The organism is Microcoleus sp. w1-18aA5, from assembly GCF_036701705.1.
Classification (GTDB): Bacteria; Cyanobacteriota; Cyanobacteriia; order Cyanobacteriales; family Microcoleaceae; genus Microcoleus.
In genome coordinates this window covers 1-56,865 of sequence record NZ_JAUPTE010000015.1, presented here as the reverse complement: position 1 = coordinate 56,865, position 56,865 = coordinate 1, and the positions used below count along the sequence as shown (strand labels likewise).

Below are 56,865 nucleotides of genomic sequence, written 5' to 3'. Positions count from 1 at the left end.
GGGTTGATACAGTAGCTCATATCGATTTTAGATTTTAGATTTTGGATTGCGGAGAAGAGTTTTTTTTAAACGAACCGCGAAGACGCGAAGCGACGCGAAGGAATAGGGAAAAGAGAAGAGAGAGAAAAGGGATGGTTGATAACTCATGCGGTGTGGGATAAGCTGTCCCGCTTCTGGCGTTGTATTTTTCGGGCGGGCGGGACACCCCACAAGCATTTCATCTGAGATATTGCACCATTCTCAATCAGGCTTTTAGGGGTGGGCTAGAAGATCCCACCCTAAAAGAAATTCATTCTTTGTGGAACAGGCATCTTGCCTGTTCTTAAAAATGGTGTCAGAGGTGAGTTTTATCAAACTGGACTGTAGATGCGCCTGGGCTGATAAGGCTATTTTAATGCGCTGGATCGAATCGGGACGCGGCCAGAGCTGCCGAACCCACGCCCCATGACCGAAAGCATCCAGGATACAAGCCCCCGGGTTCATCCGTGGAGACATAAAAAACCTGTATCCGATAAAGGAGCCCCCGAATTTATCCGTGGGGTCAATTCTAAAATCTAAAATCTAAAATCTAAAATCTAAAATCTAAAATCGATTGAGTGCTGGGGGCGAGATAATTGCCGATCGCCCTGTGCGATCATCGCACAGACCGAAAATTGTGCTAAACTCTTACTGTGCCTGGAATTTAATGCACAATCGATCTGTCCGGTTCAGGGACGCTCAAAAATATTTCAAAATATTTTTGCCTTACCCCTAGACTTGTGCTGAGATCTGGTGCTATAGTTAAAACTGATACGGCGAGCGTAGCCAAGTGGTTAAGGCAGTGGTTTGTGGTACCACCATTCGTGGGTTCAAGTCCCATCGTTCGCCCTTTTGATTCTCAACTGTTTAATACGATCGCCCGTTGCCTGTACGGTAATTTGCGATGCTCTTAGGGTGTGCAGTGCACACCTTAATTTTTTTTGGGATGTCGCGGTTCTGTCGGCACAAGTTCCGATGTGCTAATCTTAAATCCAATCTAAAATCTAAAATCTAAAATCAAAATATGCCATCTTTAGTAACAGAAGATTGGGGATATAAATTTAGTGGCGAGCGCACAATTAATAAGTTTATTCGGGATATAGAAGGAGAAGCGGCTTTAGCGAAATATTGCGATTGGGAATGCAAAGAGCGTGCGGAAATTCTGATGTCGGAGATAGCTGGCAAATCCCACAATCTTTTCTACGTGCGTCGCCAAAAGGTAAATGAGAGATTTTCGGAAGAAGAAATCTGGGAATTGCTGCTTGCTACGGATGGAGATGATTTTGAATTACCCGAATTGTTGCAAAAAGCAGATCGCACTTTGCGGTTGTTAACAACTGTACGCTGTGAAGACGGAATCGGCGGTTTAAAACTGCTGGATGCGGGTTTAGTGGCGGTTCCCAGAGGGAGGAAAGATGGGTATTCTTTGCCGGTTCAGTTGCGACTTTTGGCTAACAGTAGATCGCCAATTCCTGCAAAGTCGATCGCCCGCGTCCAACAAATGCCATTTTGGGACGACAGGCACATACCAACTACCGAACAACTAAAAGTTTGGCATACTTTTTTAAATGTGGAAAAACGCATCGCGGAAGCGCGTCAATTTTGCGTACCTTTCCGAGGACACAATTACGGTTCCGGCTTCAAAATCGTCACTTTTGAAATTGAGCGTAATTCCGCAACTCTTGATGGCTACGAGGAAAATCCCTTAGAATTGGGCGACTTTCGCGAAAGGCTAAAAAAGGCGCGAAATGAAGAAATTATTCTGTTTGATTCGCCGCCCGGAAGCAGAAGCAGCCGAGATGGAGAGACATTGGGTAGCATCGCTGAAATTGACTTTGAACATGGTAAATTACGCATTAAGTTAGATGTTGATTTAGGTGATCGCATGGCGGGCGGCAGATATCAAATGCCCAAACAAGGATTCTTGTATTTTGAGGCTGCGGGCGATATCAGTCAGATCGAACGCAAGAAAAAAGCTTTAAAAATGCTGACAGATGGTCGCGCTCAAAATCCCTATTTGAGTGAGTTTTTATTCGACTCTTCTCAGGCGAGAATCCCAGAAAAACTGATTAAATTGGATCGGGAAAACTTATTAAATCGCAATGCTAATGAGGATCAACTTGCTGCCGTAGAAACGGTGCTTTCGGCGCGGGATTTAATTTTGATTCAAGGCCCGCCGGGAACGGGCAAAACGACTGTGATTGCGGAGATTTGCTATCAAATTGCCCGTCAGGGTGGGAAAACACTCATTGCTTCCCAAGCAAATTTGGCTGTAGACAATGCTTTGAGTCGGTTAGTTCACAATCCGGCGATTCGGGCTTTGCGGAAGGGAAAAGCTCATAAGGTGCAGGAAGAAGGGCAGCCGTTTTTGGAGGAAAATGCGATCGGCACTTGGCTACAAAATACGGCTACTGACTGCGAAGAAAAGCTCTCGCAGCGCCTGACTAATGTCAAAACTTTGCGGCAGTTGGTGGCAGAATCAGAGCGATTTACCGCCTACTGTGCCGCCGAAAGAGATTTTTTTAATGAACTAAAACACCTGCACGACAGCAAAGCAAATATTGAGGAAAAGTGCAACCAACAAGCAGCCGATTATGAACGGATTTTAACCGAAAAAAGCGAGATTGAATGTGTGGTTTCGGGGCTAGAGAATCTACTGGATGCGCCGCAAGTTAACTGGGAATCTCCAGAAGTTGCCGAGTTTATGCCGAGGTTAAAACCCTATTCAGAAGGCAATGTTTTAATAGAAAACTTTATGGCAAATGTTCGGATTGCCACTAGCAATGCTATTCAAATAGGTTTCGATCGCCCTGCTTGCGGCGCGTTTGGGATTGCGGTTTGGCTGCAGGAAACTGTAGCAGCGCAAATATCGGAATTTAAGACGGCATTCGATCGCGCTGATGATGTTTGTCACGCTATGTCGGCGGTTGCAGAGTCGTTGCGGGTGTCGCGGCAGATGTCGGAGGCTGTGAATCAACTCGAATTGGGCGATCGGCAAAATCAGACACACCGCCACAATCTCGAACTGAAAATCAAGAATTTGGAACTGCGAAAAGCGGAAATTGCAGCAGTTGTTGTCGCCGTTGCACAGTGGATTGAGACAGCAGATACGGGACTTTATGAAGTCGTAAAAAATTGCTGGGAAACGGGCGCAATGCTCACGGATGATATGGTAGAATTGCCCGCAGGATTGTTGAAAATTGCCCGATCGCTCAAATTGCCGATCGTGCCGCCCAAATGCAAAATCAATTTGCCCGATTTGGATCGGTTGCAAAAGGCGGTAGCCCACGAAGAAAGCGCAGGTTTTAAGGATATACAAGGGCAACAGTTCCGGTTTAGCGAGTTTTTGCACCTAAATTTGAGTCAAACGCCGATCGTGCTCTCTGCGGGCGATCGTACACAGTGGCAACAACTAGCCAAAGACTTCGCCAGCTATTCTCAAGTTAGCCAAAGTCAGCGCAAATTCATCATCGAAAAAGCTCGCACTTTCTTAGCTAGCATTCAACAATTTTACAGTGAATCATTGCAGCCAAATCATATCCAGGCTACCTTCGATCGCCTAGTCAAAGAATTGCTGCACAGTATCCTCGCCAATGCCCGTCAGTGCGTGGTTCCCCTGAAAACCGAAACCGAACAGCAGCTTATCAAACAGCAACAGTTATTAGATAAAATCGGTCAAACCTTGAGCCAGCAGGAAATAGCCGCCACTAAACTTCAGGTAGAAACAGCGCAGCAAGAGGCTAACTTAAAAATTAGCGAAGTTACTAATTTGTTGCAAGCAATTGTCCAGCAGCCCCATGTACCTGAAAAATTGCGGATTTTATCCGAACAATATCTCGCCCAAAAATCGAATATTTGGGAGCAGCCGCAGCAGTTTGTCAAGCAAGTTGAGGCTTGGAAAGCAAGCGCGCTTCAGCTTGAAAAATCCATTGCTGAGTTAGATCCTTTTGGGGTTTTGGAAACCATCAAAAACACCCTTGACGAGCATTTATCCCCGCTACAAATTGCGGCTGCAACTTCGCAGCAGCAACTCGCTCAACTTCAAGCAGAGTTAAGCGAAATTAACGCTCAACTCCAACAGCAGCAACCAACACCAGCATTACTTCTTGAGAGAAATTGGTGGGAGTCAGTATGGCAAACTATCCCCAGTCAATACCAGCCCGAAGTTCCGAATACAGGATTATTTAGTGTAGCTTTTCTGAACAAAATTAACCGTTTATTCAAAACCTGGCAGCGGAAATTAGAGCAAGAAGAAACCGCCCTAAATCGTTCTCAAAACTTTGTAAATGATTGGATTCAAAAACTCCGCAATCCATCAGAAAAAGACCGCAACGATTTAAAGCAAATTTATATTGACAATGCCAACGTAATCGGCATTACTTGCGTGCAAGCTGCCAGTTTCGATTTTACTAAAAACTTTCCCAGCTTTGATGCAGTCATCATTGACGAAGTTAGCAAATGCACTCCCCCAGAGTTATTAATTCCCGCTTTGAAAGGCAGAAAGTTAGTATTAGTGGGCGATCACAGGCAATTGCCGCCGATGTTTAATCAAAGTACGATCGACGATATTGCCGAAGACATCGGCTGTACCGGAGACGAACTTAGCTTTATCAAAGAATCGCTGTTCAAAGTTTTGTTTGAAAATGCCAGCGACAGCATCAAAAAAATGCTGACAACTCAGTATCGAATGCACCCACAAATCATGGGCGCAATCAATCAGTTTTACCAGCAAAAACTCAACTGTGGCATTCAGGAAGCTGACACCAAGCGCGCCCACAACCTCGCAGGTAGAATCATTCAAGAAAATAATCACATTCTGTGGGTGAAAATGCCCATGGGACAAGGGTTTGAAGAGGAAAAACAGGGTACTTCGCGGTTGAACGTCAAGGAGATTGATGCGATCGAGCGTTTGTGCGAACAAATGGACACAGCTTGGCGGCCCAAAGTTGCCGAGGGTGAACCGCCAAAAGAAATCGGAATCATCACTTTTTATGCTGCTCAATTAAATGCAATTAAAGACAGAATCGAAGGCGATAGATTCCCTGCTTTGAGTATCCGCACTGGTACGGTTGACATATTTCAAGGCATGGAAAGACCTGTAATTATTGTCAGCACTGTGTGTAATAATGTTAGGGGCGATATTGGATTTGCTAAGGAACCAGAACGGGTGAATGTGGCATTTTCCCGGGCTCAAGAATTGCTAGTAGTTGTCGGCTGCCACGATTTATTTACCCAACAAACAGGTACAGTGGGGAAAATGTATCAGGAAGTTTCAAAAACGGTGCGTCACTGCGGAGGTTTCGTAGATGTCTCTAGCGTCCTCAACTAAACCAATTGACTCGAATTTAAGTTCGCTAGCCGAACAGATTGAGCAACAAAATCCGGGTTTGTCGGTGTTGGCGGCGCGTCAATTCCGCTTTGCAATCCGCCAAACTCCGCTGGAGGTGGCGATTAGCGAACCGCGCGAGTTTAACGTGTTGGAAGAGTTCATTTTGCGGGCGGGCGTTGAGTTTGAACCTGCGCCAACTTTGAAGGAATTGGCGGATTTGCTGGGTTTGGATGAGATTTTTGTGAAGACTACGGCGGCGACTCTGGTTAGTTTGGAAAGCTTGGAGGTGGCTGAAAATGGGCAAATTGCGATCGCCCCGCAAGGTAGAGATTTTTTTGCTAAAGGTGCGGTTAGTCGATCGCAAATTCAATCAATTTATGCCATTTCCGATCCGCTGAATCAAACTCTTACCTTTAAATTTGATCCTTTAGCGACAGAATCGGTCAACTTGCCAGATTTAGCAGATTTAATATCCCTAGAACATAAAATTACAGACCTTGCGGATTTAAGTATAGCAGAAATCCAGCCGTTAATTCAAGCTTCCGGCTTAGGAATTCACGTCCCAGAAAACGGCAAAATTGTCTCTGCTTGCGATGTCGTCGGCGACGATTTAGATATTTGGCAAACAGTCTCGATTTTTGTGTTGATAGATGCGATCGAAAATAAAACTACTATTCAAGTCCGACAGGGAAAGCAAATATTAGAAACAGCTTCAAACTTGCTAAACGAACTCGAATCGCAGCAAAAACTTTCCTTAAACGACTTGTGTAAAGTAACCCCAGACATCGCACAGCAAGAATCAGAGACAATCCCCGTCCAGAAAACTCCTAAAAAGCCATCTAAGAAGAAACCCAAGTAAACGATATGATGAGAGCTAAAGTCCTGATTACGAAGTGGTTTGTCGTAAAGACTACAGTCCTGATTAACTGATATCTTGCACCAGGCTCAATTACTTTTTTAGGAACGGGCAAGATGCCCGTTCCACAATAAAATCAAATTTTGTGGAACGGGCATCTTGCCCGTTCTTGACAAGAGTACAACATATAACTATTAACCCACAAATGAGGTGATTGTATAAGGGACAGACTAGATCAATATCGTCAATACCTTCAGACATTAATGAGCCGTTATTCTAAAAAAGTTTTAGACGGCTCTTTAGCAACTAAATTTGGCTGCATTCCCGCCGAAAAACCGAATTCCGCCTCTCGACGGCGCACCCCCATCAATTCAGCGCGAGTGACGGGCTGCGTAGGTTTAAAAGTTCCATCTTGATAGCTGCTAACTATCTTGTTGTCCCGTGCAAATAGAAGTTTTCCGGCACTCCAGTGGGAAATAGGAACGTCGCTATAGGGAGGGATAGAAACATAGCTAGGAAATGTGATATTAGCACCTTGTATTCATTTCAAGGATTCCCAAACTAAAGATACCAATTGCTCTCTGGTAACAGCAAGTTGTGGTCGAAAGGTATTATCTTGAGAAAACCCGGCTACAAACCCCAGGTCCACAGCTTCTTTAATTTCGGAAGCGTAGATATCATCGGTAGCTATCTCCGAATTGTAGAAAAGGCAGTATTGCCTACGGTATTGGTATTTCCTGCGGTATTGGCTGCGGTATTGGTATTTCCTGCGGTATTGGCTGCGGTGATAGCTGCGGTATTGGCTGCGGTGTTGGCTGCGGTGTTGGTATTGGTATTGGTATTGGCTGCGGTATTGCTTCGGTATTGCCTCCGGTATTGCCAATTTCTCCCGGTGCGGATTGATTGGTAGTGAAATAAAAGTGGCCTAATGTGCGGCCTTGGTAAGCTCTTTTACTCAAGCGCCAAGCAGGATCGAGACTGATTTTCATGAAGTCGTTAACATCGCCGTTTGTGCGACCGATAACCACCGATTTACCTTGGTAATCTACCGGAGTTCCAATTAGTAAAACATTGCCATCAACAGTTTCCAAAGTTAGGGTGTATTTTAATGCTAAATCTGTGCCTGCCATGCGAATTGAAAAGCCGTTGCTGTCTGTTGCGCGGCCACAAATACCCGTGAAATCAAAACTAACTAATAAGGGATCGACTTTCACGGGATTAGAGCCACTTTCGCTCCAGCATTTTCGCGTGTCAGAGACTTGTTCTAGAACTAGCAATTGGTAGCCGCCGAAAGGGCGGGGTTGGGCGATGACAATTACTCGGTCTTGGTTAATGTCGGTTTCGTCAAAAGTAAATGCTTTAGCCGAACCGATCGCCCCAAGTGTTAAAATTGCTGAACCTGCCAGTGCGGCCACTGTTCGTACAAGTGAATGTTTCATGATTTTTCCCTATTGGCTCCTTATGGTGATGAGACTTATCTAGAATATAAAAAAGTCGCCCTCTTCAGACAACAAGATAGAATTTTACCATCTCTTGTTCCGGTGATACCAAGTGCGATCGATCGCCGATCGTCACATTGGTTCGTAGTGAAAACTCAACTCCGAGCGAATTTTATGAGGACTTGAGTCCTCCCTACAAAGTTATAAGCGTTATTTTACCGAGGAACTTGATAAGCTGTTCGACCTCTAAATTGTATTTTCCGGGCGGGCGCGACGCCCAATCCACAAGAATTTGATGGGACTTGAGAGTAAAAGTTAGATGAGACTGGGCTGATTACTTGCGGGAAATGATCGCACTCTTCACAAAAAAATGGTGCGTTACACTCTTGTTAACGCACCCTAAAACAAACATTCAAAAACTGTCTTTGCCCTCTAGCGGAACATACTGCTAACAGAACTATCTTCGTGAATCCGCCAAATAGTTTCTCCGAGCAAATTGGCTACCGAAAGCACCGTCAACTGCTGAAAACGGTTCTCTTCAGGCACAGGAATTGTATTCGTAACAATTACCTCTTCCAAAACCCCGCTAGACAAACGCTCGATCGCCGGAGGCGAAAACACCGCATGAGTAGCACAAGCATAAACCTGCCTCGCACCCTCGCGGCGCAACAATCTCGCACCTTCAGAAATCGTGCCGGCAGTATCGATCATGTCGTCCACCAACACAGCAGTTTTGCCCCTGACATCACCGATAAGATTCATCACTTCTGCCACGTTGTGAGCTTGGCGGCGCTTGTCAATAATTGCCAGGGGAGCATCACCAAGCTTTTTGGCAAAAGCTCTCGCCCTAGCGACTCCGCCAACATCCGGCGAAACCACAACAATATCCGTCAATTGCTTGCTCGCCAGATAATCTAAAAGCACCGGCGAACCGTAAACGTGATCGAAAGGAATGTCAAAATAACCTTGAATCTGAGCCGAGTGCAAATCCATCGCCAAAATGCGACCGGCCCCAGCTTCCGTAATCAAATTAGCCACTAATTTTGCAGTAATCGACTCTCTTCCGGCCGTTTTGCGGTCAGCCCTAGCATATCCGTAATAGGGGATGACGGCAGTAATTTGTCTGGCCGAAGCGCGGCGACAAGCATCGATCATAATTAACAATTCCATGAGGCGATCGTTTACCGGACAGCAAGTTGGCTGAATCAAGTAAACATCGCAACCCCGAATCGATTCTTGAATTTGAACGTAGAGTTCCCCATCAGCAAACCGCTTGCGAACCATCGGCCCCAAATCAATCCCCAGATAGCGAGCCACCTCTTGGGCGAGGGGAATATTAGCAGAACCGGAGAACAGCCGCAGACGGTCATGAGCGGAAACCGGCGGCTCGGGAAGCGGAAGCGGTAAAGTAGCAGAACGGATCACAGCAGGCCTCTTGCAGGACGTTTATTCCATCGCTATCTTACCATCTGAAACTAGAAATATTCAGCCAATTTTTTAATAGATTTAACTTTCGGGGCGGCCACAAGTGTGAAGTTAGGCGAATTGAATAGGACTTGCAGAAATATGTCCAACAAATCCGGTTTCTACCCCACATTCGGTATCCTTAACGGTCAGAATCGGTTTTTACTTATTTTTATCCAGCAATAAAACTATGAATTATACTTGAATACCGTACATTAACGGATATAAAACTTTTTAAAGGCATAATTTATTACTGTAAAGATAGAGTTTTCTGCGTAATTATGCTGTATGACACGCCAGGGTGTGGAATGTGGGTTGTAGCGAACTCTGTACTGGCAGAAGTACGATCGCACTTGTGTCCCTGCGTCTAAAAATTCTGGCGAGAGTCAATTTAGGGCTGAGGCTGGAAGTCTAGCCACCCAAAATTCAGCCGAAAGCCGAAGGCATCGGGGTTCAATGCGATAAAAAAGCCACCAACAGGCAATAAACTTGAAAAATACTGTAAAAAAAGTTAAGAATCGGAAGCATACTTCAGATTTTTGATATCGGGCAAAGCAAGGTAGAAATCGATGAGCTTAAGAGAACGCATTGACGAAGAAATCAAAGCAGCCATGAAGTCCAAGGACAAAGTTCGCTTGGAAACAGTTCGCGGCATCAAGAAATTTATTCTCGAAAAAGAAGTCAGCCTTCGTCCCTCTGGCCAAGAGACGCTGACAGAAGCTCAAGAAATGGAAATTTTGATGCAAATAGCCAAACAGCGCCGGGATTCGATCGAACAATACCGCAAAGGTGGCCGCGAAGATTTAGTGGCACAAGAGGAGGCGGAGTTAGCAATTGTTGAAGAGTATTTGCCACCCCAGATGTCAGACGAAGAGGTGAGTCAAGTCGTTGACGAAGTGATTGCCTCGGTTGGCGCTACTTCTGCAAAAGATATGGGCAAGGTGATGGGCAAGGCAATGCAGCAGCTTAAGGGCAAAGCAGACGGTAACAGAATTCAAGACATGGTGAAAGCAAAGCTTAACAGTTGACAGTTGGCAGTTGACAGTTGGCAGTTGACAGTTGGCAGTTGGCAGTTGGCAGTTGACAGTTGACAGTTGGCAGTTGACAGTTGGCAGTTGACAGTTGCCAGTAGTCAGTAGACATCTCGCATAAATCATCTCAAGCTTTATAGAGATGTATGGGTTAGGCCGGGGGGCGACAATTTATTAGGGCTAAGACCAAAGAACCCGGTTTCTACGAAAAATCGTGCATTTCTTCTTTGAGATATTGACGCAGAAACCGGGTTTTTGATCGGATATGCAGGTGGCAACCTCTGTGTTTTCGTGAAAAAACCCGGTTTCTGACCATCCTGGCGTCCAAGAATGTCAAAAAAATGTAAAATACTAACTTTGGTCGGGACTGGGGACTACAGAGAGTGAAGTATGCTCAAGAGCATTAAAGACCTAGCATTACTAAGTCTGTGAGCGATCGTCTATTTTTTAACAGTTTCAGCTTAAACTTATGCAGCCACCTATTGCTATTGGAACTCTCCTACAAAACCGCTACCGCTTGGTGAATATTTTAGGTCAAGGAGGATTTGGCCGGACTTATTTAGTAGAAGATTTGGGACGGTTTCAAGAACGCTGCGCCCTGAAGGAATTGATTCCGGTGCAAAGCGGGCCTTACGTTTTGGAAAAATCGAAGGAATTGTTTCAAAGAGAGGCGGCAATACTTTACCAAATTGGGCACCCACAAATTCCCCAGTTTCGGGCAATATTTGAAGAGAACCAGCGTTTGTTTTTAGTGCAGGATTACGTGGAAGGGATGACTTACCGCGAACTAATGCTCGATCGAACTTCAAATGGTCGCAGCTTCACCGAAGCCGAAGTCTTGGTATTCATCCGGCAAATGCTGCCGGTACTGGCTCACATCCACGCCCGCGGCATCATCCACCGCGACATCTCCCCAGAAAATATCATCCGGCGGGAAAACGACCAGTTGCCGGTGCTGATTGACTTTGGAGTGGTGAAGGAACTCGCCACCAAAGTCCAGTCTCCCGAAGGAACAGCCCACGCGACAACAGTCGGTAAAATCGGCTACGCGCCGATGGAACAGTTGCAAAGCGGGCGGGCAACAGCCAGCAGCGACCTCTACGCTTTAGCTGTAACGGCGATCGTCCTGCTGACAGGCAAAGAACCGCAGGAATTGCTCGATCAAACAACGCTGCAGTGGAATTGGCAGCAACAAGCGCAGGTGAGCACAGGTTTGGCTTTGGTTCTCAATCGGATGTTGAGTCGGTCTCCGGGCGATCGATATCAATCTGTCAGCGAAGTCGCCCAAGCACTCGACGCCCAAACTAATCCTAAACCTAGCCAGCCAACTGTACCGCCCGCGCAGCCAGCAGTGGTGCCGCCAAATCCTTCGCTAATAGCAACGGTGGCCGTGGGCAGACCGCCCGAGCCCGCCGCCCAGAGTTCCCACCCCCAAAAAAACCAACCAGACCCGTTAATTGAGCCTGCTGCCGACACTTTTTGGGACAATCCCATTGCTGCGATCGGACTGCTGGCGGGCTTAGTAATCTTGACGGGCTTCGGTTCATGGGCTTTAGTCGGCTCATTTCTCAACAATTCGCGCCCCAAACCCACTCCGACAGGGCCAGCACTGACAAGTCCAACGCCGACACTAACTCCGATACCAAACCCGCTACCTTTACCAACCCCAACCCCACAACCTTTACCAACCCCAACCCCGCAACCTTTGCCGGAACCAAGCCCAGAACCTTTGCTGGAACCAACCCTAGAACCTTTGCCGGAACCGAGCCCAGAACCTTTGCCGGAACCGAACCCAGAACCTTTGCCGGAACCGAGCCCAGAACCTTTGCCGGAACCCAGCCCAGAACCAAGCCCAGCGCCAACTCCGACACCAAAACCGACGCCAGCGCCGGCTCCAGCGCCCAAACCGGCGCCCAAACCGGCGCCCGCACCAACACCCGCACCCAAACCAACTCCCGCGCCGTCCCCAACACCCGCACCAACACCCGCACCAACACCCGCACCGTCGCCGGAACCGGCCCCAACACCCGCACCGTCGCCGGAACCGGCTCCAACTCCCGCACCAACACCGGAACCGGCTCCAACACCCGCACCGTCGCCGCAACCGGAACCGGAACCCGCGCCGTCACCGGAACCAGCACCAACACCCGCACCATTGCCCGAACTCTAAACTTCTGGCAAAATTCCCCTAGACTGAGGTTGATGCCAATTAATTGTTAGCTATTTGCCAATGAACTCGCTGCTAATTGCTGGAACTGATACCGACGCGGGCAAAACTGTTTTGACCAGCGCTCTGGCTGCTTATTGGCAAATGTATTTTCCCGATCGCAGTTTGGGAATTATGAAACTCATGCAAACGGGAACGGGCGATCGCGAACTCTACACCCGTTTGTTTCCCCTCGACCAATCCCCCGAAGAACTCAATCCGCTGCACTTTGATGCGCCTTTAGCACCACCGATTGCTGCGGAACGGGAGGGGAGACGTATTGAACTCGAAAAGGTCTGGACGGCTTGGCAAAGCCTCTCGGAGCGCAAGGATTTTGTGTTGGTGGAAGCTTTGGGAGGGCTGGGCTCGCCTGTAACGTGGGAACTGACTGTAGCCGATATTGCCAGGGATTGGCGGCTGAGGGGGGTTTTGGTAGTACCTGTGAAGTTGGGGGCGATCGGGCAAGCTGTGGCGAATGTTGCTCTCGCCAGACACACTGGTTTTAAGCTGAGAGGAATTGTGCTTAATTGCGTTAAAGCTTATTCTGAACAAGAAATTGCCGATTTAGCGCCCGTTGATTTGATCCAGTCGCTGACTCAAATACCTGTGTTGGGTATTTTGCCGCATTTAGATGACCCAACTGACCTTGCTAAATTAGCTAAAATTGCTTCAGATTTAGATTTAGAACGGTTACTGCCAGGGGTTAATTTAGTTGCTCAGACTTCTAAATAACCCTATTCTCAACACCTCTCTTTCTCATTCCTCTCTTCCTCTGCGTACTCTGCGTCCTCTGCGGTTCATTTAAAAAAAATCTCCTGCACAACTCAGATAAGAATGAAGAAGATTTTCTTTTAACCGCAGAGAGCGCAGAGAGCGCAGAGAAAGAGAAGAGAGAGTTTCACAAATTATTCGGGTTTGCTATAATTAGTGATTACCATTTATTAAGTGATTAAATCTAAAACCTCATCAAAAAAAAAGGAGAATAAAACATGGTTTCTACTGTACCAAATTTAACCTCTGTCGATTTATCTCAATTGCGGCTGGAAATTAGAAATTTGCAGCCTCAGCTAGTCGAATGGCGTCGCCTTTTGCATCAAAAACCGGAGTTGAGTTTTGATGAAAATTTAACGGCGCAGTTTATCTCACAAAAGTTGCAGGAATGGGGAATAGATCATGAAACTAATATTGCTAAAACTGGTATTGTCGCCACTATAGACAGCGGCAAACCGGGGCAGGTTTTGGCAATTCGGGCGGATATGGATGCTTTGCCTATTCAAGAAGAAAATGAGGTGGATTATCGATCGCAGCATGATGGAATTATGCACGCTTGCGGTCACGATGGCCACACTGCGATCGCCCTTGGTACTGTTTGTTATCTGGCCAAGCACAAACACAGCTTTTCGGGTAAAGTAAAATTTATATTTCAGCCCGCCGAAGAAGGGCCAGGGGGGGCAAAACCGATGATTGAAGCGGGAGTTTTGAAGAATCCTGATGTTGATGCGATCGTCGGCTTGCATTTGTGGAACAATCTACCTTTGGGCACTGTAGGCGTTCGCAGCGGCGCGCTGATGGCGGCTGTCGAAGTTTTTGACTGCACGATTTTTGGCAAAGGCGGGCACGGCGCAATGCCACATCAGACTGTGGACTCGATCGTAGTTACAGCCCAAATTGTCAGCGCTTTGCAGGCAATTGTCGCGCGGAACATTGACCCGATCGACTCAGCGGTAGTAACTGTCGGCAAATTCCACGCAGGCCACACCCACAACGTCATTGCCGACACCGCTCAAATCGGTGGCACGGTGCGCTATTTCAATCCAGTATATCAAGGTTATTTTGCAAACCGAATCGAGCAAGTAATTGCCGGAATTTGTCAAAGTCACGGGGCAAATTACCAATTAGATTATTGTGCGCTTTATCCGCCAGTTATTAATGATTCGAGAATAGCTGAATTGGTTCGCGGCGTTGCAGAATCAGTTGTCGAAACTCCTGCAGGAATCGTGCCGGAATGTCAAACAATGGGCGGCGAGGATATGTCATTCTTTTTGCAAGAAGTTCCCGGTTGCTATTTCTTTTTGGGTTCAGCAAATCCAGAGAAAAACTTGGCTTACCCGCACCATCACCCACGCTTTGATTTTGATGAAACTGCGCTGGGGATGGGTGTAGAAATGTTTGTGCGGTGTGTGGAAAAGTTTGGTGTCATGTAAATCAGGCTTTTAGGGGCGGGCTAGCAGCCCACCCTACAAGAAAATTTAGTTTTTCTAGAACAAGCAAATTCATATCTTGTGGAACAGGCATCTTGCCTGTTCTTCAGAATGGTACAACATCTCACATCTTGCACCATTCTCGATAAGCATTTTATGGGCGGGCTAGAAGCCCACCCCACAAGAAAATTTAGTTTTTCTAGAACAAGCAAATTCATATCTTGTGGAACAGGCATCTTGCCTGTTCATGAGAATGGTACAACATCTCAGATATTACCGAGTTTGGAAGATATTCTGCACCATTTTCTTATCTACACTCGCCGCCGCCTTATCCAATTCGGCAATCTCCCCGGAGTTTAACTCCCAGCCCAAAGCACCAATATTATCCCTCGCCTGTGCCGCAGATTTCGCCCCCGGAATCGGAATAGTTTCTTTGCAGATGCACCAGTTAATTGCTATCTGGGAAACAGTCTTGTTTCTGAATGTCGCTATTTCTCGCAAACACTCCAAAAGCGATCGCATTCCCGGAAGTAGCTGCTTGCACGCCAAACCTCGGATACCTTTAGGAAGAGAGCCGTTTTCGGAATATTTACCCGTCAGCAACCCCAAGGCTAGAGGACTGTAAGCAATCAATTTTATTCCCAATTCATCGCAAACATCTTTCAATCCGAGTTCTGTCACCGGATAGGTGGAAAGTAGCGAATATTGCACTTGTAAAGTAACAATAGGAATTTGGAGATCGCTAAATTTCCGATGCACCCATTTCAGCCGTTTCGGCCCGTAATTAGACAAGCCCACTCCCTTGACCAATCCTTGCTCATAAAGGTCAGCCAAACCATCTAAAAGAGCACCCTCTTGCCAAGGAGCGTAATTGGCTGTAGACCAGTGCATTTGCACCAAATCTACATTTTTTCCGAGGCGCGCCGCAGAGGCTTTGCCAGCCGATATCATTGATTGTCGCGTCAGTCTCCAAGGATAAGCAGCCAGTTTTGTCGCAATACAAATACTGTCTTTGTTTGCACCTTGATATTGTTGAGAAAATTCCCCCAAAAGCTGCTCGCTGCGTCCGTTTAATTTCCCTGTTCCGTAAGAGTCGCCGGTATCGAATAAAGTGACGCCGTTACTAACACAAAGATTGAAAACGGCTTGCAATTCCTCGTCCATACTTTCATTGTAGCCCCAGAGGAATCTGTTGCCCCATGCCCAAGTGCCGCAGCCCATTTTTGGCAGTAAAAGTTTTTGGTTAGTTGGCATTTTTATTGATGGTAGTTGTTGGTAATATGGATATTTTATAGGAACATAACTCGGTATCGCCTAGCCCCCAGTAGAGCTGTTTCATTCTGCCACAGGCCGCCAGGGACTCAAGTCCCTGTCTAATAGCATAAGTCGGTTAAAACCGACTCAAATAGTAATTTCAATTTTGAAAATTAGAGTTACACATATATTCAGCGCTAACTCTATACAAAAACAGCTTTGATAGAATTGCTACAGTCGTCTAAAGACGACTTCAGCTATGAGACAGGGGTTTAAACCCCTGTCGGACTGTCGGACTAATGGCACACCCTACAAAATTACCAATGACTGATGACTTGTTAATTCTTTTACGTGGTTGGCGAGGGTGAAGGTGTGCTGTTTTTGGTAGGTTGCTCTGGCTTAGTTTTCGGATCTGGTTTTGGTGGTGGCGGCGGAGGGAAAGTAGCCGCGCGTCTGGGTATTTGTAGCGCTGTTCGGAATGCAGAAGACGGGAAGAAAGCACTAAATTGAGACAGTCGATGGGCGATGGGTTCGGGCGCATATTCCCACAAGCTTTCGTAGTAGAAGAAAGCGGCGCCTAAGCCGTATTGTTGGACTGCTTGCACCTGAGATTTAATTTGCTGAATCGGTACTGGGTTATTTCTCAAACCTGTCATAATCCCAACTCCGGTGGGAATCTTTTGCTGTGCTTCTTGCATTTCTGGACGGTTAATCTTGCCCACAAATGATTCTAAATTGGGACGGTACACTTGCACGATTAGCTCGTCGGCAATATCCAAACGCACCCAAGTCAGCCAATCTTGGAGGTGATGTTTGTAAGCAAACTCATAGTAATTAGGAGAAATTGAGAAAATTGCATGGGGTTTGACTGCTTTGACGGCTTGATTTAGCTGCGACATAAAAGCGGTGATTTTATTGGCTCGCCACTGCACCCATGCTGGATTTTGAAAATCTTTGGGCGGCGCTTTTTTGGTTTCTTTGGTATACAAAGCAATTGTGTAGTCATCGTATCCAAATTCCGACGGCAAACTCATGTGGTCGTCAAATTGAATGCCGTCTGCGTTGTATTGAGTGGTGATTTCTAGTACGAGTTCGGTAATGAATTGCTGAACTTCGGGATGAAAGGGATTGAGCCAAACTACTTCGCCGCCCGCGCCGTTTGATGTTTGGCTGCCATCTTGTTTTTGTGTCAGCCAATCGGGATGATTTAAGGCTAATTCTGAGGTGGGAGGAGCCATAAAACCAAACTCAAACCAAGGAATTACTAGCAGGCCTTGGCGGTGAGATTGAGCGATTAAATCGGCGATCATATCTTGTCCCTCTAACCCTCTGTAAACAAAGGGTTGAATATCTCTTTGCTGCGCTACATTGCTGGGATACATTGCATAGCCCGAATTCCAGACAACGGGATAGATTGTGTTGAAATTTAACCGTTTTAGTTTGCTGACAGCATCTCCTAGTTTGCGACGATCTCTGAGGATGTCTTTGTCGTTTGTCGTCATCCAAACGCCACGAATCTCCTGGCGGGGTTGCTGGGCGATCGCCGGAATGAAGTTGTTCGCCAGCAATACTATAATGAATGAGAGGGCAAACAGAAGCGGGAAAAGAGTTTTAATCGATCGCTGCCAACTGCGCGGAATGATGCGTAATGTCATAGTTTTGAATGGTGAGTTAGCTATTGAAACACACCCCGACATAATTTGGTGATAAAATTTGCTCGCTCTACAGTCTACAGCCATTGGCGCTGAATGTGGAATCGGTTAACTGAAATGGGTGAATTGATGTTATGCGATCGCAACTGAACTCCGTATAATCTCTGAGACAGAGGGTAAGTGACAGCATTCTGTCTAACTGCGGGGAAATCATTAATTACGCACTGCCAGCTCTCCTTACCGGACTGTGCTGCCCAATGAGTGCGAGTGCTGTACAATATCGGTGCTGGAATATTTCGATCGAACATCTGTAATTGTGAAAGATTTAGTGTTAATTGGTGGCGGTCACAGTCATGCTATCGTATTAAAAATGTTCGGTATCAAACCGCTGCCGGGAGTGCGTTTAACTTTGATTAGCGACGTGCTGCACGCGCCTTATTCGGGAATGCTGCCGGGACACGTTGCCGGGTTTTACGATTATGATGAATGTCACATCGATTTGCGATCACTCGCGGAATTTGCCGGATGTCAAATATTAATCGATCGGGCGATAGCGATCGACCTTAACAAAAATTTAGTTATTTGTCAAATTCACCCTCCGGTTAATTTTGATGTGCTTTCGGTGGATATCGGCAGCACTCCTGCGGCTTTATCTGTACCGGGTGCTGCTGAATATGCAATTGCAGCTAAACCCGTACCGGAGTTTTTAGCTAGCTGGAATCAGTTAATTTCAGAAAGGCAAAACTCTCTCCAAAAACCGCTGCGGATCGCCATTGTAGGGGGCGGTGCAGGTGGCGTAGAATTAGCATTAAATATACAATCTCGATTGGGGAAGGAAGAGGGGTTCGGCAACGGATTGTGTAACGGATTTAACGGATTTAACGGATGGGGATTCAGGGAAGAGGGAAGGGGGAAAAAAGAAGAAGAACTAGAAATACATTTGTTTCACAGCGGTGCTGAATTGATGCAGGGACACAATCAGCGGGTGCGCCGACGCCTTCAAGAAATTCTCATCAGTCGCGGCATTCAATTGCATTTAAAGGAAAAAGTCTGTGCTGTAAAAAAGATTGAGAGGGAAACCAATCCTCAATTCCCTACCAATTACCAAATTTCCTGTAAATCAGGTTTAGAATTAGAGTGTGAGATTATTTTTTGGGTGACACAAGCATCGGCAGCCAATTGGATAAGAGAATCCGGTTTAGCAGCCGACTCAAACGGCTTTATGGAAGTCAACGATTGCCTACAATCAGTCTCTCACCCCAACGTATTTGCGGCTGGAGATATCGCTGCGATGGTTAATTATCCCCGTCCCAAAGCAGGCGTGTTTGCCGTGCGTCAGGGCAAACCGCTGTTTGAAAACTTGCAGCAGTTTTTATTGGAAAAACCGCTGAAACCCTTTGCACCGCAGGAACAATACTTAGGGTTAATTGGTACTGGGAATAAAAGGGCGATCGCATCTCGCGGCAATTTCATGTGGGAATCATGGGTGTTGTGGTATTGGAAAGATTGGATCGATCGCCAATTTATGCAACAATTTAGCAATCTGCCCAAAACAGGCGATACCAAATAGCAAGACATTCAGATATTCTCCTCTCTTCCTCTGCGTCCTCTGCGGTTAATAAAAAAGTGTTATTCAAAAACGCTTTAAGATTGTTATAGTAATATCAGAAGTAAAGAAAACTAACTATGTTCAGGAAAATTGGATTTGGGCTGCTTTGGATTGCATTTATCACCTACGCCTTTGTATTTGCACCACCCGACAGTCCAGAAAAAACCATCACACTAATTACCAATATTTCCACAGGCAAAATAGCAGACATCAACCCTTTAATTGTAGCGTTATTCAACCTCATGGGAGTCTGGCCGCTCATCTACAGTTGTGTCTTATTTGCTGACGGCAGGGGGCAGAAAATACCTGCATGGCTATTTGCCACTTTATCCTTTGGCGTCGGCGCCGTTGCCTTGCTGCCTTATTTAGCCCTGCGCGAACCGAATCCTGAATTTCCCGGTCATAAAAATATCTTTTTAAAGATATTAGACTCCCGTTTTACTGGAATTTTCTTAACATTAGCTGCGGGTGGTTTAGTTGCCTTTGGCTTGACAAACGGCGATTGGTCTGATTTTATTCAGCAGTGGCAGACTAGCCGCTTTATCCATGTAATGAGTTTAGATTTTTGTATGCTTTGCCTACTATTTCCTGCCTTATTAGGAGACGATATGGCGCGCCGAGGAATGCAAAACTCTACAGCATTTTGGGCAGTAACATTAGTACCGCTGTTCGGGCCGTTGGCTTATCTGTGTACGCGCAAACCGCTGCCGGAAACTAATACTAAAACTGTTACAAATTAGACAGCAGTGCTGGTAATTTTCAGTTTAATGTAGGAATCCATCACAAGTAATCAGACAAGAAACAGGCAAGATTCCTGTTTCACAATAAGTAAGTAAGTTTTATTGTGGCGTTGGCTTCTAGCCCGCACATGAAACACTGATTACAAATAGTGCCAAATCTGAGTATTAATGTAAATAATTATCTCCCAGTCTCTAGCAAATGAAAAAATTTCCGATTGTTGGTATCACAACATACAACCGCTGTCCAGCAGGCGAATATCGCTTAAATGGAACTTATATTGATGCAGTTCAGGCTGCTGGTGGCATTCCGATTTTACTGCCGCCCAATCAATTAGATCCGGCTAGTATTTTTGATGCAGTAGATGGTTTGATTTTGTCCGGGGGCGGAGATATCAACCCAGAACTTTATGGCGGTTATGTCGATCACACAGTTTACTCAGTTAATGCAGAACGCGACAATTTTGAATTAAGCTTAGCAAAGCTAGCTTTGAAGGCTGACATACCTGTGTTGGGGATTTGCCGGGGAATGCAAATGTTGAACGTAGCCAGCGGTGGCAGTTTGGTGATTCACGTACCGGATGCTTACGGAAATGAGGTTAATCACGGATCGGGAATTCCCCCGCGTGCGATCGAGCATACCATTGAAATTGAGCCAACCAGTCGGCTAGCAAAAATTATGGGAAAAACTTCAACAACCGTTGTTTCCTGGCATCATCAAGCAGTGAGGAAAGTAACATCCGATTGGCAAATAGTAGCGAATGCACCTGACACTTTGGTAGAAGCAATGGAACACTGCTATCACCCTTGGATGATAGCAATTCAATGGCACCCCGAAATGTCCCCAAACTGTTCATTCAACTCTCGAATTTTTCAGGCTTTCGTAGAAGCAGCAGCTTCAAGATTTATGAATTCTACCAAGTCAGACTCAAAGGCAATTCCTACATTTTTATAGTCACTTATTCTTGATAGTCAGTATCTATTTCAATATCCAGGGTATCTTCGTCTATTCTGACATACAGAACATTGGGGCGACAGCAAACCTGACAATCTTCGATATAAGATTGTTCCATACCACCGCTGATATCAATAAAAGTTGTACTCGGTTCGCCGCAGAAAGCACAGTAATATTCAGCCGTTGTTTGCATCTTTCTCGCACTCTATTTTTGTGACTTCGTGGCGGTAGCGAAACATATCTGTTAATCGCATTTCCACCCACCAACCTAACAACAAATCGACAATCGGGCCGCCCGGTATCGAAAATGCGATCGCATCTGTCAATCTAGTCTTGCCATTTTCTGAGGTAAACTCGTGTCGGTGAGTCCAACGTGCCATCGGCCCCTCAGTTTGTTCATCAACAAACAAGCGATATTGTTCGCACTGAGTGTGAGTCGCCACCCATTTTACAGGAATCGGCCCCAATAACAGGCGAAATTCTGATACAGCACCCACATCGAGTCCCCCTTCGCGGCGAATGATTTTCACCGGTTGCCAAGGCGGAGTCAAAAGTTGCAGAATGTCCGGCCTTTCGTGAAAGTTCCAGACTGTTTCCACGCTCGAATTAATTAGGGATGAATATCGAAAATTAGGCATTTTCTAGATTAAGTTAAACAGTTATTTCCGATCGCGTTTCAGCATTTGCAGTATTATCCTCTGTATCCGTACAAACAGCAACAGTTAGTTTCAATCCCAAAGCATTCAGCCAAGTGCCCAGATTGTAAATCGCATCATTTCCTTGCTGCGATAGCAATTCATCCAGTTTTTTTAATTGCAATTCATATTGTTCGGGAGACATCTGCTGTTTGCCAAGAGCTTCTGCTACATTGCTAAGTACCACTTTTAGCAGTTCGGTTTCCGGGTTTTCTTCTTCAAAAAAAGCCTCTAGATACATCGCAGAATCTATTGGCTTTTTGAGAGATTCTATTAAAAAGGGATGGTAAGGTAAACTTTTAGGCATTATCTTCACTCCTGTAATCAGTCCAGTATTTGATAGCTTGCTGTATGTCTCGGTCTTGAGTGCTTTTATCCCCGCCTATTAAAAGCAGGATAATAGTTGTGCCGACTTGTCCGAAATAGATTCGGTATCCAGGGCCATAATCTATTTTTAATTCATAGACTCCTTCTCCAACAAATCGATAATCTCCGAGATTGCCGAGTTGAACTCTGTCTAATCTCAACCTAATTCTAGCTGTAGCTTTGCCATCTCGGAGAACATTAAACCATTCCTCGAAAGGCACTCTGTTGTCTGGCGTAGTATAACGCTGAATTTCTTTCGGTTGGACTTCAGGCATAATTGTATTATAGTATGTCGCTCCTCATCTTATCTTGAACCGGTTGCCAAGGCGGAGTCAAAAGTTGCAGAATATCCGGTTTTTCGTGAAAGTTCCAGACTACTTCAACGGTGGCATTAATCAGCGACGAGTAGTTAAAATGGGGCATAGTATCGTTGCGCTAGACAGTTAAGTGCGATCGCGTTTCAGCATTTGCAGTATTATCCTCTGTATCAGTACAAACAGCAACTGTTAGTTTCAATCTTTCGCATCCGCTATTTCTTAACTCGTCAACTGCAAATCCTTCGTCCTAAAATGACTCGTCGCCTCAGCCAAATGCTTCTTCAAAGTCGCCTCCGGTAGTGGCCCTTTTAAATGACTCCAAGGCAAAACCCGATCCAATTCCCACTCTTGAAAAACATAAAAATCCATCTCCGGCAACTGTCCCCGCAACTCCTTAAACGCCCGCCTATAACTCCCCAAAGTATCGCCGTAATGCCGCACTAATTCTAACAGCCGAGACAACCGCCGATCGCCCTTTGACAACAAACCCTGAATTACCGACCAGTTATAGCTTTCAGGTCTAAATTCTAAACCTAACTTACGCAATTCTTTATCTAAAAACTTCAGCCTCTTCTCCGCATCTTTATTCACTCCAAACCACTGAAAAGGAGTGTGAGATTTCGGAACAAAAGTGCTGCATCCCAGAGTCAACCGCAAACCGGGAACAGCTTTTCTAATCGCCCGCATCATCGCCACCGTCTCCTCTAAATCCTCCATTTCTTCGCCGGGAATTCCCGCCATCCCGTAAAGTTTAATTCCCTTTAAGCCACCAGCTTTAGCATTGATAGCAGCTTGAATAATTTCGTCATTGGTGAGTTTTTTGTTAACGATTTTGCGGAGGCGATCGCTCCCACTTTCCACCGCAATAGTCACAGATTTGCTGTCTCTGTTGGTCAATATTTCTGCCAATTTAACTGTCACCGTATTCGTCCTTACCGAAGAAAGACTCAGCCGCACGCCGTCGTATTTCGGATGATTCAAATGATCCAGCAACGCTTCAAATTCGGGGTGCTGAGTGACCGAAGCACCCAACAAACCCAAACGATTAGTCACAGCTAAACCGCGATCGATCGCCGGAATTAACGAATCCTCCAAACTCGCAGTTCTAAACGGCAAAGTCAGATAACTTGCCAAACAAAAACGGCACATTTCTGGACAACTCCGAACCACTTCCACCATGTAAATATTTTCCCAAGCCGCTTTTTCTGTCACCACAGTGGAAGCAGATAAAGTATTGCCGCGGTACGTCTGTTTTTCAACCATACTGGGAATTTCTGAATCGACAGGCTGAATCGATTTAATCCCCTCAGTCGCATCCAGATAAGTTACTTCGTACAAACTGGGGACGTAAACTCCCGGAACTTGGGCTAAATGCCGCAATTTAGTTGGTCTGTCGGCGGTACGGACTTGTTTATAAGCATCAATAAAATTGTCAATGAGATGTTCGCCATCTCCCAGCAAAATCACATCAAAAAAATCGGCAAAAGGTTCTGGATTCGCAGTAAAAACCGGGCCGCCCCCGAATACTATCGGATGATTATCAGTTCGTTTTGACGCCCAAATCGGAATTTCGAGAGATTCCAATAAATTTAGAATATTTACATAGTCTAGTTCCCAAGAAAGCGAAAATCCCAGTAATTCTGGATTTCGGGGAAGTGGTTCGCTGATATCAGTAAATAAACGGCCCACTTCAATATCCGATCGCACAGCCAAAGTGGCCCACACTATCTGATAGCCGAGACTGGTAATACCCACCGTGTACTCGTTGGGAAAAGCAAAAATAGTCGGGATAGCATCAGCATCGGGGGTTGCTGGGACAAATAGTAAGCGTTCTTGAGCAAATGGATTAGGAGTCATCCGATCTTAGATTTTAGATTTTAGATTTTAAATTTTAAATTTGGGAATTTATCCCACGGATAAACCCGGGAGTTTGTGACCAAATTGCTTGTGATCACGGGCAAGTTTAGCCTTAGCACTAAAAAATTTAATTATAGCTCATAAATGACTCTAACTTTAAGTTGATACCTATACCTTTTGACAGCAGACAACGGACAAATGACGGAAAGCAATTGGTGGCGATGCCCCTAGCTTTGTTAGTGGATAAGCAAAAAAAAGCTCCGCACCCGATAAACCTGAGAACGGTACAGCCCATGGATGGGTTAATCTAAAATCTAAAATCTAAAATCTAAAATTGATTGACTTCTTAAAAGTTACTCTTAAATAGAATCGCGATCGTCCTGAGTTCTCGGAGTAGTCGGAGTAGGTGGTGCACTGTGAAAAGTTGCAATCAGCAAACAGATAATCCCAGCATTAATAAACACATCAGCTAGATTAAAGACGGGGAACCGAATCAGCCGAAAATCGATAAAATCTACAACATGGCCCGAAACAAATCGATCGATCCCGTTCCCCAGTGCTCCACCTAAAATCAAACCGTAGCCAGCTTGTTCCCAGCGGTTAATTCGCGGCCCGAACCAAGCCAGCACAATCAATCCCACACTAACGCCCAAAGACAGCCAGCGCAACCAAATCGCCCCGCCATTGCTGAACAGACTAAAAGCCGCACCGGTATTAACAACATAAGTGAAGTGAAACACTCCGGGTAACAGCGGCTGTGTCTGCGGAGGAACCGTCAAGTCAAAATTTTGTACCACCCAAAACTTAGTCAGGTGGTCTAAAACTAAACTTATAGCAGCAGCAATCCAGAACAAGGGATTTCTTTTAAAACGCATGGATTAAGCAATAGAAAAGGGGGCATCGGGCATGGGATAATTTACTCAAATTTCGCTGGTTATTGTCAGCAGAATGCAGTGCAGCAAAGCAATCCCAGCCGCAGCGAGATGACTCTCCCGCTGGGCAATGATAGTATAACCTTATTTGACACAACTACCAATCCCCGATTACCGATTACCAATTCCCAATTCCCAATTCCCAATTCCCCAATTAATTAATAAAACATCAAGCGGCGTAAAGTAAATGACAGGACTGCGATCGCACAAACTACCGCCAATTGTCCCGGCAGGGGATAAACCGAATATTTAAGAATCTCATCGAATAAAGGTGTTGTTTTTGCCGGAGGTAGCCAGTAAGTAAAAATTAGATAAATTAAGCCGATCGCGTGAACAGTGAACAAACCGCATAAACAGCTAAAAGCCATAGATTCCAGCCGCGAAGCCACCTTAAAAGCTACCCAACCGCACACCCAAGCACCAGGCACAAAACCCAGCAAATACCCAAAACTCGCTTCTTTGAGATAGCCGATGCCGCCGCCTTGAGAAAAAACTGGCCACAAAGTTAATCCTAATGCCAAATAAGCAATTTGCGAGAGAGCCGCAGCATTTTTACCCCCCATGCAGCCTACTAGCAAAACGGCTCCAATTTGATAGGTAACACCTAAAGAGTACGCCTGAAGTCCTCGATCGTCCCACAACCCAATCGGAATTGTGACAGATGCAGGCAAAAAAGTGCCTCCTATCGTCAGGAGCAAACCAATAACAGCCCAGATTAATTCAATAGGAGCAGGCATTATCATCAAACGGCATTCGTCAGAAGGTATAAGGCAGAAGGCATTTGTCAGAGGCAAGCTTCAATGCCCGCAGGTTTTAAATTCTTAATACTAGCACTACTCTCAAAATAACCACCATTGTATGGTTTTCTGGCTCTCAAGCCTCGATCTTGTGATAATTTAATGAGGAATTTTTCGCGATCGGGCGATCGACTGCTTGTTTCCGTAGCTCGGTCTCTGCTATATACCTTATATATTGACACTTGTCAAGCTCATATATAACATTAATAATATTAATTAATATTAAATTGCCATAAAGTGTAAAGATTCTTAACCTAACCTTTACTTTTGCGCGCTATGCTGATGCGGGACACCCATATAACGATCGCAGATTTTTTATACCTATGCTTTTTCGTCTCAACTTGATTAATTCAAACCGTCTGACTACTGCAATTTCCGCTATGGCGATCGCCCTGAGTTTAGCAGCTTGCGGCGGTGGCAGCACAACCACAAGCAGCAGCCCCAGCCCCGGCGACACCGCAGCATCCCCCGGCGCATCTCCCGTTGCAGCCACCGGCACAGCGGAAAACACCAAACTCGCTCTAGCCTCAGACGTAGCCATCACCGCAGCCGGCGCCTCATTCCCCGCCCCTCTGTACCAGCGTTGGTTTCAAGACTTCAACAAAATCAACCCCAAAGTACAAATTAACTATCAATCAGTAGGCAGCGGCGCCGGAGTCGAACAATTTACCAAAGGCACAGTAGACTTTGGGGCCAGCGACACCGGCATGAAAGACGACGAAATCGCCAAGGTTCCAGCCGACAAAGGCGTGATCTTGCTGCCCATGACAGCCGGCAGCATCGTCATCGGCTACAACCTGCCAGACTTAACCGAACCACTGAAACTGCCACGGGATGTTTACGCAGATATCTTCGCCGGTAAAATTACCAACTGGAACGATCCCAGAATTGCAGCCGCCAACCCGGCCGCTAAATTGCCAGACCAAGCCATCACCATCGTCCACCGTTCCGACGGTAGCGGTACCACCGCCGTCTTTACCAAACACCTGAGTGCCATCAGCCCCGACTGGAAAAGTGCAGTAGGCGACGGCAAAACAGTACAGTGGCCCGTAGGCGTAGGCGCAAAAGGCAACGAAGGCGTCACAGCCCAAATTCTGCAAACTGTAGGCAGCCTCGGCTACATAGAATACGGCTATGCCAAAAACAACAATGTCAAATTTGCATCTTTGGAAAACAAAGCAGGCAGCTTTGTCGCACCTACCGACGAATCAGCTTCTCAAGCTTTAGCAACTGTGCCCATGCCGGAAAACCTGCGAGCATTTATCGAAGACCCCGAAGGCGCTCAATCCTATCCAATAGTGACCTACACTTGGATGCTGGTCCCCAAAACAGTTACTGACCCCAACAAAGCCAAAACTATCGAGGCAATGGTTGAATACGGCTTGAATGAAGGTCAAAAAGTTAGTTCCGAATTGGGCTACGTTCCTCTGCCCCAAAGCGTTAAAGAAAAAGTAGCCGCGGCCGCGGACGGCATCAGCCCAGATTACAAAATTGAGGTTGCCAAATAGTAACTCTTGACTGTTGATTGTTGTCCGTTGTCAGAGGGAAAAAAGCCCTTCGGCATTGCGCGTGCGGGTAAAAATCAGCAAGAATGAAGAGAGATATTTCTGTGGGGCGGGTTTTACCAGAAATATTTGTTAAAAAGTCAGGGGATTAATAAATCCGCCCCTCTTCTATGTAACAATCGGTGCATCTGTGTAGGGGTGGGTTTGACCAGAAATACTTGTTGAAAAGTCAGGGAATTAATAAACCCGCCCCTCTTTGATTTTATTTATGGTCTTTCTTTCTGCTTCGTTCTAGCTTTTTCCGAAACAGGCTATTTTCGGCTACTATATATTTGGTTTTTTTTCTATGATTTCAGATAATAACAGCGCTCAATCACAGACCCGATCGCGCTCTCAAGCCGAAAAGTCCTTAGACCAAGGCTTTATCTGGCTGACCCGGATTTTGGGGATAGGAGTAGGTGTAATTTTGCTGGTAATCGCGCTCACCGTTGCTTATCGGGCTTTACCGGCCATTCAACAGTACGGTTTGGGCTTTCTGTTTGGCAGTAGCTGGAATCCGGTTAAAGAAGAGTACGGTGCGCTGCCGATGATTTACGGGACGATCGTCAGTTCGGCGATCGCGCTCCTAATTGCAGTACCATTAGGAGTAGGGACTGCCATTTTCTTGAGCGAGGACTTTCTGCCATTACCAGTGCGTACAGCTTTGGTTTTTTTAGTAGAACTTTTAGCCGCCATTCCCAGCGTAGTCTACGGTTTGTGGGGAATTGCTGTATTGATTCCCATGATTACCACTCTCGGCAAGTTTCTCAACGGCACTTTCGGATGGCTGCCGATTTTTAGCACCTCGCCAGTGGGGCCGGGAATGTTACCAGCCGGAGTAATTTTGGGAATCATGACTTTGCCCATTATTACTGCTATCTCCCGCGACTCATTGGCAAGTCTCCCGCCCGACTTGCGGCAAGCATCTCTAGGTTTAGGAGCTACTCGCTGGACAACAATTTTTAGAGTGCTCGTACCGGCGGCTTTTTCCGGCATTGTCGGCGGAATTATGCTTGGGCTCGGTCGCGCCATGGGAGAAACAATGGCTGCAACTCTGTTAATTGGTAATTCCAATCAGTTAAGTCTTTCTGTGCTAGCTCCGGCAAATACTATTGCTTCTCTGATGGCAAATCAGTTTGCGGAAGCCTCCGGGTTGCAAATAGCAGCTCTGATGTACACTGGGCTTATTCTGTTTATTATGACACTGATTGTTAATATTTTGGCAGAGTGGATTGTTTCTCAAGTAAGAGCGAAGTACAACTAGAAGTTTGCCGCCATTTCCTACATATTTTTAGTTTATGTCAAATAGCGTCTCCGATGAGAATCCTTTGGTATCAAAAACAGGCAGTTTAAAGAAGGTTAAAAACAGCCCGCAAGCGCTGTTTAGTCTGGGGATGACTCTACTGGCTGGAGCTAGTCTGGCCATCACTCTGCTGCCTTTGTTTGCAGTGCTTTCCTACGTCACCGTACAAGGTTTTAATCGCCTGAATTTAGACTTGTTTACCAAGCTGCCACCGCCGCCCGGACTATCGGGAGGGGGTATTGCTAATGCAATTCTCGGTACATTGATGACGGTGGGAATTGCTTCTTTAATTGCTGTTCCTTTTGGTGTATTGGCCGCCGTTTATTTGTCGGAGTTCAGCAGCGGTCAAGTAGCTCGCTGGGTACGTTTTGCTACTAATGTCCTCAGCGGCGTTCCTTCGATTATTGCCGGGGTATTTGCCTACGGTTTGTTCGTGGTAAATATGGGAGGTTTTTCGGCAATTGCAGGGGGTGCGGCGCTGGCTGTGCTGATGTTGCCCACGATTGTGCGGACTACTGACGAAGCTCTACAAATCGTCCCACAAGATATTAGATGGGCGTCGGTTGGTGTGGGTGCTTCTAATTATCAAACGGTTTTGCAGGTCGTTTTGCCTGCGGCAATTCCGGCTATTTTAACGGGTGTGACTCTGGCAATTGCTCGCGCTGCTGGAGAAACTGCTCCTTTGATTTTCACGGCGCTCAATTCGCCTTTTTGGCCGGCAGGATTTGATAAGCCAACTCCGAGTCTTTCGGTTTTGGTGTACAACTTTGCAACGGTTCCTTTTAAGGCACAGAAAGAATTAGCCTGGGCGGCATCTTTGATTTTGGTGATTATGGTTTTGCTGACGAGTATTCTTTCTCGCTGGGCTACTCACAAAAAAGTGTATTAGTCAGTTGACAGTTGTCAGTTGTCAGTTGTCAGTTGTCATATCATTTCCGGTTAAATAAATATAATTATTGTAGGGGCGGGTTCGCCAAGATATTCAATACAAACCCGAGTTCCAGTAAAGCCGCCCCGGCCAAGATATTATAAGCAATCTACCGGAATTGATATCGTTGTTCAGCGGTAATTTGTAAAATTCGATTGGAGTATTACCTGTATGATGATGGATTTAGACAAGCAAGCGGAAACAGTTTTACGGACAGAAAATATCAATATTTTTTACGGCGCTTTTCACGCGGTTAAAAATGTTTCAATGGAGATTCCTAAAAATCGCATTACTGCCTTGATTGGGCCGTCTGGCTGCGGTAAAAGTACAATTTTGCGATGTTTTAACCGTCTCAATGATTTAGTTAGCGGTTTTCGTTTAGAGGGTAGAATTGATTACCACGGTCAAAATCTTTACGATCCTGATATTGATGCTGTGGCGGTGCGCCGCAAGATTGGGATGGTGTTTCAAAAGCCGAATCCTTTCCCGAAGTCGATTTATGACAATATTGCTTACGGTGCGAGGGTGAACAATTATAAGGGGGATATGGATGAGCTGGTGGAAAAATCGCTCAGCCAAGCTTATTTGTGGGATGAGGTGAAGGATAAGTTAAAGCAAAGCGGTTTTTCTCTTTCGGGTGGCCAGCAGCAGCGTTTGTGTATTGCTAGGGCGATCGCGATTAATCCTGATGTAGTGTTAATGGATGAACCTTGCGCTTCTCTTGACCCGATTTCTACGATTAAGATTGAGGAGTTGATGCGGGAACTTAAGGAAAAGTATACGATTGTGATCGTTACTCACAATATGCAGCAGGCTTCTCGGGTTTCTGACCTGACTGCTTTTTTCAATGCTAAACTTTCTGACGATGGGAAGCGGTTTGGCTATCTTGTGGAGTGTGATAAGACTGAGGTAATTTTCCAAAGTCCGAAGGAAGAGTCTACTTTAGATTATGTGAGTGGCCGTTTTGGTTGATTCCCCGACAAGTTGAAACAATCGGGCTACACAAACTCTCGTCCCTCTCTAAGGGATGAAAAGAATTTAATTTGCTGAGTATTGTAACGACAAAAAAAACTGCGTAAAACTTTTGTCAATTTAGAATCCCGCTTTCTTGGAGGAAGCGGGATTCTGGATTTTATGATTAAAAGCTCGATCGTACTTTTTGCAGATACAAGCCGCTGATTTTTGTGAAGAAATGCTCGAAGAGTTCACATATTCTTCATCCAATGCTTTAACAGGTTTTCTTTGACCATGTTTTGCCGCATAACTTCGAGCAAGTATTCCTGAGCTTGGTCTTGGCTTAACCTTTTGACTTCTTCGCGCAGCACTTGAAGTTTGAACTGCTGTTCCATGCTGAGGCTGGTTGTAGGCATATCCATAAATCGCTCCTCCAGTTTGCTGAGATTGATGCGAAATTGATCGGAATGACGTTTCGCAGGATTTGTTGTGTCTCCTACATTGTAAACTATCATAACATTCACTTGACAATATGTCCAAAGTAGACATTTTGAGACTAATTTGTGTAGCAAAAGTACATCTAAGTGGGGGGAGCTCTATCATAAAAAGGCGTCAACACCGGGAAGCATAAGCCAAAGGAGCTAGTTCGTATGGATGCAATGGAGTTTTTTCAAAGCAGTGCTGGGGAGTGGCGTTCTCAGCGCAGCACTCACCACCTCGCTTTCCGTCAAGCGGAGATTGGGGATTCAAATATTCAGGTAACGGCGCTGGGTGCGGATGACGCGAGAGTCGCCGAGATTTGCAAGATGCACGAAGTCGATCCGAGCCGGGCTGCTGGGGGGGCTTTTGTGACCTGGCACGGCTCGATGGCGTGGGATAAGGATGATGAGAATCATAAAGGGTCTACGGTGTTCGCGATCGTCCCCGATCCTGAAAATCCCCGGCAGGGCTTGATGTTACGCGAACGGGGCTATGCGGAAATTGTGCCGGTGGCTGGCCGTTTTGAGATGGATGATGAGGATGGGCTGCTGCTGATTACGGAATACGAGACGATGAGTTCGATCGAGCGTTTCTGGTTTGCTAATCCGAACGTGCGGATGCGGACGAGTACCGTAAAGCGCTTTGGCGGTTTCAGCACATCGACTTTTTGTACCGAAATTCGGGTGCAACCAGACTCGGATGCAACATCAGAAGCAGCAGGAGATCAAGTGGCCGGCAGCGAGTTTTATTCGGCTCTGGGTTGGTAATTTGGCTGTTGACTGTTGACTGCTGACTGTTGACTGCTGACTGTTGAGTGTTGACTGCCAACTGCCAACTGCCAACTGCCAACTGCCAACTGCCCACTGCCAACTGCCAACTGCCAACTGCCCACTGACAACAGTCAACAAATGTTACAGATTGTTGCAAAAATTCAGGAAAATCAGATTTAGATTGCGGGAATCCCCTAATCTGTATGTTGGTTAGTTGTATCCGTTTTGCTGGCAGCTCACGGTGTCAACTATTTCTGAAATTTGAGATAACGGAGATTTTAACGTGGCGCTTCCTTTATTAAGCTACGCCCCCAAGAGCCAAAACCAGCGCGTTGCTGGTTTTGAAGTGGGGAGCGACGAGCAGCCGAGAATTTTCACAACTGAAAATGTGCTCTCGTCTGGAGACATCGAAAATTTGATTTGGGCTGGATATCGCCAGATTTACAGCGAACACCAAATCCTCAAGAGCAACCGCCAAAAGTCTTTGGAGTCGCAACTCAAGTTCGGCCAAATTACTGTGCGGGACTTTATTCGCGGTTTGGCGACTTCTTCTCCTTTCTTGGAGCGGAATTATCAAACTAACAGCAATTACCGGTTTGTGGAAATGTGCGTGCAGCGCATTTTGGGCCGGGATGTGTACAGCGAGCGCGAAAAGATTGCTTGGTCGATCGTAGTAGCCAATAAGGGGCCTCAAGGCTTTATTGACGAGTTGGTCAATAGCGAAGAGTACCTGGAAAAGTTCGGCTATGATACAGTACCTTACCAGCAGCGCCGAATTTTGCCTCAGCGAGTTGGAGGGGACACTCCTTTCAACTTGAAGACGCCCCGCTACAGCGAGTACCACCGTTCGCAGCTTGGCTTCCCGCAAATCATCTGGCAGACTGGGGTGCGCCGTTTTGTTCCTCAAGAGCAGCAACCGAAGGCTGGCGATCCGTCGAACTATTTGGGTATGGCGCGCAATATGCCCATGCCTGCTAGTCCGCCGCAGCGCGTGCCTCTGGCCAATATCAATATCGAGACGATGGTTCCCCGTCGCCGGTAATTGATGCTGTCTGATGCAATTATTTGTGTCGGGCGAGCGACTGAATCGATCGGCTTTTAGGCTGAGAGAGTTTTGAGTCTTGAGTTTTGAGGTTTGAGTTTTTTGATAAACTTGGAATCCAAAACTCGGGACTCATAATTTTTTGTCATTAGTCATTAGTCATTAGTCATTAGTCATTAGTCATTAGTTATTAGTTATTAGTCATTCGTCATTAGTTATTAGTTATTAGTCATTCCTCATTAGGAAGAAAAATAATTCGACCTTTTCCCATTGTTAACTATAAGTACATAGGTGCATTTATGCAGCCGCAATATAACGAAGGTGCTGGAAAACCATTGCGTCGCCATGCTAAACAGCTTCGTACCAAAGCCTTATACAGGTACGGTGCCGCAACAGGGTTGGTGTTGTTGCCACTGCTGGTATACGCGGTAGCACCTTTTGCTCCTTTATTTTTGGTCGCGGCTCTTGTGATAGCGGCATTAATCGCCCTTCCGTTCATTGAGGACGGGAAAACGTTTTGGAAGTCGTCTCAGAGATTTGACCAAGGGGCGTGTGGTGAAGAAAAAATTCAGCAAGTTTTGGAGACCCTAATCCAATCTGGATGGATAGCTGAGTACAACTTAAGATTGCCGGAAGTAGGCGATATCGATGTGTGGCTGCGATCGCCTAAAGGAGTCAATTTTATCCTTGATGTGAAGTCTCACTCAACCGTAGTTTTGTTGGATGGGGATGTTCTCAAGCGTCTATCTTACGGGAAATTGAGAGATTTTGAGAAAGATTTTCTGGCACAGATTGCCAAAGAAGTTACGGCTATCAAAAAAGCTAAGAAGTTAACCAAGGTCACTCCAGTAGTTGTATTTAGCGATGCCAAGGTCAGTTTTAGCAACAAACAGAAGATTAGGGGTGCTTACGTCATGGAACTGGGCAATCTGGTGTCAGGGTTGCAAGAACTCGATCGCACCTATAACAGTAGATAAGATTGGGAGAAAGAAGAGCAACGGCTACATCGATATGTTGCACATCAACAAAAATGCACATAGCAGTACCATCCCCGACTTGCACTAGCATCTAAGTGATACTTGTGCTATTAAAAAAAGTTAAGGTAGAAACAATATCCTGGAGGGAATGTTGAACAAAGTAATCAAGGTAGATAACATTCTCAACGCCTGATGGCGACTGGTCATAACAGCTTTGGTGACTCCTATACCAATTATCACATATTAGCCCGTAACCGCAATATTTTTAGCAAAGTGTTGAATTGATCTGGTAAAGGTGCGATCGCCTCTATTAATTCTCCGGTTACAGGATGCTGCAAAGTCAGCCGCCATGCGTGGAGGGCTTGTCCTGTTAAATTGACGCCGATAGAACGGTTGGAACTGTACATCGGGTCGCCGACAATGGGATGTTTTATTTCGGCTGTATGCACGCGAATTTGATGGGTGCGGCCAGTTTCTAATTGATAGTGCATTAAGCAATAGTTGCCGATTCTTTCTTTGATTGTCCAGTGAGTAACTGCGGGGCGACCGCCTTTTTCTACTGGTACTACCGCCATTTTTTTGCGGTCTGTGGGGTGCCGGCCGATGGGTAAGTCTATTGTGCCTGTTTCGGTGTTGGGAGCGCCGTAAACTATGCCTAAATATTCGCGGCGGGCGGTTTTAGTTTTGAGTTGGGCTTGCAGGTGTTGGTGGGCTATGTCGGTTTTGGCGATCGCGATCGCACCTGTTGTATCTTTGTCTAATCTGTGCACGATTCCCGGCCGCTGAACTCCGCCGATTTCTGCTAGAGGACAGTGGGCTAAGAGGGCGTTGACTAATGTACCGTCTGCGTGTCCAGCGGCTGGGTGGACGACTAATCCGGCTGGTTTGTTGATGATAATTAGGCTGTCATCTTCGTAGAGGATGTCGAGGGGAATTGCTTCGGGCTGCAACTTTGTGGGCTGGGTTTCGGGTAATGTGAGGTGGATGCGATCGCCCGCTTTTACTGATATTTTTTTCGAGGTGCAGGTTTCGTCATTGACTTTGACATTGCCTTGTGATATCAGGGTTTGGATTCGCGATCGGGATAAGTCCGGTATCTGGTTTGACAGCCAAATATCTAATCGCTGATTGACATTACTGCGATCGAATTCCTCTGTATTTTCTACTGTGTAAATCTGTGCCGCAGTGTCTGTTTCTATCATTTACTTTTTACTATTTTTTGCCAAGTGTGTAAAGCAAATATCTTCATCATAACATCTGTGAGTTAGTTCGCGATCACACGGGTAGCGAGAAACCGGGTTTTTTCATAGCAATACTTCGTTTCTGCCCGCAGACTGGGTAAAAAACCCGGTTTCTTTGGTCGGAGTGGTTAAGTCGTTTGAGTATAATTGTCAATTTTATCGACAATTGTCGCAGTGGCCGCAGCGCATTGATTTAGCTTCCTTGGCAAACCCAAAAGCTTGCAGCAAAAATTGCCACCTACACTCGCGATGTTTGAGATATTTTGCCATTTCTTCCGCTGCGGTAAAATTTGATTTTTCCGCTTTTTGCTGGGGAGATTTATTAATCGCATAATTAAAAGGATCTTGCCATGTTAATTGTCCGCTGCTGTGCAAGATTGAAAGGGCGATCGCACTTTCGGGAAATTCGCGGGAAACAGCTTCTATATCGCCTTTAACAGGCAGTTTATTAGCTAATTGCTGAGCTTCTCGGTATTGCGATCGTAATTTATCTTGAAAAAATTCCTTTCTTTGTTTATCTTCGGGATAAAGCAAACCCGTCGGTTCGCTAATCAATGTCAGGGCGATCGCCGATTTGCCGTCGCGTCCGCCTCTACCAATTTCCTGAATGTATTCCGATAATAGCAAAGGTGCTTGATAATGAACAACCCACCGGACATCAGGCTTATTAATTCCCATACCGAATGCTGAGGTACAAGTCACGAATTTAATCTCATTGTTCAGCCACGCTGTTTCTATTTTTCGCCGTGATTCTGGACTTAAACCTGCATGATATGCTGCTGTTTCATAACCTGCTGCTTCCAACAAATTCGCCAAGTTTTCGCTATCTTTTCTAGTGCGGACATAGACTAAACCTGCTTGTTTTGGTCGAGCTTTAATAAAATTTAATAACTGCTGTTTGCGTCCTCTCGGCGTCCAGACTGTTTGCACTTGCAGGTGCAGATTAGAACGGTAGGGACTTAGCAAAAATGCTTCTGGTTTTTGCAGTTGCAAGACATTTTTGATTGTCTGCTGTGCTTCCGGGTTGGCGGTAGCGGTGAAAGCGGCGATCGCAATTTTACTACCTTCCGGCTTGGTTTTCAATAAAGCCGAGCGCACTGCGCCCAAACGGCGGTAAGCTGGTCGGAATGTATCGCCCCACTGCACTAAACAGTGAGCTTCATCTAATATTAAACCATTGATTTGGATGTGGGGCTGACTGATAATTTCCCAAACAGGTTTGCTGAGTAATGTTTCGGGAGACAGGTACAGTAATCTTAATTTGTTTTGTTGCAGCGACTGCATAGTTTGTCGGCGCTGCGCTGTTGGCAATTGACTGTGGAGGAGGGAAGCGGGTAAATTGCGATCGCGCAATTCTTGCACTTGATTTTCCATCAGTGCCACTAACGGCGAAACTACCAAAGTTAAGCCTGTTTGTAACAAAGCTGGCAGTTGAAAGCAGATTGATTTGCCGCCACCTGTCGGCATAATTATAAGTGTATCTTTTCCGGCTAATAAACTGCCGACGATTTCTCCTTGGGGCGGGCGAAAGTCGTCGTATCCCCAAATTTTTTTAAATGTGGCGCGGGCTTGGTTTAAGGATGTTAATTCGGGTTGAAAGTTCATTTGACTGAGTTAAAAAACTTGTATGGTTTCGCCACAACTAACGAATTTTGGGCAAATTCGGATCTTTTCGACAAGTCGAGAGTGGTAATTGTTCACCACCTTGTATCGTGGTAATTCTCATTCGATTTCTATCTGTCACCACATTTAAACAAGCACAGCCATATCCATAGTTAACATTAGTTTTGACATATTCATCGTCGTTAAAAGGAGGAATGTTGTTCATTCCTCGGGCTTGATATCCCCCTTGCACCGAGATAGTCCACTGAGCATCTTTGTCTTTGAGATACCAATTAGCCGGCGTGGGATTTATTAACCATCCGCACCTGGTTTCAGCCGCTTTCGCAGGCATAACAACGATCGAAAAAGATGAGATGATTGCAGCAGTTATCAACCACTTTAGTTTCATAGCTTTATATCCTCATTTTTGAGCGACAATCATACAGGAATTACGCGCTTCGAGAAAAGAAACAGAAACCTGGTTTTTTAGCGAATCTGCGGGTGACAACGAAATATTGTCGCAAAAACCAGGTGTCTAACTACCTGCGTGTAAGTCCTGTCCAAAATCCAAAATCCAAAATCCCCTAAGACTCCTCGCCGTCTCGGCGGCCGAGCTCGTACACGCCGCCACCTATACAGGCGATCGTACCCATAGATACCGCCCAACCAGTACCCAGAGAAAATTCTACGCCCCAATTGCACAGCCCCCCCACAATCAAAAAGGGTAGAATGCTCAACAGCGAAGCGTAAAACGCATTTTGGGCTTCTCTGGCTTGGCGGGTTCTTTCAAACTCGGCTTCCGAGGTGTAGAGGGATCTCTCGGCAAAATTCATCCAGCGGTTCAGTTGCAGGATTACCCATTCTGTGAGGGGCGACAAGCCCCAGTACAGGGCCAAAGACCACAAGGACGCACCGGCGATCGCAGTTGCGTCTATGGCAAAACTAAAGGGAAAAATTTCAGTTAGCATTGCTTGATATCTGTTATGAATTTGAGATTTTGGATGTCATCCAAAATCCCCGAACTTAACTATAGTGTCAAGCAAAAGCTCGATCGAATTCAACCGCAGCACGAATTTCCAATTTTTTTTATCACCCCTGGGCATTTACCCGGAAGCCTTGACACGGGTTTTGGATGGAGTAAGATACACGTTGTTGATAAACTGATTCGCGATCGCGGGTAGAGCTCAAAGCAAATCTTGCAGCGAATTGGCATCACTTACATCTTGCACCCTTCTGAGAAACGGGCTTTCCGGCCCGTTCCACAAAAAAAATCATTCTTTGTGGAACGGGCCGGAAAGCCCGCCCCTGAAAGCTTTATTGACAAGGGTGCAAGATGTCAGCCTAACAGACAACGCAAACTCACACACATTTAACTTTGAGCCGTGAAAAAAATCCTGCAAGACTCTAGAGGCCCGCTGACGGCAAAACGCTTTTTTCGTTTCAGACAGATGCTGCTGCTGGCACTTTCGATCGGCATTGTGTTGATCAGCCCTTATTTGCAGCAGCAGGTGGTCAAAGCTCAGTCAGGCTTACCAAGCAGAGTAGCGACGGGTAATTTGTGGCAAGAAGCTTCTTTTCCAGTCGAAAACTTTGAAACATACACTTCCCCGTTCGGCCCCCGCGGCGGGGATTTTCATTACGGTTTGGATCTGGCTGCGCCCGAAGGCAGCTATATCCGCAATTGGTGGGGCGGGCAAATTGTGGAAGTTTGGGAAGATGGACGGTGCGGCACTGGTATGGTGGTGCGATCGGGAAATTGGGAACACATCTACTGTCACCTCAGAGGCCGAGTGGTAACGGCTAATGGAGGGCGTTATTATACCGATCGCGAAGGTACATTGCAAATTTGGCAAGGTCAAACAGTGCCTGCGGGTGCGAGAATTGCCAGAGTTGGGATGACCGGCCGCACGAGTGGGCCTCACTTGCACTGGGGATTGAAGTACGGCGGCCGCTGGGTTGACCCGGCTTTGGTACTCCGGGAAATGTACGCGCAACAATCTTAATTGGTCATTAGTTAGTAGTCATTAGTCATTAGTTAGTAGTCATTAGTCAGTAGTCATTTTTTGGGTTTATAGTAAGGACTAAAGTCCTGATTTTTTCGAGAATGAGGAATAAAGTCCTCACTACAAACTTGAATAACTAATGACTAATGACCAAGGACTAATGACTCTTTAGGTGGGTGCCAACTCTTTTTTTGTCAACTCGGTGTAGCGAGCGACAATTTGGCGAAATTCATCGCCGTCGATAGTTTCTTCATCCAACAGCGCTTCGACAAGTTTGTCTACCAAAGGACGGTTTTCGCGGATAATTCGGCGAGCTTCTTCGTAGCACTCAAAGGCAATTTCTCGGACTTGCCGATCGATCTTGATTGCCATGTCTTCGGAATACTCCGATCGCGAATTCCAGTTTTGGCCCAAAAACACCTCATTGTTCGGACTTTCAAAAGCCACAGGGCCCAAATCCGACATTCCATAAAGCGTTACCATCTCCCTCGCGAGACTGCTAACTTTTCTGAGATCACTACCGGCACCGGTGTCGATTTCAGCATCGCCATAAATTTCGGCCTCCGCCGCCCGTCCCCCCAAAGCTACTTTAATTCGGTTTAACAGCAAAGCCCGACTCCTCAAACCTTCGCTGTCGAGCATTTCGTCGTCAAGCACAAAGCTAGTAAAGCCTTCGATGCCGCCGGAACGAGGAATAATCGTTACTTTTTCCACCGGGTCGGCATTTTTGAGCATGGTCGCGACTAGGGCGTGTCCGACTTCGTGGTATGCTGTCATCCACTTTTTCTTGCTATCCAGCAGCGGGTTGAGCGTAAGCCCGATCGTGATCCGGTCGATCGCGTCGTGAATTTCTAAGTTACTAATCGTATCTTTGCGACGCCTCGCGGTGAGAATGGCTGCTTCGTTGAGCAAGTTTGCCAAGTCGGCGCCGGAAAAGCCGGGAGTGCGGCGGGCGATCGTGTCTAAGGCAACTTCTGGGTCGAGTTTTTTGTTGCGCGCGTGAACTTGCAAAATCCCCAAACGCCCTTTGTAACTGGGTAAATCTACCGTTACTTGGCGATCGAACCTGCCGGGCCGCAGCAGGGCGGTATCGAGTACGTCGGGGCGGTTAGTAGCTGCAATCACAATCACGCCACTGTTACCCTCAAAGCCGTCCATTTCTGTCAGCAACTGGTTGAGAGTTTGTTCGCGTTCGTCGTTGCCGCCGCCGATACCAGCACCGCGCTGCCTTCCTACGGCGTCTATTTCGTCGATAAAGACGATGCAGGGCGAATTTTCTTTAGCTTTCTTGAACAAGTCGCGGACGCGGGAGGCGCCAACTCCGACAAACATTTCGACAAATTCGGAACCGGAGATGCTGAAGAAGGGGACGGCTGCTTCGCCTGCGATGGCTTTTGCCAGCATTGTTTTGCCGGTTCCTGGAGGCCCGATTAACAGAACTCCTCTGGGAATTTTGGCGCCGATGGCGTTGAAGCGTTCGGGTTTTTTGAGGAAGGTTACGACTTCTTGCAGTTCTTCTTTAGCTTCTTCGATGCCTGCTACGTCGTCGAACATCACGCCGGTTTTGGCTTCCATTTGGAAACGAGCTCTGGATTTGCCGAAGTTCATGGCATTTCCTTGAGATTGGGTCGATCGGCGCAGGATTGCCATCAGCACTGCCAACACTGCAAAAATCACTAGCAAGTTTATTACTAAACTTACTGCGGCGGCGTTGTCGGCTGTTTGTTTGACTTCAAAGTCAATCTTTTTGGCGCGGATTTGCGAGTACAGTTCTCGGTTGTTGTAGTCGAACAGACTAACTGATTGGGTCTGATCGCTTTTTTGATTTTTTAGCCTAACCTTGGCAGTTTTTTGAGTTTCGTCTACTTCGATTTTACTGACTTGCCCTTTTTCTATGTTGTCGATCAGTTGGCTGTAACTCATGGTGTTTGGCGCGCTGTCGGCAAACACCGGGGTCGAGAGCAATATTCCTTGAGAAATCACCAAACTGCCCAGGATGCGCCAAATATTCCGTCCTGGAATTGATTTTTTAGGATTCTGGCTCGACTTGTCTTTGTTTACAGCTAGATGCCCCAGCCATGCGTGTTTCCAAGAATTTTTCATATTGCTTTGCCCAATGTTGAAGACTGCCAAGATTGACCGCTTTTGGTTTGCTACGTTCATTTATTTTAACAAGAGGGCGGGTGTTGAATGGGTTTATCTCTCGCGGGCATCTTAAGAAACCCCTCAAGAGGGGGGGTTTTGAATCCACGGCTTCCTCAAGAAACCGGGTTTTTTACCTCATCTGCGGGCTATAACCCAGGATTTTGCTCAAATAACCCGGTTGCTGGGCCCCATCCACTGAACTTACCCACGACTGCTCAAGAAACCGGGTTTTTTACGTAATCTGCGGGCTATAACCCAGGATTTTGCTCAAATAACCCGGTTTGTGGGCTCCGTCGGTAAATCTAAAATCTAAAATCTAAAATCTAAAATCGATTGACAGTTGTCGATCGAACTTGCTATGTTAATCATACTCGTAATGAGTACGCTTTAGTAAGTCAGTTTTTGTTTTTAAGCTTTATGGTAAAAATTGTCGGCATTGGTGGAAGTTTGCGGGCTGGTTCCTACAGCCAGTTAGCATTGAAGGTGGCAGCAGAACGGGCGCAGGCCCTGGGCGCGGAAGTTGAAATATTGGATTTGCGATCGCTCAATCTGCCATTCTGCAACGGTGAGAATGATTATCTCGATTACCCGGATGTGGAAAAGCTGCAGAATGCGGTTAAGCAAGCCGACGGCTTGATTTTGGCAACGCCGGAGTATCACGGTAGCGTCAGCGGTGCTCTCAAGAATGCCCTGGATTTGATGAGTTTTGAGCATTTGGACGGGAAAGTTGCGGGTGGGATTAGCGTTTTGGGAGGGCAAGTTAACAACAACGCACTCAACGATTTGCGCGTGATTTTGAGATGGGTGCACGCTTGGGTAATACCCGAACAAATTGCGATCGGACAAGCTTGGAAAGCTTTTAGTCCTGATGGTAAATTGTTGGATGAAAAACTGTCGGAAAGGTTCGACGAATTTGCTCGGAGTTTAGTAGAAAATACGCGGAAATTGCGAGGAATTCCGTAATTGTATTTCAGGAAAAACGCACTCTTGGACGCAACTGGCATATTACTCGGATGCGTCAGTTGCCATAATTCCTCGATTTAAAGAGGTTTTTTCTCTAGTAGAGCACCCTACAAGCTGTGATACTAACAGTCAACAGTCAACAGTCAACTGACTTAAAATGGCATATCGATCATGTCTCCGAAAGGATGGGGTACGTCGATCGGCATTCTTCCGGGTTTTGACTCATATTTGTCTACCCACTTTTTTGCCAATTCCAAAGCTTCCTCCTCAGTCTTGGCATTTTGGACGGCGACGTGGCGGTTGCCGCGACTATCCCAAACCTCGACGTAGAAGACTTTCTGGGATTGAATAATCCAACCTTTATAAGTGTCTGCTGGTTCCATAGTTAGAATCCTAAAATAATCTGGCGGGGAGTTCCACTGACGAGCTAATTGTAAATATTGCCCTGCATAAAATGAATTTTACGGGGGTTTCTATAGTATTTTTGGAAAAAAGTCAGTTTTACGGTTAACCTCATGACTAGACTCCTGAAGCAATTATTTAACTGGAGAAAATATCTCCAACCTTTGGCCGCGACGATCGCGATCGCCCTAATCGCATCTCAGATGGCGGTATTGCCGGCATTGGCGACTGGCGTGTACGAAATACCGATGTTGTCGGCGGGCGATCGAACTTGGGTGTTCGACAAAGGCGACGTGCTCAGCCGCAGCAGCGAAAGCAATATCAGCAGCGTACTCGACAACCTGGAAAACAAAACAGGGAAACAAGTCCGATTTGTCACCATCCATCGCTTAGACTACGGTGAAACGACTGCCACTTTCACCGACCAATTGTTTGAACAGTGGTTTCCCGAAAAAGAAGACCAGACTAATCAAATTTTACTCGTTCTCGACACTGTTACCAACAGCGCGGCAATTCGCACCGGCGAAGGGATTAAGTCCCTGCTAACCGATGAAATTGCCCAGAGTGTAGCCGGGGAAACCGTGCAAGTGCCGCTGCGGGAAGCCAATAAATACAACGAGGCATTTGCGGCTGCAAGTACGCGCATTGCAACTGTTTTGTCGGGCGAACCCGATCCGGGTCCCCCTGAAGTTGTTGACAACATTCAAGTTGAAGGCACGTTTAAAAAAGCTGAAGAAACAGATCAAGGCAATGCCACAGTTGTTGTGGTTGTGCTGTTGGTGTTGGCGACAGTGATTCCGATGGTGACTTATTTCTGGTATCAAGGTTTTTCTTGAACAGTTGACTGTTGACTGTTGACTGTTGACAGCGAGGTTTTTAAACAGTTGATGCTTCGACTAATCTTGAACGTATTCTCGATCGCTCAACAATGCAATTTCTGCCCGCACAAATTCCCGTCCCAGATAAGCCGCGTGATCTAACATTGTCACCGGGCTGGGGCGGGTTTCTTCTAGGATTTTGACGCAAAGTTCTTTGGCGGTTCTGCCGGTAAAAAGTGTGGATTGGGTGCGTTCTACCTTGCCGCGGGCGGGGATGGGTTTGCCAGTTTCGGGATCGACGGCGAGGCCTCGATCGTCGATGATGTTGGTGAAATGTTTGGCACAAATTAAGCTGGTTTCGCGATCGAGATAAATGATGAAGTAGCCACCTGGATCGAGGTCGATGTGGCGTTTGGATAGGCTGTCATCGATGGCGGTGAGATTTTCCAAGGTTTGACTCATGGTTGGTGAAAGGAAGTAAACAATAGCTATATTTTTTTTGCTATTTCTAGTTTAGTCGGCTGTGGGACAAGTTTGGGACATTGGTTGGTTGAATGCGGGGGGAAGTTTCGGGCGATCGATACTTCCTGCAATTTGCCGATCGCTCCTATGCTACAGTCGATCGGGCTCGACAGAGAAATTGATGAGTGAACTTAAGACGCGATCGCTGTTAGATCCCCGACTTGTTCAAGAAGTCCGGGATCTGGGAATTCTGTTTTTTTAGCCGTTGCTCACTTATCTATGATGCAAAATCGGTTATTATTGTATAGATGATTTGTTTGTGTTAAAGCTGAGCCAAAATGAAATTTATAGATTTGTTTTCAGGAATAGGAGGTTTCAGACAAGGGTTTGAAAAAATCGGCTTTCAATGCGTTTTTTCGTGCGAAATTAACAGTAAATGCCGACAAGCTTACACGGAAAATTTCGGCGAGGTTCCTTTTGGAGATATCAGTAAAATTAATCCCGTCGAGTTAGAAGACTTTGATATTTTAGTCGCCGGGTTTCCGTGCCAACCTTTTAGCATCTGCGGCAAAAAGCTCGGTTTTGAAGATACTAGAGGCACACTGTTTTTCGAGATTTGTAAAATTATCAAAATCAAGCAGCCTAAAGTTATCGTTCTCGAAAATGTCAAGCACTTAATCCATCACGACAAGGGAAATACCTTAAAAGTAATTATTGCCAGTCTTGAAGATTTGGGATACAGCGTGAATCACAAAATGCTGAATGCTAAAGACTTTGGAATTCCTCAACATCGTGAAAGAATATTTATTATTGCAACTAAAGGTAAACCATTCAATTTTTCTCGGCTTAAAACGCAGGTGACTCCAAAACTCAGGGAATTTCTAGACAAGACAGGGGATTTTGAAATAGTGGATAAATCCGAATATACTTTAATTGATTATCCGAGAAAGCAAGATTCGGGACTTTTGTTTGTAGGTTACAGAAATAAAGGTACTTGGAAAACTGGCGTGAGGCCGAATACAGAACATTTATCGAGAGTTCACAGACAGCCTAATCGCATTTATTCGGTAGATGGAGTGCATCCCACCATTCCTTCGCAAGAAACATCTGGCAGGTTTTTTATCTACATTCCTGAGCAAGATATGGTGAGAAAGTTGACGCTGAAGGAATGTTACCGTCTTATGGGTTTTCCTGAAGATTTTAAGAGTTATCCGAGTACGGGGGAAAGTTACAAGCAAATTGGGAATTCGGTTTGTGTGCCCGTTGTGGAGGCGATCGCCCAAGAAATATTAAGTCAAAATTTGTTGTGTGATGAAAAGAAGGAACTACAAAGACACCCAGAATCTCGATTTCTTGAAGAAGTCAAAACTCTAGCTAACACTATTACTTAATCTGACAACTTATTTTACTATCTTGACGAAGATTCCCATACAATTCGAGACTGTCTTGCCAATAAAAGTGCAAGCTCATCAGCCCTTGGACGGTTATCTTCACGATAGGGCAAGCCTATAATACTCCCATGAGATGAAGAGTCACGTACTACATTTAGACCTAGTTCTCGAATTCCCCCTACATTAAGGCTAGCGACTCCTTCACAGTTTCTCAATGCACTCAAAGATTGCTCTATGGAAAAATTGACAGAAATACCCTGTTCGTTTATATTTTTCCGCAAATAGTGTCCGATTTGACGATCTATCCCGATCTATCCATCCTTTTCGGAGAGCTCGGTAAACAAGTGTACGATCCGGTAATGTTTCAAACTCTGACGCACTTGCTGAAGATTGTTCTATCATATTTTGTTAAACCACTGCAACCAGTCAACTAATGTTGATGATGAAGCGATATCTTCGACTGCATTTTCATTTTTTGCATGGTGATAAATGTCAACTGGTTGCTCCGCACAGAATGGACAAAATAGGCGAACTGTACGCTCTGGTTCTAAGCTTGTCCAATCAAGTGTAATACTGCCTCTGTCATCTGTACCTGTTGAGGCTTTTGGAAAACTGTTTCCCATGCTATCGTAGGCTTCTACAACTAACTTCATAGCTGTCCTGAAAGCATATTCAGTCGGTCTCAAAATCCCGTACTCATCCTCTTCTTCTAAATCTAAAAGCTCGATCAGACGTTCAACAGTGATTCGGAAATTTAATAAACCGCTATTGCTACTGCTATCAGTAATTTGTTCCTTTGCTACAGTCATAAGATTCAATCCATTTTAGCCGATCGCCAATTTCATTTTAACACAGCCTCATGCTGTGAAATTTGCACTCAAAAATCCCATTGTTGACGGTCGATCGATATTTGTATGAACACGGCAGTGCGGTGTCCAAATCCGAATATATTTGTAGGGATACAGCACTGCTGTGTCCGCGATATTTGCAAGGACACAGCAATGCCGTGTCCCTACCGAAAACCGCCATACAAGCACCGATAGGAGGCAATCTTAATTCCCGACTGCAAACTTGTCTTAAGCTGGAACTTGGATTCTTTCAGTGCCGGCAAGTTCAAAGGCTGCGTGTATTGCCTTCAAAGCAGTTACACCTTGTACCTCATCCACAACGCAGCTAATTTTAATCTCGGAAGTGGCAATCATTTGAATGTTGATTTGCTGGCGGGAAAGCGCTTCAAACATCTTTGCCGCTACTCCCGGATGCGCTACCATCCCGGAACCGACAACGCTAACTTTTGCAATTTGTGTATCGACTGCTACTTCGCCCCATCCGAATTCTGGGGCGGCTTTTTCGAGGGCGTTTTTAGCAGCTTCGGCGTCAATTTGTGCGACAGTAAATGCAATGTCGCGAGTTAATATGCCGTCGATATTGTGGCAGCGCTGCGACTGAATAATTGTATCTACGCTGATATTTTCCTCGGCTAAAAGTCCGAACAGTTTTGCTGCTACTCCGGGTCGATCGGGCAATTGGCGAATTGCTAGACGCGCTTGATTGAGATCCAACGCAACGGCGCGGACTGCGGGCGGTTTGTGGGATGATGAATGCAGCCCAATAGGGGAATTGGCGACATCAAATGTTTTGCAGAGTTCGGCAACAGCCCGATCGCAATCTTCGGCATCGATCGCACAACTAACTTTCACCTCGGATGTAGAAATCATTTGAATGTTAATTCCCACATCCGCTAAAGTCTTAAACATCTGCGCCGCTACCCTCGGACGACCGATCATTCCCGCACCCGCAATGCTAACTTTAGCTATTGGCCGCTCTTCTGCTTTCACTTCCGGTTCTCCCAATTCTGGGCGAGAATTCTTGCCGAGGGCGGGGATAATTGCATCTGCAACGGCAGTAGCTTGTTGGAGAGATTTTCGCGTCACTGTGAAGGCAATATCGTTAGTATTTCCTTCATGAATTGACTGGATAATTAAGTCTACATCGAGGTTTTGTTGCGCGATCGCACCAAACAACCGCGCTGCTACGCCGGGGCGATCGGGCAAACGCAGTAGCGACACCCCCGCCTGATCTAAGTCAAATTCCACCGCATCGACGGCTTTTGCGAGCTCCAAGCCCTCCAAAGGCCGGGGTTGCGGGGGTGGGGACACTACCCGCGTACCGGGGGCGTCACTCCAGCTAGAAAGCACTACCAGCGGCACGCCGTAATTCTTGGCAATTTCTACCGCGCGCGGGTGGAGGACTTTTGCGCCCAAACTCGCCAATTCCAGCATTTCGTCGCAGGTGATTTCGTCCATTAATTGCGCGTCGGGAACCAAGCGCGGATCTGTAGTCAGAATTCCGGGAACGTCGGTATAAATTTCGCACCTGTCTGCCCGCAGCGCTGCAGCGAGGGCTACTGCGGTTGTGTCGGAACCGCCACGGCCCAAGGTGGTAATTTCCAATTCTCCGGCATCGGCTATGCCTTGGAAACCCGCAACCACAACCACTTTACCGCTTTTTAACTGGCTCTCAATCCGATTGGGATCGATTCGCAAAATCCGGGCGCGGGTGTGGGCTGCTTCGGTGACAATGCCGACTTGGGCGCCGGTGAGGGAAATGGCGGGCTGTCCCATTTCCTGCAATGCCATGCTCAAAAGTGCGATCGAGACTTGTTCCCCAGTGGAAAGCAACATATCCATTTCCCGCTTGTTGGGATTTGGGGAAATTTCCTTGGCGAGTTTAACTAAACCGTCGGTGGTTTTGCCCATCGCTGAAAGTACGACAACCAGAGAGTTGCCAAGCTGTGCTGTTTTTACTACTCGTCTGGCTACTTCCAGAATGCGATCGACTGTACCAACCGAGGTTCCGCCATATTTCTGAACAATTAGTGCCATAGATTCTACACAAAGCTACAAAATACTTATCAAATAATACAAGCAGCTTCTGGATTAGAAGTGGTAATTTTTAAAATTCCCCTACAACAAACCGGAGAAAAGAAAAAAAATATCTGCGTAAACGATAAAAATATGTGGCTATGGGCGGGTTTTACCAGCCATTTAAGTCTCTCAACGAATATTTTAATAAACCCGCCCTCTTGATTCTGATTTTAGCCTCCTTCTAGCTCTCGCAAACGCGCTTCTAAAGCTTGAATTCGCAGCTCGGCTTCTATTCGCTTTTGCCGTTCTTGTTCTGCTTCTGACTGCGCTTGTTCGACTGCCAATTCCGCTTGTTCGGCTCGTTCATCGGCAGCCAGCAGCAAATTCCCCTCAGCATCCCACCAGCGCATCCAAGGCAATTCTACGCCTTGATAAATTCCTTGCCAAATGCCTAATTCCAATCCCATTGGCTCGATTTGGTAATGTCCGCGCTGATTTTCTGACATTAACTCAAATCTATCTTCCACCAAATGATAGCATTCTATTTTGGCTTTTTTGACTTCATAAATTCCGTAAAAAGCAGGTCGAATAATCCGCTCGTAAATCCAGAATTTGCCTTTTTTGGGAGTTTTATCTCTTTCTTCGCTGCCATCTCCAGAGACAAATTCTAGTATGATTAACGGGGGCATTAATTCTTTCCACATCACATAGGAACGCCGCATATTTCCGTCGAGAGTTGGCGGCACGTCGGGCACGTAAAACCAATCTGGTGCTTCGGCTCCTTTTTCTGGCGGTTCTGGGGGTTTCGGGACTCGCCAATAAATACCTGAATCTTGACCGATGCAGTATTGTCCGTCGGGATGAAGTTGGTCTAAAATGGGTCGGACAGATGTTGTTAACAGGATGCTTTGAGGGAGTTCTTGAAAGTTTTTCACAAAAGTACCGTCGGAATCGGGTAATTGAGTGTGGTCTGGAAAATCTGTAAAATCTGTTACTAGAAGTTCGGGTTTTTCGGTGACACTCATGTTGACCTCTTGAATGTTTAAAAATTATACTTCACATTGGGAACGGAATATGAGTCAGTACAAGTTAATTATTTTCGACTTTGACGGCACTTTGGCAATTACTCACAAAGCTATTGTATTTTGCTTTACCAAAACTTTTGAAACTTACAATATTGCCCCGCCTGCTGCTGATACTATTATAAGTACAATAGGCATCAATTTACCAAATAGCTTTAAAATCCTCCATCCGGCAATCGACGAAAGCGCAATTCCCGAATGGGTTGAAACTTACCGATCTTATTATCGGACTGAAGGTGAAAAGCAAGTAGAGTTATTTACCGGGACAAAGCAAGTCTTGGAGTTGGCGCGTCAGTCTGGATTGAACCTGGGGGTTTTTAGCAACAAACACGTTAGTTTTGTGAATGTGTTACTGCAAAAATTGATAATCCACAGTTTTTTTGATTTAATTTTAGGTGATAACGGACAAATAATTCCAAAACCAAATCCGACTGTTTTTAACTCCATTATTAAACCACTGTTCCTGGATTTGGATAACAGTCAAATTTTAATGGTGGGCGATACAGCGGTTGATTTGCTGTTTGCTAAAAATGCTGGGATAGATGTTTGTTGGGCGGCTTACGGATATGGCGATCGCACTCAGTGTCTCGCCCTAGAACCGACTTTCGCGATCGACGATATTTCAGAACTTGCTGTGTTCGTTCAAAATTAATTTTTCCTGGTTTTTTAGTAATAGTTTGAATACCTTAAGTCCTAGTTTTTTTATTCAAAAAAAATCAATAAAGACTCCGGACATTCTATTTTGATTCAACCGTAAAAATAAATGCGCGAACTTGTAAGCTACCTAAACTCTGCCAAGTAAACCATACCAAAGATAGAGTGATCCCTGGAACAGCTATTATAAATTAACAAGTAGGATTCCTTTGAAGGTAGAAGGCACAAGGCAGGAGCAAATAGGAAAGAAACGAGGGAATCCCGATTTTTTTTAGGTAGTATTTACCGCCAAAATTCTGCATGATAGCATTTTAACTTCTGCCTTCGGAAAAGAGACAATTTTGTTAAACTCTAGGGTGTGCTGGTAGTCGGTATCTACAATAAACTCAATTTATAGAAACTCATGCAGATAGATATAAGCATTCCTTCTGAAACGCTATCGCCGACTCGTACTGGCGGCACACCGAATTTAATAGAAGAAGTATTTCGGCTGTACGATCGCGCCCTAGCAGCTACCAGCAACGGCATCGCAATCGCGGACGCTACCCGGCCGGACAAGCCTATAGTCTACTGTAACGGGGCTTTCGAGCGGATTACAGGCTACAATCGCAGCGAAATAATCGGGCAGAACTGCCGCTTCCTGCAAGGCCCGGATACCGATCGCGCTGCCGTCGATCAAATCCGCGCGGCCCTGAAAGAACAACACGACTGCAAAGTAGTTCTGAAAAACTACCGCAAAGACGGCACCCCCTTCTGGAACGAACTCACTATCTCGCCGGTGCGCGACAGCAGCGGGCTCGTTACCCACTTCATCGGCGTTCAATCTGATATCACCGATCGCTTCCAAGCAGAAGAAGCCCTCAAAGAAGCCGAAGCAAAATACCGCAGCATCTTTGAAAACGCCACCGAAGGCATATTTCAAACCGCCCCAGACGGGTGCTACCTCAGCGCCAACCCCGCACTAGCCCGAATGTACGGCTACGATTCCCCGTCAGAATTGATCGCAAAATGTTCGGCAAAAAACATTTACGCCGATCGCACCCGCCGCGCTTCCTTCATGGCAGAAATCAGCAAAAACGGCTCCCTGAAAGAGTTTGAGTCCTGCATCTGCCGCCAAGACGGCAGCACTACCTGGATCTCGGAAAACGTGCGCGAAGTCCGCGACGCAGGCGGAGAAATTCTTTACTACGAAGGAACCGTCGCCGAAATCGCCGATCGCAAACAAGCCGAAGCAGCCCTGCGAAATCAAGAATACTGGTTGAAAACCGCAATTAACGCCGTCCCCGACGCGATCAACCTCACAGACAGCGAGGGGCGCTGGCTGATTGCCAACGACTGCGCCCTCCAACTTTTGGGCTGGGAAACCGCAGACTACCAGGGCAAAACTACTGCCGAACTCGCTGCTGCCGCCGATCCCAGAGTCAGAGAAATCCTGCTAACTTGGCAGGAAACCGACGAAACCACCTGGCAAGCAGGCACTCTCACCTCCAGCCGCCAAATTGTGCCCTTGCCCACAGGCGGCAGCAATTTGTTTGAAGTGCGGAAAGTGCCGCTGTTCAACCCCGACGGTTCGCGCAAAGGTTTGGCAGTGGCGGGGCGGGACATCACCCAGGAAGTGGCAGCGGATGCAGCTTTGCGAGACAGCGAACAGCGGTTTCGGGCAATTTTTGAACGCGCTGCCATCGGCATGGTAGTCGCTACCCTCGAAGGTGTTGCGATCGCCACTAATCCGGCATTTCAAGCTATGCTGGGGATCTCGGAAGCTCAACTGCGCGGTGTCTGCCTCGACGACTGCGCGCACCCGGAAGACGCACAAACTTCGCGCGAGTTGCGCCAACAGTTGGCCGCGGGCTCCCGCGAAGCTTACCAAATAGAGAAGCGCTACCTCCGCCAAGATGGCAGCATCAGGTGGGGACGCCTCAGCGCCTCTGTCATCGACAGCAGTCAGGGAACGCCACAGTTTCTTTTGCAAATGGTAGAGGATATTACCGATCGCAAACACGCCGAGTCAGCTTTGTTCCAAAATGAGGCTAAGTGGCGATCGCTAATTCTCAACAGTTCCGACATCATTACTATTCTCGACGCCCGTGGTCGCATTGTTTACGAAAGCCCTTCTGTAGAAACAGTTTTAGGCTACGAACCAGAGGAACTCGCCCGTCAAATTGCTCTCGATTTCATCCACCCTGACGACCTTCCCTCGCTGATGTCCGACGGCGAAAAACTGATCGCAAATCCAGGCGATCCGATCGCCCTAGAAGGTCGGTTCCGGCGCGCTGACGGTTCTTGGTGTTTTCTCGAAGGTGTCGGCATCAACTTGCTAGCAGACCCCGCTGTGAAAGGAATTGTGATCAACTCCCGCGACATGACGGCGCGCAGGCAAGCAGAGTACCGTCTCAGCAAAATCAACGAGTGCTTTTTGGGATTCACCACCGACGCGGCTGAGAACATCCAGCGCCTGACATCCTTAGCCGGCGAGCTTTTGGGAGGAAGCTGCGCCATCTACAGCCACGTCGGTGGCGAACTCCTGCGGGCGATCGCGACTTGGCAAGCGCCGCCGGACTACCCGCTGGTCGATCGCGCCGAGGGCCACATCTGCACCGACGTATGCAGCAAAGGAAGCGATCGGGCTGTTGCTATTCCTGACTTGCAGAACACGATCTACGCCCAAACCGATCCCGCTGTCATCCGCTACCAACTGCGAAGCTATCTGGGACAAGCAGTGCGGCTGGGCGGCAATTATGTGGGTGCGATGTGCGTTCTCTACACTGAGTCGATCGCGCCCACAGAAGCCGACTGCAAGCTGATCGGAATTATTGCTGGGGCGATCGGAGTTGAGGAAGAACGGGCCGCCGCCGCCTCTCGCGATCGGCAAAAATCCCAAGAATTGCAAACAGCTTTGCGCGAATTGCAGCAAACTCAAATGCAGTTAGTACAAACCGAAAAAATGTCTTCCCTCGGACAAGTGCTAGCAGGAATTGCCCACGAAATTAACAACCCAGTTGGCTTTGTCGCCGGCAACCTCTGCCACGTGCGAGGCTACGTTCTAGACTTATTAGAAATCGTACAGGTGTATCGAGAAGAGTACCCAAATCCCCCAGCAAAACTTCAGCAACAAGCCGAAGATATAGACTTAGAATTTCTAGCAGAAGACCTGCCAAAATTGCTCAATTCGATGCAGACCGGATGCGAGCGCATTGTAGAAATTATTCAAACTCTCCGAAATTTCTCGCGGGCGGACGAAGCAAAAATCAAAACTGCCGACATTCATGAAGGTTTAGAAAGTACCTTGTTAATGTTGAACAGCCGACTGAAAGCCAAACCCAACTGGCAGGGCATTAAAGTGATTAAAGAATACGGAGAACTGCCGCAAATAAACTGTCATCCCGGACTATTAAATCAGGTTTTTATGAATGTATTTGCAAATGCGATCGACGCCTTGGAAGAAAGCTGCAACCAAGCAAAAAACATCGCAAATTCTACGATCTTTCCTACTATTACCATTCAAACTAAAACGGTTGACGACAAGAGCATTTTAATTCGGATTAAAGACAACGGTCAGGGCATTCCCGAAGATCATATTGTGCGTTTATTTGACCCATTCTTTACCACAAAACCCGTAGGTAAAGGCACAGGTTTAGGTTTATCAATTTCACACCAAATTGTCGTTGAAAAACACAACGGGAAATTGCAGTGTCACTCGGAACCGGGTAAAGGTACTGAATTTATCATCGAAATCCCAATTCGTTGACATCAGGACGACGCTAATCAGGATATAGCAATCCTCGCATCATTTGTGAATTTCTTACTTTCTCTCCGCGGGTTCGGGGAGGGTTGGGGTGGGGTAAAAAATTTACGACTCATTGAGGATTGCTATATAATTATGTTCAAGTCAGCCCTAACTTACTTAAAAACTAAACTGCGTCCGCAAATTGCCCACAAAAATTGTCGGGTTGTTATCGAAATTGTTGGGATTGCCGATCGCATAAAATGCCGGCACGATCGAAACATGGTCGGTGAGAGGAAAATAATAAGTTGCCTCAATTTCGTACTGCGTGCCACCGTTACCCCCGCCAGAAACCAGAAACCTCCGACCGCCAGTAAAGTCAAAAGGTACTAAATATGACACCGTAAGCAAAGCTCCTTCTTTGAACAAATCGGGAAATGCAACTCCTAACTGATAAGATTGATTTTTGATCGTGCCGTCGGGTCGGTTAGTCTTGGGAAATATGTTGGTTTCGGCGTAGCCGTAACGGCCGAAAAGACCAAAACCGCGAGTGACTGACCAATCGAAATTGAAACTATAAGTATTCGCAGTCGCATTCCCCAGCCGACCACCAAAACCGTCATCTGCCACACCGTTTAACGGCTTGCTGTTAGGAGATCCAATTAAGCCGCCGATTTGCTGGATGTTGGAACGGCTGTACAAAAAGCGCAAATTAGTCCGATTGCTCGGACTGAATGTTAATTCAGCTGTAGTCGTATTTGTCCCACCAAACAATCCTTGAGACGGATTGGAAGCGGAATTAAATACGGAAGTGGGCAAAAATTCTGTACTCTCGCCCAAGTAACCAAAACGCAGTTTCAATGCGCGGCCGATATCCCACAAAGCCAAAGCACCGGCACCGCGTCGGGTAGCGCTTAACAAAGGGCTGTTGTTAGAATTAAAGCTGCTCGCACCGTCTACGAAAAAGTTAAATTTATTGTTGTCAAAGTAGCGGTAAAAATTAATCCGCGGCCCCACTACTACTTGCAAGCTGTTGGTAAGCGGGAACCGATAGGAAAGTTCCCGCAGGATAACTTCATTGGGATTTGCTCCGGCAGTTTGATCGAGAAAAGGAGTGCCGAATGTATTGAAAAAACCCGTTGAAGTATACTGGTTGGCTGGGGAATTGCCGTTACCTACAGCTAGCTGTGTAATCAATTCGTCTTTCCCTGTAAAGGAAGTAGTGAGAGTTAACCAAACTAACTGACTGAAAGTGATTTCTGGATCGTCCACTCTCTGCACAATTGGTCTGTTGGTGACAGGATCGCGTCCGGCTACTCGATCGAGCGGAGCAGCATTTCCATTTGTTGCTTCAACTCGGACTCGATCGCCCGCAAAAGCTCCAGTCAGGTTAAACCAAGCAAATCCGTTTAGTTTAGTTGTCGTGGAAAATTGGTTGGCCTCCAATTCGGCAGTGCGGGCTTCTAAAGCATCTACTCTACCGCGCAATGTAGCTAATTCTGCTGCAAATTCTTCTTGCAATCTTTGCAAAGCAAGTAAATCTTCTCGCTTGACTAAATTACCAGTAGAACCGCCAATTTGTTTGGTGATTTGATCCAAGCAAGCGTTTAATCCGGCAGCAAATTCGTAGCGAGTCATTGCTCGATTGCCTCGGAATGTGCCGTCTGGATATCCCGCAATGCAGCCGTATCTTTCTACTAGGGATTGCAAGGCTTGAAAAGCCCAATCTGTCGGCCGCACGTCGGAGAGTTGGGAAACAGAGGTGACTTGTGCTGCGTCTTCTTGTATGCTGAGGTCATCAGCGCTGCCCGTCTCGCTGCTGATGTCGTCAACTTTGCTGGCTTCAGCAACTTGTTGAGACTGAGGAGAGTTTGCAATTTCTAACTTCTGTGGGGGCAATTCGCCAATTGCCTCCGTTATTTCTGGGGTTGTTGTTGCGTGATCGACAATTGCTATATCTTGTTTGGGTAAAGCACGATCGACTGTTGCTGCATCTGTTTCGGGTAAAGCACGATCGACAATTGCTATATCTTGTTTGGGTAAAGCGCGATCGACTGTTGCTATATCTGTTTCGGGTAAAGCAGGATCGACTGTTGCATCTGTTTCGGGTAAAGCACGATCGACTTTTGCTGCATCTGTTTGGGGTAAAGCGCGCTCGACTTTTGCTATATCTGTTTCGGGTAAAGCACGATCAACTGTTGCATCTGTTTCGCGTAAAGCGCTATTCACCCATGCTGCATCTGTGTCGGGTAAAGCGCGATCGACTGCGGAGTTAGTCTCTGCAGTAATCGCCGCTAACTGCGGTATCTCAATCTTACCTGCTGCCAGCGCTGCGTCTGGGGTAGCCGTAGGGAGAGCACTATCTTCTAGCGCAACTTCTGGAGTTGAGGTATCCTGAATTTGAGCTGTTGCTGCGATCGGCCCCAAAGGCACTGCCGCACCAGAAATCAAGAAAGACAGCCAAAAAGCTTTAACGGAGCTTGAATTCTTCACCATACCACTCACACCACTTGTTGAAAATGAAATCTGGCCAATGTTAACCGATAAGCTTGCTTATAAATGTAGTTGGTTTAACAAATTCTGATAAATAGTTAAAATTATTTTAGGAAGCGAGCGATTCCCAATCACTAATGACTGATGACTACTGACTCCTGACTAATTCCCCAAATGAAGTTTTTATTAGTTACAGATTTAGACAACACGCTAGTCGGAGATGACGAAGCAACTCAAGTTTTCAACCAGCGCTTGCAATCACTGCGATCGCAAATTTGTTTGGTTTACGCTACCGGGCGTTCTTATGCTTCAACTTGCGAATTAATTCCCCAAAAGCAACTGCTAGCACCCGACTATTTGATCGCAGGTGTAGGTAGCGAAATTTACCAAGACGGAATCCTCGATTTAGATTGGGCGGAATATCTTTCTCAAGACTGGGATAAAATGGCGATCGCCTCTTTAGCGCAGCAGTTTTCCCAGCTCAAACCCCAATCCCTAAAAGAACAAAATCCTTGGAAAATCAGTTATTGTTTGGAACCAGGAGCAGAAAATAGCTCGACTGTCCAGGCTTTGCAGCAAAAGTTAACTGAATCGGGACTGCCAGCTCAAATTATTTTTAGCAGCAATAGTAATGTAGATATTTTACCACAAACTAGCAATAAAGGCAATGCCCTTGCTTATTTACAAAAGCGTCTACAAATTGCATCTGAGGCAACATTAGTTTGCGGTAATTCTGGCAATGATATCAGTATGTTTTGCCAAGATGTCCGGGGAGTAATCGTCGCTAATGCTCTGTCAGAACTCTTAGAATGGCATCGCAAATGCGGCACTGAAAATCATTATTTAGCAGGTTCTGCTTGCGCTTGGGGAATCATGGAAGGAATGGCATATTTTTGGGAATTTTGATTGCCAAAAATTCGGTTTGGTTTGTAGTGATCACTGAAGTCCTCAGTACAAACGCATCCGAAGCACCCCAAGTCCTGCAAACCGTTAAAATCTGTTCAGGAATCTCAACCGCGTATCGATCGAACCTGCCAGTTGCGATAGCATCAGCGTGTACTGCTTGATCAAACCTAATCGAACTTAACTTTAGTTACCTCAAGCGAGTTGAAGTTTATTTCCTAGCCTGTTGGGCCCAACGTAGTGGAGGGAGTCGGCTATCCCAAGATAAGTCGCCTATTCCCCGATCGCCAAAGGTTCTATAGTTAAGTTGAGCGCCTAAACCTAAATTACTGTAGTTTAGACTAAAAAATCAGTGCAGCTAAAAGTAGCAGCCTTTTAGCAGAAGGCAAGCTGTTGCTCAAA

General features: G+C 46.3%; 53 protein-coding genes, 1 tRNA gene and 2 pseudogenes (1 of these 56 only partly in view). 27 read left to right on the top strand and 29 right to left on the bottom strand.

Annotated features, from left to right (window positions below; genetic code table 11):
- A protein-coding gene (locus Q5691_RS08090) for a serine/threonine-protein kinase (protein ID WP_333307964.1) crosses the window boundary here: on the bottom strand, positions 1-20 show its 5' end (the start). Its footprint begins 1,507 nt before the window's first position; the window shows 20 of its 1,527 coding nt (coding positions 1-20); the start codon lies at positions 18-20; its stop codon lies beyond the left edge, outside the window.
- Positions 21-794: 774 nt separating this feature from the next.
- Here Q5691_RS08090 and Q5691_RS08085 point away from each other — a divergent pair.
- The 4 genes from Q5691_RS08085 to Q5691_RS08070 all read left to right on the top strand — a co-directional run bounded on the left by Q5691_RS08085 (position 795) and on the right by Q5691_RS08070 (position 6,619).
- Positions 795-867: transfer RNA gene (locus tag Q5691_RS08085), tRNA-His, on the top strand.
- 175 nt (positions 868-1,042) lie between these two features.
- Positions 1,043-5,347, top strand: coding sequence for an AAA domain-containing protein (locus tag Q5691_RS08080; protein ID WP_333344405.1), 4,305 nt, complete (start codon positions 1,043-1,045; stop codon positions 5,345-5,347).
- On the top strand, positions 5,325-6,206 hold the full coding sequence (locus Q5691_RS08075) for a hypothetical protein (protein WP_333344403.1): 882 nt from the start codon (positions 5,325-5,327) through the stop codon (positions 6,204-6,206). The genes Q5691_RS08080 and Q5691_RS08075 overlap by 23 nt, the downstream gene beginning before the upstream one ends.
- Before the next feature lie 260 nt (positions 6,207-6,466).
- Positions 6,467-6,619: a hypothetical protein gene (locus Q5691_RS08070; protein ID WP_333213817.1), complete on the top strand. Its 153-nt coding sequence runs from the start codon at positions 6,467-6,469 to the stop codon at positions 6,617-6,619.
- An 11-nt stretch (positions 6,620-6,630) separates the two neighbouring features.
- On the opposite strand, the pseudogene Q5691_RS08065 reads toward Q5691_RS08070, so the two are convergent.
- The 4 genes and pseudogenes from Q5691_RS08065 to Q5691_RS08050 all read right to left on the bottom strand — a co-directional run.
- Positions 6,631-6,681: pseudogene (locus tag Q5691_RS08065) on the bottom strand (hypothetical protein); the annotation flags it as partial.
- 63 nt (positions 6,682-6,744) lie between these two features.
- Positions 6,745-6,879, bottom strand: coding sequence for an S-layer homology domain-containing protein (locus Q5691_RS08060; protein ID WP_333308096.1), 135 nt, complete (start codon positions 6,877-6,879; stop codon positions 6,745-6,747).
- A gap of 43 nt (positions 6,880-6,922) precedes the next feature.
- Positions 6,923-7,642: a DUF3747 domain-containing protein gene (locus Q5691_RS08055; protein ID WP_333213819.1), complete on the bottom strand. Its 720-nt coding sequence runs from the start codon at positions 7,640-7,642 to the stop codon at positions 6,923-6,925.
- 432 nt (positions 7,643-8,074) lie between these two features.
- A complete protein-coding gene (locus Q5691_RS08050; RefSeq protein ID WP_333213821.1) occupies positions 8,075-9,067 on the bottom strand; it encodes a ribose-phosphate pyrophosphokinase in 993 nt (330 codons plus the stop codon).
- 608 nt (positions 9,068-9,675) lie between these two features.
- Here Q5691_RS08050 and Q5691_RS08045 point away from each other — a divergent pair.
- The 4 genes from Q5691_RS08045 (at position 9,676) to Q5691_RS08030 (ending at position 14,547) form a co-directional block, all read left to right on the top strand.
- Positions 9,676-10,134: a GatB/YqeY domain-containing protein gene (locus tag Q5691_RS08045; protein ID WP_006635515.1), complete on the top strand. Its 459-nt coding sequence runs from the start codon at positions 9,676-9,678 to the stop codon at positions 10,132-10,134.
- A 472-nt stretch (positions 10,135-10,606) separates the two neighbouring features.
- The gene (locus tag Q5691_RS08040) at positions 10,607-12,307 is read left to right on the top strand and encodes a serine/threonine-protein kinase (protein ID WP_333307960.1); all 1,701 of its coding nucleotides are present in this window, start codon (positions 10,607-10,609) and stop codon (positions 12,305-12,307) included.
- Positions 12,308-12,367: 60 nt separating this feature from the next.
- On the top strand, positions 12,368-13,075 hold the full coding sequence (gene bioD, locus Q5691_RS08035; protein ID WP_333213825.1) for a dethiobiotin synthase: 708 nt from the start codon (positions 12,368-12,370) through the stop codon (positions 13,073-13,075).
- 257 nt (positions 13,076-13,332) lie between these two features.
- Positions 13,333-14,547 (top strand): M20 family metallopeptidase, encoded by a 1,215-nt coding sequence (locus Q5691_RS08030; protein ID WP_333344401.1) that lies wholly within the window; start codon positions 13,333-13,335, stop codon positions 14,545-14,547.
- Between the two features lie 270 nt (positions 14,548-14,817).
- On the opposite strand, the gene Q5691_RS08025 is transcribed toward Q5691_RS08030, so the two are convergent.
- The 3 genes from Q5691_RS08025 to Q5691_RS08015 form a co-directional block, all read right to left on the bottom strand.
- Positions 14,818-15,798: an aldo/keto reductase gene (locus tag Q5691_RS08025; protein WP_333213829.1), complete on the bottom strand. Its 981-nt coding sequence runs from the start codon at positions 15,796-15,798 to the stop codon at positions 14,818-14,820.
- 347 nt (positions 15,799-16,145) lie between these two features.
- On the bottom strand, positions 16,146-17,537 hold the full coding sequence (locus Q5691_RS08020; RefSeq protein WP_333344399.1) for a glycoside hydrolase family 10 protein: 1,392 nt from the start codon (positions 17,535-17,537) through the stop codon (positions 16,146-16,148).
- Positions 17,528-17,758 carry a hypothetical protein gene (locus Q5691_RS08015; protein ID WP_333215533.1) on the bottom strand — a complete coding sequence of 77 codons (231 nt, stop codon included), beginning with the start codon at positions 17,756-17,758 and terminating at the stop codon, positions 17,528-17,530. The genes Q5691_RS08020 and Q5691_RS08015 overlap by 10 nt, the downstream gene beginning before the upstream one ends.
- 8 nt (positions 17,759-17,766) lie before the next feature.
- Between Q5691_RS08015 and Q5691_RS08010 the strand changes: the two genes are divergently transcribed.
- The 3 genes from Q5691_RS08010 to Q5691_RS08000 all read left to right on the top strand — a co-directional run bounded on the left by Q5691_RS08010 (position 17,767) and on the right by Q5691_RS08000 (position 20,751).
- A complete protein-coding gene (locus Q5691_RS08010; RefSeq protein WP_333307950.1) occupies positions 17,767-19,020 on the top strand; it encodes an FAD-dependent oxidoreductase in 1,254 nt (417 codons plus the stop codon).
- Positions 19,021-19,136: 116 nt separating this feature from the next.
- Positions 19,137-19,799 (top strand): DUF2834 domain-containing protein, encoded by a 663-nt coding sequence (locus tag Q5691_RS08005; RefSeq protein ID WP_333307948.1) that lies wholly within the window; start codon positions 19,137-19,139, stop codon positions 19,797-19,799.
- Between the two features lie 199 nt (positions 19,800-19,998).
- Positions 19,999-20,751: a gamma-glutamyl-gamma-aminobutyrate hydrolase family protein gene (locus Q5691_RS08000; protein ID WP_333215527.1), complete on the top strand. Its 753-nt coding sequence runs from the start codon at positions 19,999-20,001 to the stop codon at positions 20,749-20,751.
- Between the two features lie 4 nt (positions 20,752-20,755).
- On the opposite strand, the gene Q5691_RS07995 is transcribed toward Q5691_RS08000, so the two are convergent.
- The 8 genes and pseudogenes from Q5691_RS07995 to Q5691_RS07960 form a co-directional block, all read right to left on the bottom strand.
- A complete protein-coding gene (locus tag Q5691_RS07995) occupies positions 20,756-20,944 on the bottom strand; it encodes a CPXCG motif-containing cysteine-rich protein (RefSeq protein ID WP_333084521.1) in 189 nt (62 codons plus the stop codon).
- Positions 20,928-21,389: an SRPBCC family protein gene (locus Q5691_RS07990; protein WP_333307945.1), complete on the bottom strand. Its 462-nt coding sequence runs from the start codon at positions 21,387-21,389 to the stop codon at positions 20,928-20,930. The genes Q5691_RS07995 and Q5691_RS07990 overlap by 17 nt, the downstream gene beginning before the upstream one ends.
- Before the next feature lie 13 nt (positions 21,390-21,402).
- A complete protein-coding gene (locus tag Q5691_RS07985) occupies positions 21,403-21,753 on the bottom strand; it encodes a transcriptional regulator (protein ID WP_333215523.1) in 351 nt (116 codons plus the stop codon).
- Positions 21,746-22,087 (bottom strand): type II toxin-antitoxin system RelE/ParE family toxin, encoded by a 342-nt coding sequence (locus Q5691_RS07980; protein ID WP_333344397.1) that lies wholly within the window; start codon positions 22,085-22,087, stop codon positions 21,746-21,748. Before Q5691_RS07980 ends, Q5691_RS07985 begins: the two co-directional genes overlap by 8 nt.
- A gap of 34 nt (positions 22,088-22,121) precedes the next feature.
- Positions 22,122-22,235, bottom strand: a pseudogene (locus Q5691_RS07975) (SRPBCC family protein); the annotation flags it as partial.
- Positions 22,236-22,348: 113 nt separating this feature from the next.
- Complete coding sequence (locus Q5691_RS07970) at positions 22,349-23,986, bottom strand: radical SAM protein (RefSeq protein WP_333344395.1); 1,638 nt, start codon at positions 23,984-23,986, stop codon at positions 22,349-22,351.
- Between the two features lie 359 nt (positions 23,987-24,345).
- A complete protein-coding gene (lspA, locus tag Q5691_RS07965) occupies positions 24,346-24,861 on the bottom strand; it encodes a signal peptidase II (protein ID WP_333215517.1) in 516 nt (171 codons plus the stop codon).
- 215 nt (positions 24,862-25,076) lie between these two features.
- The gene (locus Q5691_RS07960; protein WP_333215515.1) at positions 25,077-25,655 is read right to left on the bottom strand and encodes a biotin transporter BioY; all 579 of its coding nucleotides are present in this window, start codon (positions 25,653-25,655) and stop codon (positions 25,077-25,079) included.
- A gap of 383 nt (positions 25,656-26,038) precedes the next feature.
- Between Q5691_RS07960 and pstS the strand changes: the two genes are divergently transcribed.
- From pstS to pstB, 4 genes are all read left to right on the top strand, one after another.
- On the top strand, positions 26,039-27,223 hold the full coding sequence (gene pstS / locus Q5691_RS07955; protein ID WP_333215513.1) for a phosphate ABC transporter substrate-binding protein PstS: 1,185 nt from the start codon (positions 26,039-26,041) through the stop codon (positions 27,221-27,223).
- 343 nt (positions 27,224-27,566) lie between these two features.
- Positions 27,567-28,523, top strand: a complete 957-nt coding sequence (gene pstC, locus Q5691_RS07950) for a phosphate ABC transporter permease subunit PstC (protein WP_333215511.1) — start codon at positions 27,567-27,569, stop codon at positions 28,521-28,523.
- Between the two features lie 34 nt (positions 28,524-28,557).
- On the top strand, positions 28,558-29,451 hold the full coding sequence (gene pstA, locus Q5691_RS07945) for a phosphate ABC transporter permease PstA (RefSeq protein WP_333344393.1): 894 nt from the start codon (positions 28,558-28,560) through the stop codon (positions 29,449-29,451).
- Between the two features lie 210 nt (positions 29,452-29,661).
- Positions 29,662-30,462 carry a phosphate ABC transporter ATP-binding protein PstB gene (gene pstB / locus Q5691_RS07940; protein ID WP_333344391.1) on the top strand — a complete coding sequence of 267 codons (801 nt, stop codon included), beginning with the start codon at positions 29,662-29,664 and terminating at the stop codon, positions 30,460-30,462.
- A 233-nt stretch (positions 30,463-30,695) separates the two neighbouring features.
- Here the strand turns inward: pstB and Q5691_RS27670 are convergent, their stop codons facing one another.
- Complete coding sequence (locus Q5691_RS27670) at positions 30,696-30,959, bottom strand: NblA/ycf18 family protein (RefSeq protein WP_445242851.1); 264 nt, start codon at positions 30,957-30,959, stop codon at positions 30,696-30,698.
- 135 nt (positions 30,960-31,094) lie between these two features.
- Between Q5691_RS27670 and Q5691_RS07930 the strand changes: the two genes are divergently transcribed.
- Entirely contained in the window at positions 31,095-31,691 is a 597-nt protein-coding gene (locus Q5691_RS07930) for a phycobiliprotein lyase (protein WP_333215507.1), read from the top strand.
- Here the strand turns inward: Q5691_RS07930 and Q5691_RS07925 are convergent.
- Positions 31,670-31,801 carry a hypothetical protein gene (locus Q5691_RS07925; protein WP_333344388.1) on the bottom strand — a complete coding sequence of 44 codons (132 nt, stop codon included), beginning with the start codon at positions 31,799-31,801 and terminating at the stop codon, positions 31,670-31,672. The genes Q5691_RS07930 and Q5691_RS07925 overlap by 22 nt on opposite strands.
- 176 nt (positions 31,802-31,977) lie before the next feature.
- Here Q5691_RS07925 and Q5691_RS07920 point away from each other — a divergent pair, with 176 nt between their 5' ends.
- Positions 31,978-32,736 carry a phycobilisome rod-core linker polypeptide gene (locus Q5691_RS07920; protein ID WP_333344386.1) on the top strand — a complete coding sequence of 253 codons (759 nt, stop codon included), beginning with the start codon at positions 31,978-31,980 and terminating at the stop codon, positions 32,734-32,736.
- Positions 32,737-33,035: 299 nt separating this feature from the next.
- The gene (locus tag Q5691_RS07915) at positions 33,036-33,713 is read left to right on the top strand and encodes an NERD domain-containing protein (protein ID WP_333344384.1); all 678 of its coding nucleotides are present in this window, start codon (positions 33,036-33,038) and stop codon (positions 33,711-33,713) included.
- A 236-nt stretch (positions 33,714-33,949) separates the two neighbouring features.
- Here Q5691_RS07915 and Q5691_RS07910 read toward each other — a convergent pair whose 3' ends face one another.
- The 4 genes from Q5691_RS07910 to Q5691_RS07895 all read right to left on the bottom strand — a co-directional run bounded on the left by Q5691_RS07910 (position 33,950) and on the right by Q5691_RS07895 (position 37,524).
- Positions 33,950-34,915, bottom strand: coding sequence for an RluA family pseudouridine synthase (locus tag Q5691_RS07910; RefSeq protein WP_333344382.1), 966 nt, complete (start codon positions 34,913-34,915; stop codon positions 33,950-33,952).
- Positions 34,916-35,110: 195 nt separating this feature from the next.
- Positions 35,111-36,559, bottom strand: a complete 1,449-nt coding sequence (locus Q5691_RS07905) for an ATP-dependent DNA helicase RecQ (RefSeq protein WP_333307934.1) — start codon at positions 36,557-36,559, stop codon at positions 35,111-35,113.
- 37 nt (positions 36,560-36,596) lie between these two features.
- Entirely contained in the window at positions 36,597-36,965 is a 369-nt protein-coding gene (locus Q5691_RS07900; protein WP_333215497.1) for a DUF4087 domain-containing protein, read from the bottom strand.
- 175 nt (positions 36,966-37,140) lie between these two features.
- Complete coding sequence (locus Q5691_RS07895; RefSeq protein WP_333215495.1) at positions 37,141-37,524, bottom strand: hypothetical protein; 384 nt, start codon at positions 37,522-37,524, stop codon at positions 37,141-37,143.
- A gap of 33 nt (positions 37,525-37,557) precedes the next feature.
- Between Q5691_RS07895 and Q5691_RS07890 the strand changes: the two genes are divergently transcribed.
- The gene (locus tag Q5691_RS07890; RefSeq protein WP_333083634.1) at positions 37,558-37,737 is read left to right on the top strand and encodes a hypothetical protein; all 180 of its coding nucleotides are present in this window, start codon (positions 37,558-37,560) and stop codon (positions 37,735-37,737) included.
- 267 nt (positions 37,738-38,004) lie between these two features.
- The gene (locus Q5691_RS07885) at positions 38,005-38,559 is read left to right on the top strand and encodes a M23 family metallopeptidase (protein ID WP_333215537.1); all 555 of its coding nucleotides are present in this window, start codon (positions 38,005-38,007) and stop codon (positions 38,557-38,559) included.
- A gap of 168 nt (positions 38,560-38,727) precedes the next feature.
- On the opposite strand, the gene ftsH is transcribed toward Q5691_RS07885, so the two are convergent.
- On the bottom strand, positions 38,728-40,662 hold the full coding sequence (gene ftsH / locus Q5691_RS07880; RefSeq protein ID WP_333215493.1) for an ATP-dependent zinc metalloprotease FtsH: 1,935 nt from the start codon (positions 40,660-40,662) through the stop codon (positions 38,728-38,730).
- 459 nt (positions 40,663-41,121) lie between these two features.
- Here ftsH and Q5691_RS07875 point away from each other — a divergent pair, with 459 nt between their 5' ends.
- Complete coding sequence (locus tag Q5691_RS07875; RefSeq protein ID WP_333344434.1) at positions 41,122-41,667, top strand: NADPH-dependent FMN reductase; 546 nt, start codon at positions 41,122-41,124, stop codon at positions 41,665-41,667.
- A 152-nt stretch (positions 41,668-41,819) separates the two neighbouring features.
- Here Q5691_RS07875 and Q5691_RS07870 read toward each other — a convergent pair whose 3' ends face one another.
- Positions 41,820-42,050: a hypothetical protein gene (locus Q5691_RS07870; RefSeq protein ID WP_333213355.1), complete on the bottom strand. Its 231-nt coding sequence runs from the start codon at positions 42,048-42,050 to the stop codon at positions 41,820-41,822.
- Between the two features lie 132 nt (positions 42,051-42,182).
- Between Q5691_RS07870 and psb32 the strand changes: the two genes are divergently transcribed.
- Positions 42,183-42,905 carry a photosystem II repair protein Psb32 gene (gene psb32, locus Q5691_RS07865; RefSeq protein WP_333344379.1) on the top strand — a complete coding sequence of 241 codons (723 nt, stop codon included), beginning with the start codon at positions 42,183-42,185 and terminating at the stop codon, positions 42,903-42,905.
- 60 nt (positions 42,906-42,965) lie between these two features.
- Here the strand turns inward: psb32 and Q5691_RS07860 are convergent, their stop codons facing one another.
- Positions 42,966-43,349 (bottom strand): DUF4346 domain-containing protein, encoded by a 384-nt coding sequence (locus tag Q5691_RS07860; RefSeq protein ID WP_333344377.1) that lies wholly within the window; start codon positions 43,347-43,349, stop codon positions 42,966-42,968.
- Between the two features lie 61 nt (positions 43,350-43,410).
- Between Q5691_RS07860 and Q5691_RS07855 the strand changes: the two genes are divergently transcribed.
- Together Q5691_RS07855 and dcm are read left to right on the top strand one after the other, a co-directional pair.
- Complete coding sequence (locus tag Q5691_RS07855; RefSeq protein WP_333213358.1) at positions 43,411-43,611, top strand: hypothetical protein; 201 nt, start codon at positions 43,411-43,413, stop codon at positions 43,609-43,611.
- A gap of 76 nt (positions 43,612-43,687) precedes the next feature.
- The gene (gene dcm / locus Q5691_RS07850) at positions 43,688-44,740 is read left to right on the top strand and encodes a DNA (cytosine-5-)-methyltransferase (RefSeq protein WP_333344375.1); all 1,053 of its coding nucleotides are present in this window, start codon (positions 43,688-43,690) and stop codon (positions 44,738-44,740) included.
- Positions 44,741-45,138: 398 nt separating this feature from the next.
- Here the strand turns inward: dcm and Q5691_RS07845 are convergent, their stop codons facing one another.
- From Q5691_RS07845 to Q5691_RS07835, 3 genes are all read right to left on the bottom strand, one after another.
- The gene (locus Q5691_RS07845; protein WP_333213360.1) at positions 45,139-45,549 is read right to left on the bottom strand and encodes a hypothetical protein; all 411 of its coding nucleotides are present in this window, start codon (positions 45,547-45,549) and stop codon (positions 45,139-45,141) included.
- Positions 45,550-45,816: 267 nt separating this feature from the next.
- Complete coding sequence (locus Q5691_RS07840; protein WP_333344374.1) at positions 45,817-47,625, bottom strand: aspartate kinase; 1,809 nt, start codon at positions 47,623-47,625, stop codon at positions 45,817-45,819.
- 212 nt (positions 47,626-47,837) lie between these two features.
- Positions 47,838-48,632, bottom strand: coding sequence for a Uma2 family endonuclease (locus Q5691_RS07835; protein ID WP_333213362.1), 795 nt, complete (start codon positions 48,630-48,632; stop codon positions 47,838-47,840).
- A gap of 49 nt (positions 48,633-48,681) precedes the next feature.
- Between Q5691_RS07835 and Q5691_RS07830 the strand changes: the two genes are divergently transcribed.
- A complete protein-coding gene (locus Q5691_RS07830; protein ID WP_333213363.1) occupies positions 48,682-49,341 on the top strand; it encodes an HAD family hydrolase in 660 nt (219 codons plus the stop codon).
- 405 nt (positions 49,342-49,746) lie between these two features.
- Entirely contained in the window at positions 49,747-53,091 is a 3,345-nt protein-coding gene (locus tag Q5691_RS07825; protein WP_333213364.1) for a PAS domain S-box protein, read from the top strand.
- Positions 53,092-53,247: 156 nt separating this feature from the next.
- Here Q5691_RS07825 and Q5691_RS07820 read toward each other — a convergent pair whose 3' ends face one another.
- Complete coding sequence (locus tag Q5691_RS07820) at positions 53,248-55,563, bottom strand: iron uptake porin (protein WP_333344371.1); 2,316 nt, start codon at positions 55,561-55,563, stop codon at positions 53,248-53,250.
- Between the two features lie 171 nt (positions 55,564-55,734).
- Between Q5691_RS07820 and Q5691_RS07815 the strand changes: the two genes are divergently transcribed.
- Positions 55,735-56,466, top strand: coding sequence for a sucrose-phosphate phosphatase (locus tag Q5691_RS07815; protein WP_333344369.1), 732 nt, complete (start codon positions 55,735-55,737; stop codon positions 56,464-56,466).
- Positions 56,467-56,865 lie beyond the last annotated feature (399 nt).

What these genes read in the sequence shown, in the direction of transcription:
- Q5691_RS07980 (WP_333344397.1), bottom strand. Translation starts at nt 22,087, where the DNA reads ATGCCTGAAGTCCAACCGAAAGAAATTCAGCGTTATACTACGCCAGAC.
- pstS (WP_333215513.1), top strand. Translation starts at nt 26,039, where the DNA reads ATGCTTTTTCGTCTCAACTTGATTAATTCAAACCGTCTGACTACTGCA.
- Q5691_RS08080 (WP_333344405.1), top strand. Translation starts at nt 1,043, where the DNA reads ATGCCATCTTTAGTAACAGAAGATTGGGGATATAAATTTAGTGGCGAG.
- Q5691_RS08015 (WP_333215533.1), bottom strand. Translation starts at nt 17,758, where the DNA reads ATGTTCGATCGAAATATTCCAGCACCGATATTGTACAGCACTCGCACT.
- Q5691_RS08070 (WP_333213817.1), top strand. Translation starts at nt 6,467, where the DNA reads ATGAGCCGTTATTCTAAAAAAGTTTTAGACGGCTCTTTAGCAACTAAA.
- pstC (WP_333215511.1), top strand. Translation starts at nt 27,567, where the DNA reads ATGATTTCAGATAATAACAGCGCTCAATCACAGACCCGATCGCGCTCT.
- Q5691_RS08020 (WP_333344399.1), bottom strand. Translation starts at nt 17,537, where the DNA reads ATGGCTGTAGACTGTAGAGCGAGCAAATTTTATCACCAAATTATGTCG.
- Q5691_RS07835 (WP_333213362.1), bottom strand. Translation starts at nt 48,632, where the DNA reads ATGAGTGTCACCGAAAAACCCGAACTTCTAGTAACAGATTTTACAGAT.
- Q5691_RS07890 (WP_333083634.1), top strand. Translation starts at nt 37,558, where the DNA reads ATGTCATCCAAAATCCCCGAACTTAACTATAGTGTCAAGCAAAAGCTC.
- Q5691_RS07995 (WP_333084521.1), bottom strand. Translation starts at nt 20,944, where the DNA reads ATGCAAACAACGGCTGAATATTACTGTGCTTTCTGCGGCGAACCGAGT.
- Q5691_RS08000 (WP_333215527.1), top strand. Translation starts at nt 19,999, where the DNA reads ATGAAAAAATTTCCGATTGTTGGTATCACAACATACAACCGCTGTCCA.
- Q5691_RS08075 (WP_333344403.1), top strand. Translation starts at nt 5,325, where the DNA reads ATGTCTCTAGCGTCCTCAACTAAACCAATTGACTCGAATTTAAGTTCG.
- Q5691_RS07915 (WP_333344384.1), top strand. Translation starts at nt 33,036, where the DNA reads ATGCAGCCGCAATATAACGAAGGTGCTGGAAAACCATTGCGTCGCCAT.
- psb32 (WP_333344379.1), top strand. Translation starts at nt 42,183, where the DNA reads ATGACTAGACTCCTGAAGCAATTATTTAACTGGAGAAAATATCTCCAA.
- Q5691_RS07815 (WP_333344369.1), top strand. Translation starts at nt 55,735, where the DNA reads ATGAAGTTTTTATTAGTTACAGATTTAGACAACACGCTAGTCGGAGAT.
- Q5691_RS07895 (WP_333215495.1), bottom strand. Translation starts at nt 37,524, where the DNA reads ATGCTAACTGAAATTTTTCCCTTTAGTTTTGCCATAGACGCAACTGCG.
- Q5691_RS27670 (WP_445242851.1), bottom strand. Translation starts at nt 30,959, where the DNA reads ATGATAGTTTACAATGTAGGAGACACAACAAATCCTGCGAAACGTCAT.
- Q5691_RS07960 (WP_333215515.1), bottom strand. Translation starts at nt 25,655, where the DNA reads ATGCCTGCTCCTATTGAATTAATCTGGGCTGTTATTGGTTTGCTCCTG.
- Q5691_RS08005 (WP_333307948.1), top strand. Translation starts at nt 19,137, where the DNA reads ATGTTCAGGAAAATTGGATTTGGGCTGCTTTGGATTGCATTTATCACC.
- dcm (WP_333344375.1), top strand. Translation starts at nt 43,688, where the DNA reads ATGAAATTTATAGATTTGTTTTCAGGAATAGGAGGTTTCAGACAAGGG.
- Q5691_RS07985 (WP_333215523.1), bottom strand. Translation starts at nt 21,753, where the DNA reads ATGCCTAAAAGTTTACCTTACCATCCCTTTTTAATAGAATCTCTCAAA.
- ftsH (WP_333215493.1), bottom strand. Translation starts at nt 40,662, where the DNA reads ATGAAAAATTCTTGGAAACACGCATGGCTGGGGCATCTAGCTGTAAAC.
- Q5691_RS08025 (WP_333213829.1), bottom strand. Translation starts at nt 15,798, where the DNA reads ATGCCAACTAACCAAAAACTTTTACTGCCAAAAATGGGCTGCGGCACT.
- Q5691_RS07830 (WP_333213363.1), top strand. Translation starts at nt 48,682, where the DNA reads ATGAGTCAGTACAAGTTAATTATTTTCGACTTTGACGGCACTTTGGCA.
- bioD (WP_333213825.1), top strand. Translation starts at nt 12,368, where the DNA reads ATGAACTCGCTGCTAATTGCTGGAACTGATACCGACGCGGGCAAAACT.
- Q5691_RS07875 (WP_333344434.1), top strand. Translation starts at nt 41,122, where the DNA reads ATGGTAAAAATTGTCGGCATTGGTGGAAGTTTGCGGGCTGGTTCCTAC.
- Q5691_RS07905 (WP_333307934.1), bottom strand. Translation starts at nt 36,559, where the DNA reads ATGAACTTTCAACCCGAATTAACATCCTTAAACCAAGCCCGCGCCACA.
- Q5691_RS07845 (WP_333213360.1), bottom strand. Translation starts at nt 45,549, where the DNA reads ATGACTGTAGCAAAGGAACAAATTACTGATAGCAGTAGCAATAGCGGT.
- Q5691_RS07870 (WP_333213355.1), bottom strand. Translation starts at nt 42,050, where the DNA reads ATGGAACCAGCAGACACTTATAAAGGTTGGATTATTCAATCCCAGAAA.
- Q5691_RS07910 (WP_333344382.1), bottom strand. Translation starts at nt 34,915, where the DNA reads ATGATAGAAACAGACACTGCGGCACAGATTTACACAGTAGAAAATACA.
- Q5691_RS07820 (WP_333344371.1), bottom strand. Translation starts at nt 55,563, where the DNA reads ATGGTGAAGAATTCAAGCTCCGTTAAAGCTTTTTGGCTGTCTTTCTTG.
- Q5691_RS07860 (WP_333344377.1), bottom strand. Translation starts at nt 43,349, where the DNA reads ATGAGTCAAACCTTGGAAAATCTCACCGCCATCGATGACAGCCTATCC.
- Q5691_RS08030 (WP_333344401.1), top strand. Translation starts at nt 13,333, where the DNA reads ATGGTTTCTACTGTACCAAATTTAACCTCTGTCGATTTATCTCAATTG.
- Q5691_RS07970 (WP_333344395.1), bottom strand. Translation starts at nt 23,986, where the DNA reads ATGACTCCTAATCCATTTGCTCAAGAACGCTTACTATTTGTCCCAGCA.
- pstA (WP_333344393.1), top strand. Translation starts at nt 28,558, where the DNA reads ATGTCAAATAGCGTCTCCGATGAGAATCCTTTGGTATCAAAAACAGGC.
- lspA (WP_333215517.1), bottom strand. Translation starts at nt 24,861, where the DNA reads ATGCGTTTTAAAAGAAATCCCTTGTTCTGGATTGCTGCTGCTATAAGT.
- pstB (WP_333344391.1), top strand. Translation starts at nt 29,662, where the DNA reads ATGATGATGGATTTAGACAAGCAAGCGGAAACAGTTTTACGGACAGAA.
- Q5691_RS07825 (WP_333213364.1), top strand. Translation starts at nt 49,747, where the DNA reads ATGCAGATAGATATAAGCATTCCTTCTGAAACGCTATCGCCGACTCGT.
- Q5691_RS07885 (WP_333215537.1), top strand. Translation starts at nt 38,005, where the DNA reads ATGCTGCTGCTGGCACTTTCGATCGGCATTGTGTTGATCAGCCCTTAT.
- Q5691_RS08055 (WP_333213819.1), bottom strand. Translation starts at nt 7,642, where the DNA reads ATGAAACATTCACTTGTACGAACAGTGGCCGCACTGGCAGGTTCAGCA.
- Q5691_RS08040 (WP_333307960.1), top strand. Translation starts at nt 10,607, where the DNA reads ATGCAGCCACCTATTGCTATTGGAACTCTCCTACAAAACCGCTACCGC.
- Q5691_RS07930 (WP_333215507.1), top strand. Translation starts at nt 31,095, where the DNA reads ATGGATGCAATGGAGTTTTTTCAAAGCAGTGCTGGGGAGTGGCGTTCT.
- Q5691_RS07900 (WP_333215497.1), bottom strand. Translation starts at nt 36,965, where the DNA reads ATGAAACTAAAGTGGTTGATAACTGCTGCAATCATCTCATCTTTTTCG.
- Q5691_RS07840 (WP_333344374.1), bottom strand. Translation starts at nt 47,625, where the DNA reads ATGGCACTAATTGTTCAGAAATATGGCGGAACCTCGGTTGGTACAGTC.
- Q5691_RS08045 (WP_006635515.1), top strand. Translation starts at nt 9,676, where the DNA reads ATGAGCTTAAGAGAACGCATTGACGAAGAAATCAAAGCAGCCATGAAG.
- Q5691_RS07990 (WP_333307945.1), bottom strand. Translation starts at nt 21,389, where the DNA reads ATGCCTAATTTTCGATATTCATCCCTAATTAATTCGAGCGTGGAAACA.